This is a genomic window from Pseudomonas sp. Pseusp88, from assembly GCF_047303955.1.
GTDB lineage: Bacteria > Pseudomonadota > Gammaproteobacteria > Pseudomonadales > Pseudomonadaceae > Aquipseudomonas.
In genome coordinates this window covers 1-51587 of record NZ_JBGLYM010000035.1, presented here as the reverse complement: position 1 = coordinate 51587, position 51587 = coordinate 1, and the positions used below count along the sequence as shown (strand labels likewise).

Annotated in this window: 45 protein-coding genes and 1 tRNA gene; 19 read left to right on the top strand and 27 right to left on the bottom strand. The window is 59.7% G+C overall.

Features of this window, described 5'->3' with window-relative positions:
* The 4 genes from ACCD02_RS27955 to rluD form a co-directional block, all read right to left on the bottom strand.
* Positions 1-76, bottom strand: a tRNA-Asn gene (locus ACCD02_RS27955).
* Between the two features lie 387 nt (positions 77-463).
* The gene (gene clpB / locus ACCD02_RS27950) at positions 464-3028 is read right to left on the bottom strand and encodes an ATP-dependent chaperone ClpB (RefSeq protein WP_413309138.1); all 2565 of its coding nucleotides are present in this window, start codon (positions 3026-3028) and stop codon (positions 464-466) included.
* Positions 3029-3187: 159 nt separating this feature from the next.
* Positions 3188-3916: a peptidoglycan editing factor PgeF gene (gene pgeF, locus ACCD02_RS27945; protein WP_413309136.1), complete on the bottom strand. Its 729-nt coding sequence runs from the start codon at positions 3914-3916 to the stop codon at positions 3188-3190.
* Complete coding sequence (gene rluD, locus ACCD02_RS27940; protein ID WP_413309134.1) at positions 3913-4875, bottom strand: 23S rRNA pseudouridine(1911/1915/1917) synthase RluD; 963 nt, start codon at positions 4873-4875, stop codon at positions 3913-3915. The genes pgeF and rluD overlap by 4 nt, the downstream gene beginning before the upstream one ends.
* A gap of 149 nt (positions 4876-5024) precedes the next feature.
* Between rluD and ACCD02_RS27935 the strand changes: the two genes are divergently transcribed.
* The 4 genes from ACCD02_RS27935 (at position 5025) to ACCD02_RS27920 (ending at position 9714) form a co-directional block, all read left to right on the top strand.
* Positions 5025-6044, top strand: a complete 1020-nt coding sequence (locus ACCD02_RS27935) for an outer membrane protein assembly factor BamD (RefSeq protein ID WP_413309132.1) — start codon at positions 5025-5027, stop codon at positions 6042-6044.
* A gap of 496 nt (positions 6045-6540) precedes the next feature.
* On the top strand, positions 6541-6780 hold the full coding sequence (locus ACCD02_RS27930; RefSeq protein WP_413309130.1) for a PP0621 family protein: 240 nt from the start codon (positions 6541-6543) through the stop codon (positions 6778-6780).
* The gene (locus tag ACCD02_RS27925) at positions 6770-8371 is read left to right on the top strand and encodes a two-component system sensor histidine kinase NtrB (RefSeq protein ID WP_413309128.1); all 1602 of its coding nucleotides are present in this window, start codon (positions 6770-6772) and stop codon (positions 8369-8371) included. Before ACCD02_RS27930 ends, ACCD02_RS27925 begins: the two co-directional genes overlap by 11 nt.
* 2 nt (positions 8372-8373) lie before the next feature.
* Positions 8374-9714 carry a sigma-54-dependent transcriptional regulator gene (locus tag ACCD02_RS27920; protein ID WP_413309126.1) on the top strand — a complete coding sequence of 447 codons (1341 nt, stop codon included), beginning with the start codon at positions 8374-8376 and terminating at the stop codon, positions 9712-9714.
* A 215-nt stretch (positions 9715-9929) separates the two neighbouring features.
* Here ACCD02_RS27920 and thiO read toward each other — a convergent pair whose 3' ends face one another.
* The gene (thiO, locus tag ACCD02_RS27915) at positions 9930-11033 is read right to left on the bottom strand and encodes a glycine oxidase ThiO (protein WP_413309124.1); all 1104 of its coding nucleotides are present in this window, start codon (positions 11031-11033) and stop codon (positions 9930-9932) included.
* 312 nt (positions 11034-11345) lie between these two features.
* Here thiO and ACCD02_RS27910 point away from each other — a divergent pair, with 312 nt between their 5' ends.
* Genes ACCD02_RS27910 through ACCD02_RS27885 form a run of 6 tightly spaced genes read left to right on the top strand, consistent with a single transcriptional unit; the run spans position 11346 to position 18588 of the window.
* Complete coding sequence (locus ACCD02_RS27910) at positions 11346-11906, top strand: GspH/FimT family pseudopilin (protein ID WP_413309122.1); 561 nt, start codon at positions 11346-11348, stop codon at positions 11904-11906.
* On the top strand, positions 11906-12448 hold the full coding sequence (gene pilV / locus ACCD02_RS27905) for a type IV pilus modification protein PilV (protein ID WP_413309120.1): 543 nt from the start codon (positions 11906-11908) through the stop codon (positions 12446-12448). Before ACCD02_RS27910 ends, pilV (ACCD02_RS27905) begins: the two co-directional genes overlap by 1 nt.
* The gene (locus ACCD02_RS27900) at positions 12448-13212 is read left to right on the top strand and encodes a prepilin-type N-terminal cleavage/methylation domain-containing protein (RefSeq protein WP_413309118.1); all 765 of its coding nucleotides are present in this window, start codon (positions 12448-12450) and stop codon (positions 13210-13212) included. Before pilV (ACCD02_RS27905) ends, ACCD02_RS27900 begins: the two co-directional genes overlap by 1 nt.
* The gene (locus tag ACCD02_RS27895) at positions 13209-13790 is read left to right on the top strand and encodes a PilX N-terminal domain-containing pilus assembly protein (protein ID WP_413309116.1); all 582 of its coding nucleotides are present in this window, start codon (positions 13209-13211) and stop codon (positions 13788-13790) included. Before ACCD02_RS27900 ends, ACCD02_RS27895 begins: the two co-directional genes overlap by 4 nt.
* A gap of 23 nt (positions 13791-13813) precedes the next feature.
* A complete protein-coding gene (locus ACCD02_RS27890) occupies positions 13814-18169 on the top strand; it encodes a pilus assembly protein (protein ID WP_413309114.1) in 4356 nt (1451 codons plus the stop codon).
* An 11-nt stretch (positions 18170-18180) separates the two neighbouring features.
* Positions 18181-18588, top strand: coding sequence for a type IV pilin protein (locus tag ACCD02_RS27885; RefSeq protein ID WP_413309112.1), 408 nt, complete (start codon positions 18181-18183; stop codon positions 18586-18588).
* Between the two features lie 186 nt (positions 18589-18774).
* On the opposite strand, the gene ACCD02_RS27880 is transcribed toward ACCD02_RS27885, so the two are convergent.
* From ACCD02_RS27880 to pilV (ACCD02_RS27865), 4 genes are all read right to left on the bottom strand, one after another.
* Complete coding sequence (locus ACCD02_RS27880) at positions 18775-19197, bottom strand: type IV pilin protein (RefSeq protein ID WP_413309110.1); 423 nt, start codon at positions 19195-19197, stop codon at positions 18775-18777.
* Between the two features lie 93 nt (positions 19198-19290).
* On the bottom strand, positions 19291-19782 hold the full coding sequence (locus tag ACCD02_RS27875) for a pilus assembly protein PilX (protein ID WP_413309108.1): 492 nt from the start codon (positions 19780-19782) through the stop codon (positions 19291-19293).
* Positions 19779-20426: a PilW family protein gene (locus ACCD02_RS27870; protein ID WP_413309106.1), complete on the bottom strand. Its 648-nt coding sequence runs from the start codon at positions 20424-20426 to the stop codon at positions 19779-19781. The genes ACCD02_RS27875 and ACCD02_RS27870 overlap by 4 nt, the downstream gene beginning before the upstream one ends.
* A complete protein-coding gene (pilV, locus tag ACCD02_RS27865) occupies positions 20423-20914 on the bottom strand; it encodes a type IV pilus modification protein PilV (protein ID WP_413309104.1) in 492 nt (163 codons plus the stop codon). The genes ACCD02_RS27870 and pilV (ACCD02_RS27865) overlap by 4 nt, the downstream gene beginning before the upstream one ends.
* Positions 20915-21062: 148 nt before the next feature.
* On the opposite strand from pilV (ACCD02_RS27865), the gene ACCD02_RS27860 reads away from it, so the two are divergent.
* Positions 21063-21551 (top strand): GspH/FimT family pseudopilin, encoded by a 489-nt coding sequence (locus ACCD02_RS27860; RefSeq protein WP_413309102.1) that lies wholly within the window; start codon positions 21063-21065, stop codon positions 21549-21551.
* A 6-nt stretch (positions 21552-21557) separates the two neighbouring features.
* Here the strand turns inward: ACCD02_RS27860 and ispH are convergent, their stop codons facing one another.
* The 6 genes from ispH to murJ all read right to left on the bottom strand — a co-directional run bounded on the left by ispH (position 21558) and on the right by murJ (position 28975).
* Positions 21558-22505, bottom strand: coding sequence for a 4-hydroxy-3-methylbut-2-enyl diphosphate reductase (ispH, locus tag ACCD02_RS27855; protein WP_413309101.1), 948 nt, complete (start codon positions 22503-22505; stop codon positions 21558-21560).
* 74 nt (positions 22506-22579) lie between these two features.
* The gene (fkpB, locus tag ACCD02_RS27850; RefSeq protein ID WP_413309099.1) at positions 22580-23032 is read right to left on the bottom strand and encodes an FKBP-type peptidyl-prolyl cis-trans isomerase; all 453 of its coding nucleotides are present in this window, start codon (positions 23030-23032) and stop codon (positions 22580-22582) included.
* Positions 23025-23534 (bottom strand): signal peptidase II, encoded by a 510-nt coding sequence (gene lspA, locus ACCD02_RS27845; RefSeq protein WP_413309097.1) that lies wholly within the window; start codon positions 23532-23534, stop codon positions 23025-23027. The genes fkpB and lspA overlap by 8 nt, the downstream gene beginning before the upstream one ends.
* On the bottom strand, positions 23527-26358 hold the full coding sequence (ileS, locus tag ACCD02_RS27840) for an isoleucine--tRNA ligase (RefSeq protein WP_413309095.1): 2832 nt from the start codon (positions 26356-26358) through the stop codon (positions 23527-23529). Before ileS ends, lspA begins: the two co-directional genes overlap by 8 nt.
* The gene (ribF, locus tag ACCD02_RS27835; RefSeq protein ID WP_413309093.1) at positions 26355-27305 is read right to left on the bottom strand and encodes a bifunctional riboflavin kinase/FAD synthetase; all 951 of its coding nucleotides are present in this window, start codon (positions 27303-27305) and stop codon (positions 26355-26357) included. Before ribF ends, ileS begins: the two co-directional genes overlap by 4 nt.
* Before the next feature lie 131 nt (positions 27306-27436).
* Positions 27437-28975 carry a murein biosynthesis integral membrane protein MurJ gene (murJ, locus tag ACCD02_RS27830; RefSeq protein ID WP_413309142.1) on the bottom strand — a complete coding sequence of 513 codons (1539 nt, stop codon included), beginning with the start codon at positions 28973-28975 and terminating at the stop codon, positions 27437-27439.
* 251 nt (positions 28976-29226) lie between these two features.
* Here murJ and rpsT point away from each other — a divergent pair, with 251 nt between their 5' ends.
* Positions 29227-29505, top strand: coding sequence for a 30S ribosomal protein S20 (gene rpsT / locus ACCD02_RS27825; RefSeq protein WP_259104846.1), 279 nt, complete (start codon positions 29227-29229; stop codon positions 29503-29505).
* A 316-nt stretch (positions 29506-29821) separates the two neighbouring features.
* On the opposite strand, the gene ACCD02_RS27820 is transcribed toward rpsT, so the two are convergent.
* The 5 genes from ACCD02_RS27820 to rplU form a co-directional block, all read right to left on the bottom strand.
* Complete coding sequence (locus ACCD02_RS27820; RefSeq protein ID WP_413309091.1) at positions 29822-30292, bottom strand: CreA family protein; 471 nt, start codon at positions 30290-30292, stop codon at positions 29822-29824.
* 23 nt (positions 30293-30315) lie between these two features.
* Entirely contained in the window at positions 30316-31434 is a 1119-nt protein-coding gene (gene proB, locus ACCD02_RS27815) for a glutamate 5-kinase (protein WP_413309089.1), read from the bottom strand.
* A gap of 82 nt (positions 31435-31516) precedes the next feature.
* Positions 31517-32740: an Obg family GTPase CgtA gene (gene cgtA / locus ACCD02_RS27810; protein ID WP_413309087.1), complete on the bottom strand. Its 1224-nt coding sequence runs from the start codon at positions 32738-32740 to the stop codon at positions 31517-31519.
* 207 nt (positions 32741-32947) lie between these two features.
* Complete coding sequence (gene rpmA / locus ACCD02_RS27805; RefSeq protein WP_413309085.1) at positions 32948-33220, bottom strand: 50S ribosomal protein L27; 273 nt, start codon at positions 33218-33220, stop codon at positions 32948-32950.
* A gap of 36 nt (positions 33221-33256) precedes the next feature.
* Positions 33257-33568: a 50S ribosomal protein L21 gene (gene rplU, locus ACCD02_RS27800; protein WP_259104841.1), complete on the bottom strand. Its 312-nt coding sequence runs from the start codon at positions 33566-33568 to the stop codon at positions 33257-33259.
* A 241-nt stretch (positions 33569-33809) separates the two neighbouring features.
* On the opposite strand from rplU, the gene ACCD02_RS27795 reads away from it, so the two are divergent.
* A complete protein-coding gene (locus tag ACCD02_RS27795; RefSeq protein ID WP_413309083.1) occupies positions 33810-34778 on the top strand; it encodes a polyprenyl synthetase family protein in 969 nt (322 codons plus the stop codon).
* A gap of 158 nt (positions 34779-34936) precedes the next feature.
* Positions 34937-35179, top strand: coding sequence for a hypothetical protein (locus ACCD02_RS27790; RefSeq protein ID WP_413309081.1), 243 nt, complete (start codon positions 34937-34939; stop codon positions 35177-35179).
* Between the two features lie 81 nt (positions 35180-35260).
* On the opposite strand, the gene ACCD02_RS27785 is transcribed toward ACCD02_RS27790, so the two are convergent.
* The 4 genes from ACCD02_RS27785 to ACCD02_RS27770 all read right to left on the bottom strand — a co-directional run bounded on the left by ACCD02_RS27785 (position 35261) and on the right by ACCD02_RS27770 (position 39623).
* Positions 35261-35878 (bottom strand): FKBP-type peptidyl-prolyl cis-trans isomerase, encoded by a 618-nt coding sequence (locus tag ACCD02_RS27785; protein WP_413309079.1) that lies wholly within the window; start codon positions 35876-35878, stop codon positions 35261-35263.
* A gap of 93 nt (positions 35879-35971) precedes the next feature.
* Positions 35972-36460, bottom strand: coding sequence for a TIGR00645 family protein (locus tag ACCD02_RS27780; RefSeq protein ID WP_413309077.1), 489 nt, complete (start codon positions 36458-36460; stop codon positions 35972-35974).
* Positions 36461-36653: 193 nt separating this feature from the next.
* Entirely contained in the window at positions 36654-36983 is a 330-nt protein-coding gene (locus ACCD02_RS27775; protein ID WP_413309075.1) for a hypothetical protein, read from the bottom strand.
* A gap of 174 nt (positions 36984-37157) precedes the next feature.
* On the bottom strand, positions 37158-39623 hold the full coding sequence (locus ACCD02_RS27770; RefSeq protein ID WP_413309073.1) for a Lon protease family protein: 2466 nt from the start codon (positions 39621-39623) through the stop codon (positions 37158-37160).
* Between the two features lie 261 nt (positions 39624-39884).
* Between ACCD02_RS27770 and ACCD02_RS27765 the strand changes: the two genes are divergently transcribed.
* The 3 genes from ACCD02_RS27765 to ACCD02_RS27755 all read left to right on the top strand — a co-directional run bounded on the left by ACCD02_RS27765 (position 39885) and on the right by ACCD02_RS27755 (position 42742).
* Positions 39885-40373, top strand: coding sequence for a DUF3015 domain-containing protein (locus ACCD02_RS27765; protein ID WP_259104834.1), 489 nt, complete (start codon positions 39885-39887; stop codon positions 40371-40373).
* 64 nt (positions 40374-40437) lie between these two features.
* Complete coding sequence (locus ACCD02_RS27760; protein WP_413309071.1) at positions 40438-42312, top strand: DUF4105 domain-containing protein; 1875 nt, start codon at positions 40438-40440, stop codon at positions 42310-42312.
* 79 nt (positions 42313-42391) lie between these two features.
* Complete coding sequence (locus tag ACCD02_RS27755; protein ID WP_413309069.1) at positions 42392-42742, top strand: hypothetical protein; 351 nt, start codon at positions 42392-42394, stop codon at positions 42740-42742.
* 61 nt (positions 42743-42803) lie between these two features.
* Here the strand turns inward: ACCD02_RS27755 and ettA are convergent, their stop codons facing one another.
* On the bottom strand, positions 42804-44468 hold the full coding sequence (gene ettA, locus ACCD02_RS27750; RefSeq protein WP_413309067.1) for an energy-dependent translational throttle protein EttA: 1665 nt from the start codon (positions 44466-44468) through the stop codon (positions 42804-42806).
* A gap of 473 nt (positions 44469-44941) precedes the next feature.
* Between ettA and ACCD02_RS27745 the strand changes: the two genes are divergently transcribed.
* Together ACCD02_RS27745 and glyA are read left to right on the top strand one after the other, a co-directional pair.
* Positions 44942-48691, top strand: a complete 3750-nt coding sequence (locus ACCD02_RS27745; protein ID WP_413309140.1) for an EAL domain-containing protein — start codon at positions 44942-44944, stop codon at positions 48689-48691.
* A 171-nt stretch (positions 48692-48862) separates the two neighbouring features.
* Positions 48863-50116 carry a serine hydroxymethyltransferase gene (gene glyA / locus ACCD02_RS27740; RefSeq protein ID WP_413309065.1) on the top strand — a complete coding sequence of 418 codons (1254 nt, stop codon included), beginning with the start codon at positions 48863-48865 and terminating at the stop codon, positions 50114-50116.
* Positions 50117-50263: 147 nt separating this feature from the next.
* Here glyA and yjiA read toward each other — a convergent pair whose 3' ends face one another.
* Positions 50264-51244, bottom strand: coding sequence for a GTPase (gene yjiA / locus ACCD02_RS27735; RefSeq protein ID WP_413309063.1), 981 nt, complete (start codon positions 51242-51244; stop codon positions 50264-50266).
* Positions 51245-51333: 89 nt separating this feature from the next.
* A complete protein-coding gene (locus ACCD02_RS27730; RefSeq protein WP_259103250.1) occupies positions 51334-51531 on the bottom strand; it encodes a YbdD/YjiX family protein in 198 nt (65 codons plus the stop codon).
* Positions 51532-51587: the final 56 nt, after the last annotated feature.

Sequence of the window (51587 nt, the reverse complement as noted above, 5' to 3'; positions counted from 1 at the left end):
TGGCTCCACGACCTGGACTCGAACCAGGGACCCAGTGATTAACAGTCACTTGCTCTACCAACTGAGCTATCGCGGAACTATTAGATTTCAGCTGTAACCGGTACATCTACTGCGCTGAGCTAACTCGTTGTTTCTGAATTAATTCAGCCTCTTCGACCTGTCTGTATCGCTACGTTCACGTCTCTGAGGCGCGCTATTCTACATTTTCAAAAACAGGTGTCAACCCTCTAAATTGCTTTTAAGACAATGATTTGCGATTTTTTTTTCGATTGCCGGTCGGGGGTGCAAAATCGAGGGGTTGGGGCGATGCCTTCTATATAAGCAGGAGCTGCCGAAGGCTGCGAAGGGGGTTTACCTGTCACACCACACTCGCAGCCTTCGGCAGCTCCTACGGGCCTTGTTCCAATTCAACCGATTGTGTACGCGTGACGGGAGGGGCCAAAGCCCCTCCCTCTCATCGCCCTCAGGCAAACACGATCTCGTCGTCGACCACGGTACCGGTGATGCTGGTGCCTGGCTCGAAGTTGCCCGACAGGATCAATTGCGCCAGCGGGTTCTCGATCCAGCGCTGGATGGCGCGCTTGAGCGGACGTGCGCCGTAGACCGGGTCGTAGCCAATCGCAATCAGCATATCCATGGCCTCCTGGCTCAGAGTCATGCTCAGATCGCGTTCGGTCAGGCGGCTGCGCAGGCGGCCCAGCTGGATCTCGGTGATACCGGCGATCTGCTCACGTCCCAACGGCTCGAACACCACCACTTCGTCGATACGGTTGACGAACTCCGGACGGAAGTGCGAACCCACGGCATCCATCACCGCTGCGCGCTGCGCTTCACGATCACCGACCAACTCCTGAATCTGCGCAGAGCCCAAGTTGGAGGTCATGACGATCACGGTATTGCGGAAATCCACCGTGCGACCATGGCTGTCGGTCAGACGACCGTCTTCCAGCACCTGCAGCAGGATGTTGAATACGTCCGGGTGGGCCTTCTCGACCTCATCGAGCAGGATCACCGAGTAAGGCTTGCGCCGTACCGCTTCGGTCAGATAACCGCCTTCTTCGTAGCCGACATAGCCGGGTGGAGCACCGATCAACCGGGCCACGGAATGTTTCTCCATGAATTCGGACATATCGATACGCACCATGGCCTCTTCGGTGTCGAACAGGAACTCGGCCAGGGCCTTGCACAGCTCGGTCTTACCGACGCCGGTCGGACCAAGGAACAGGAACGAGCCGCTTGGCCGGTTCGGGTCGGACAGCCCGGCACGGGAGCGCCGTACTGCGTTGGCCACCGCCACCACCGCTTCGTTCTGACCAATCACACGCTGGTGGAGCAGGCTTTCCATTTTCAGCAGCTTGTCACGCTCGCCTTCGAGCATCTTGGAGACCGGAATACCGGTCCATTTGGACACCACTTCGGCGATTTCTTCCTCGGTTACCTTGCTGCGCAGCAACTGGTTTTCCGGCTTGCCGTGCTGGTCGACCATCTGCAGGCTGCGTTCCAGGTCCGGGATGACCCCGTACTGCAACTCGGCCATGCGGTTCAGGTCGCCACGACGGCGCGCCGCTTCCAGTTCCTGACGGGACTGTTCGATTTTCTGCTGGATCTGCGCCGAGCCGGTCACCTCGGCTTTTTCCGAGGTCCAGATTTCTTCAAGGTCGGAATATTCCCGCTCCAGGCGTACGATTTCTTCCTGAAGTTTCTCCAGACGTTTTTTCGCCGCTTCGTCGCTTTCTTTCTTCAACGCCTGGGATTCAACCTTGAGCTGAATCAGACGGCGCTCCAGACGATCGAGCACTTCCGGCTTGGAGTCGATTTCCATGCGGATGCGGCTGGCCGCTTCGTCGATCAGGTCGATGGCCTTGTCCGGCAACTGGCGGTCGGTGATATAGCGGTGGCTGAGCTTGGCCGCAGCGATGATCGCGCCGTCGGTAATTGCCACTTTATGGTGGACCTCGTAGCGCTCCTTGAGGCCACGCAGGATAGCAATGGTGTCTTCTTCGCTCGGCTCGTCGACCTGGACTTTCTGGAAGCGCCGTTCGAGGGCTGCGTCCTTCTCTATATATTGACGGTATTCGTTGAGGGTGGTCGCGCCGACACAATGCAGCTCGCCACGGGCCAACGCTGGCTTGAGCATGTTGCCTGCGTCCATGGAACCCTCGCCTTTACCGGCGCCGACCATGGTGTGCAATTCGTCGATGAACAGGATGATCTGGCCTTCCTGCTTGGACAGTTCGTTGAGCAGGGATTTGAGGCGCTCCTCGAACTCGCCGCGGAACTTGGCCCCGGCGATCAACGAGCCCATGTCCAGGGACAGCAGGCGCTTGCCCTTCAAGCCATCCGGCACTTCACCATTAATGATGCGCTGGGCCAGGCCCTCGGCAATGGCGGTCTTGCCCACGCCGGGTTCGCCGATCAGCACCGGGTTGTTTTTGGTGCGGCGTTGCAGCACCTGAATGGTCCGGCGAATTTCGTCATCGCGGCCGATCACCGGGTCGAGCTTGCCCTCTTCGGCGCGCTTGGTCAGGTCGACGGTGTATTTGTCCAGAGCCTTGCGCGACTCCTCGACATTGGCATCATTGACCGCCTCGCCGCCGCGCAGGTTGCTGATGGCGTTTTCCAGGGCTTTCTTGCTCACGCCCTGCCCCAGCAACAATTTGCCCATCTTGCTGTTTTCGTCCATGGCCGCGAGCAATACCAGCTCGCTGGAAATGAACTGATCACCTTTTTGCTGCGCCAGACGGTCAGCCTGGTTGAGCAGACGCGCCAGATCCTGAGACATATTCACGTCACCGGTAGGATTCTGGATTTTCGGCATCTGATCGAGTTCTTTGGTCAACTCCTTGCGCAGGCTGTTGACGTCAAAGCCGACCTGCAACAGCAGCGGCTTGATGGTGCCGCCCTGCTGATCAAGCAAGGCCTGCATCAAATGTGCGGGTTCAATGGCGGGATGGTCATGGCCCACCGCCAGGGACTGAGAATCGGATAAAGCCAGTTGCAGCTTGCTTGTCAAACGGTCAATACGCATTGGTCACCTTCCTATTGAGCAGGCCGGAGCGATGGACACACCTGTAAAGAAAACCTGCCAGATAGCCCGTTAGATGCGGCCGATTCTGCGAGATTCAAGCACGGGTTAGTTGACTCAAGTCATGGTACTCGTGAAGCGAGCTTAGCTGGCCTGAAGCAATCAGGCCTGTTCGAGCCAGATAAGAGAGGCAAAACGACCGGTGCGGGGAGCACGGCGGTAGGAATAAAAGCGCGGATCGTTGAAGGTATCCAGGCCACCGCCATAGACAGCCTTCACCCCATGGGCTGCCAGACGCAGGCGCGCCAGGGCATAGATATCAGCCATGAAACGTCCGGCATTGACGCTGGGGATAAAAGCTTCAGCGGTTTGCGGGTGCTGTGAGACGAAGGTTTCGAAGACTTCGCCGCCCACCTCGAACGAGGGCTGGCCAATGGCCGGGCCAAGCCAGACCATGATCTCGCCGGCCTCGACCTGCAAACTGTCGGCAGCCGCTTCCAGCACACCAGCCGCCAGCCCGCGCCAACCGGCATGGGCAGCGGCCACGCGAGTACCGGCGCGGTCGCAGAACAACGCAGGCAGGCAATCGGCGGTCATGATGGTACAGGCAATGCCGGGGGTAGCGGTCCAGCTGGCGTCGGCGTCGACGACAACCGCCGGATCGGCCTCGACCACCGTTACGCCATGGACCTGACGCAGCCACGCAGGCTGCACGTGCAGGTGCGAGGTCAGATGCAGGCGATTGGCGGCGACGGACTCGGGCTGATCATCGACATGATCGCCCAGATTGAAGCTGTCGAACGGCGCGACGCTGACGCCGCCCGTCCGGGTGGTGATGAGCGATTTGACGGTCGCCGGAGCGGGCCAGTCAGGAATCAGCCAGTCATTCACCCGATGAACGCCTCACGGTCCTGTTTCAGCAGCGACAGCAGCCAGACGAAATCATCAGGCAGCGGCGATTCCCAGCTCATGCGCTGACCGGTGGTCGGATGATCCAGTTCCAGGAAACGCGCATGCAGCGCCTGACGCGGGAACGTTTTCAGCGAATCGACCATGGTCGCACTGGCCGCAGGCGGGATACGGAAACGGCCGCCATAGGCCGGATCGCCTACCAGGGGATAGTTGACGTGGGCCATGTGCACCCGAATCTGGTGAGTACGGCCGGTTTCAAGCTTGACCCGCACATGGGTGTGGGAACGGAAACGCTCCAGCACACGGTAATGGCTGACGGCCGGCTTGCCGCCTTCCATCACCGCCATGCGCTGGCGCTGCTGACCGTGGCGACCAATAGGCGCGTCGATCTTGCCGCCCGAGGTCACCACGCCGATCACGATGCACTCGTAGATACGGCTGACGCTGCGTTTCTGCAGTTGCGCGACCAGCTGGGTCTGGGCCTGGATAGTCTTGGCCACCACCATCAAACCGGTGGTGTCCTTGTCCAGGCGATGGACGATACCGGCGCGGGGCACATTGACGATATCCGGCACATGGTGCAGCAGGGCATTGAGCAAGGTGCCGTCAGCGTGCCCGGCAGCCGGATGCACAACCAGGCCGGCCGGCTTGTTGATGACCAGGATCTGGTCGTCTTCGTAGACGATATCCAGTTCGATATCCTGGGCAACCCACTCGCCCTGAGCTTCCTGCTCCGCGGTAAGTTGCAGGATGGCGCCGCCGTGCACGATGTCACGCGGGCGCAATACACCTCCATCGACAGTCAGACGACCGTCCTTGATCCAGGCGGAAAGGCGCGAGCGCGAGTGCTCTGCGAATAATTGTGCGGCGACTTGATCGAGGCGTTGACCGCCCAATTCGGACGGCACCTCTGCGCGGAGTTCTATATTCTCGGACATGCTCAGACTAGAAGGCGGTGTCAGCCTAGGTTTCGGCTGCACGCTTGTGGTTAAATACGGCGTCTTTTGCCCCGGGGGTTCCACGGGGCGCTCATCATAACAGGACGGTCACGCCCAAGACAGCGACCGTTATAGGGACGCAAGCCGCCATGCAAGTGAAACACCTGCTGCTGATCGCCATCCTCGCACTTACCGCGGCCTGTTCGTCGAAGAAAGAAGTCATCGACGAAAACCTCAGCGAAGTCGAGCTGTACCAGCAGGCGCAGGCCGACCTGGGTAATAGCAGCTTCAACAGCGCCACTGAAAAGCTCAAGGCCCTGGAGTCGCGCTATCCGTTCGGCCGTTATGCCGATCAGGCACAGCTGGAACTGATTTATTCCAACTACAAGAACGGTGAGCCGGAAGCTGCCAAGGCTGCTGCCGAACGCTTCATCCGCCTGCACCCCCAGCACTCGAACGTCGACTACGCCTACTATATGAAAGGCCTGACCTCGTTCGACCAGGACGTTGGCCTGCTGGCGCGCTTCCTGCCGCTGGACCAGACCAGGCGTGACCCGGGTGCCGCCCGCGACTCGTTCAACGAGTTCGCCCAACTGACCAGCCGCTATCCGAACAGCCGCTACGCACCGGACGCCAAGCAGCGCATGATTTACCTGCGCAACCTGCTGGCCTCCTACGAAATTCACGTGGCCGACTACTACCTGACCCGTCAGGCCTATGTAGCCGCGGCCAACCGTGGTCGTTACGTCGTGGAAAACTTCCAGGAAACGCCGTCGGTCGGCGACGGTCTGGCGGTGATGGTCGAGTCCTACCAGCGCCTGCATCTGGACGACCTGGCCGCGACCAGCCTGGAAGTGCTCAAGACCAACTTCCCGAATCATCCACAACTGGAAGATGGCAAGTTCACACCACGCGTTGCCGATGTCGACAACCGTTCGTGGCTGACCCGGGCGACCCTGGGCCTGATCGAAAGCAATCCGCCACTGCCGCCGGGTGAAACCCGTGCCAACCAGGACGTGATGAAGCAATATCAGGACGCCAAGGATGCAATCCCGGCTGACCTGCTGCCAGAAAATCAGTCCGAGATCGACGAGCAGAACCATGAAGCCGAGGGCAACAGCAAGAGCCGTTCCTGGTTCAGCTATATGACGCTGGGTATTTTTGACTGATACCCGCTTAATCGCTGCACTCAAAAACGCATGACCTTCCCGGGTCATGCGTTTTTTTATGGGGCGAATTCGGTGAAAGTGATTCTGTGGGAGATTCTATGTTTGCTGTGAAGCCAGAGCTGCCCCTTCGCGGATGAATCCGCTCCCACAGATCCGACGATATTCACGCACTACTGTGGGAGCGAATTCATTCGCGAAAGCTTAATCCTGACGCCGCCAATGTGTTGGATGTGCTGGCCCCTTCGCGGATCAATCCGCTCCCACAGATCCGATGATATTCACCCACTACTGTGGGAGCGAATTCATTCGCGAAGAGGTCAGTCCAGCCAATCGAGATTCATTGCCTGAAATACCGCATTCGCGGATAAATCCGCTCTCACAATTTACAACCAGCGCTTTCGCTCTTCTTGTGCCGGATCATCCTGTTGCAATCCCCCTGTCACGCTGATGGCTCCTTGGCTACACTGGCAAGTCTTCGTTCACTAAGCTGGTAGTCATGGTTCGCTTAATTATGTGGGTCGCGTTGATCGCGGCAGCCGTATGGTTCATCAAACGCCTGATCAATCCTCCCGCCCCACGCCCCAAGCCCGAGCCCCCCGAGATCGCAGCCACGCCGATGGTGCGCTGCGCCCACTGCGGCGTGCACCTGCCCCGTGACCGCGCCCTGAGTCAGGAGCAGCAGTGGTATTGCAGCGAAACCCATCGGCTGCAAGGCCCGGCAGCACGTGACCACTGAGACCCTGTCCCTCGGCAGTGCGCTGGCGCAGCGTGTGCTGCGGCTGTACAACCTGTATCGCCTGACCATCGGCACCATGCTGGTGGTGCTGGCCACGACCAGCCTTGACTCGCAACTGTTGCAGATGGCCAACCAGGACCTGTTCCGCGCGGGTTGCTGGCTGTATCTGGTGTTCAACATCATGGTCGTGGCCCTGCTCGACCGCCCCGTGCGCCAGGCCCAGGTGTTCAGCCTGGCCATGGCCGATGCGTTAATGCTGTCGGCGCTGTTCTATGCCGGTGGCGGTCCGCCCAGCGGCATCGGCAACCTGCTGATTGCCTCGGTCGCCATCAGTAACGTCTTGCTGCGCGGCCGTATCGGCCTGCTGATTGCTGCCATTTCCGCCATCGGCATCATCTACCTGACCTTTTATATAAGCTTCAGCACCGCCAGCAGCGCGACCTCCTCCACCTATTACGTACAGGCCGGCTCGCTCGGCGCCCTGTGTTTTGCCGCCGCCCTGCTGGTCCAGGCCCTGACCGGTCGCCTGCATGTCACCGAAGCCCTGGCCCAGCAACGCGCCGACGATGTCGATAATCTCGAAGAACTCAATGCCCTTATCCTGCAGCGCATGCGCACCGGCATCCTGGTGCTCAATGCCAAGCGCCAGGTGCTGCTGGCCAACCAGAGCGCCCTGAACCTGCTCGGCCACGAGCATCTGATCGGCGAAACCATCGATAACTATTCGCCACTGCTGGTCGAACGCCTGCGCCAGTGGTTGATCAATCCGATCCTGCCACCGCGCAGCGTTCCCACGTCCCTGTCGGGGCCGATCCTGCAGCCCAGCTTCCTCCCCCTCAATCGCGGCGATCAGCGCCAGACCCTGATTTTTCTTGAAGACCTGTCACAGATCGCCCACCAGGCCCAGCAACTCAAGCTTGCCGCTCTGGGTCGCCTGACCGCCGGCATCGCCCATGAAGTTCGCAATCCTCTGGGGGCGATAAGCCATGCCGCGCAACTGCTCAATGAGTCGCAAGAGCTGACCGCACCTGACCAACGCCTGGGCCAGATCATTCAAGATCAATCGCGACGCGTGAATGTCGTGATTGAAAACGTCCTGCAGTTGTCCCGCCGTAGCGAGTCGGCACCGCAACTACTGGATCTGAAAACCTGGCTGGAAGAGTTCGTCAGCAGCTTTCGCAGTTCGGCTGCGGCCAATAAACGCTTGCACACCGATATCGGCCCCGGCAGCCTGACAACACGCATGGACCCGGAACAGCTCAACCAGATCATGAGCAATCTGGTCGACAACGGCTTGCATCACAGTGGCAAGCGTCATGACCTGGCGCAGGTATGGATCAGGCTGTTTCATGCTCCACTAAGCGAGCTGCCCGTACTGGAAGTGCTCGATGACGGCGCCGGCGTGCCCAGCGAGCATCTGAGCAAGATTTTCGAACCCTTCTTCACCACCGAAAGCAAAGGCACCGGTTTGGGCCTGTATCTGTCGCGTGAACTCTGCGAAAGCAACCAGGCCAATCTGGACTACACATTTCGGGAAGGTGGCGGCAGTTGTCTGCGCATCACCTTCGCCCATCCGTTCAAATTGAGTTGAACATGAGCCAACGGCAAAAAATCCTGATAGTCGACGACGAGCCGGACATTCGCGAACTCCTGGAGATCACCCTGGGGCGCATGAAGCTCGATACCCGCAGTGCGCGCAACGTCCGGGAGGCCCATGACTGGCTGGCGCGGGAAGCGTTCGACCTGTGCCTGACCGACATGCGCCTGCCTGACGGCAACGGTCTGGAACTGGTGCAGCATATCCAGCAGCGCCACCCGCAGGTGCCCGTGGCGATGATCACCGCCCACGGCAACCTCGACACCGCCATCCACGCCCTCAAGGCCGGGGCCTTTGACTTCGTGACCAAGCCGGTGGACCTGGGCCGCCTGCGTGAATTGATCGGCAGCGCCCTGCGCCTGCACCCAAGCGCCAACGCAGAGCGCAGCATCGACAGCCGCCTGCTGGGCGATTCGCCGCCAATGCGCGCCTTGCGCAAACAGATCGGCAAGCTGGCGCGCAGCCAGGCGCCGATCTATATCAGCGGCGAATCGGGCAGCGGCAAGGAACTGGTCGCACGCCTGATCCACGAACAAGGCCCGCGTGTCGATCGTCTGTTTATTCCGGTCAACTGCGGCGCGATTCCCACAGAATTGATGGAAAGCGAGTTCTTCGGCCATCGTAAAGGCAGCTTCACCGGCGCCCATGAAGACAAGCCAGGGCTGTTTCAGGCGGCCAATGGCGGCACGCTGTTTCTGGATGAAGTGGCCGATCTGCCCCTGGCCATGCAGGTCAAGTTGCTGCGGGCGATTCAGGAGAAGTCCATACGCAGCATTGGCGGTCAGCAGGAGACGGTCGTCGACGTACGAATTCTCTGCGCCACCCACAAGGACCTGAGTGCCGAAGTGGCCGCCGGGCGCTTCCGCCAGGACTTGTACTACCGGCTGAACGTCATCGAACTGCGCGTACCGTCATTGCGCGAACGTCGTGAGGATATCGAGCAGCTGTCGAGCAGCGTCTTGCAGCGCCTGGCCGACAACTCCGGGCAACCGTTGGCCCAACTGCATCCCCAGGCCCTGGAAACCCTCAAGGGCTACCGTTTCCCCGGCAATGTGCGGGAACTGGAAAACATGCTCGAACGGGCCTACACCCTGTGCGAAAACGACCAGATCGACGCCAGCGACCTGCGCCTGGCCGAAACCACTCGCTCAGCCGAACAGGGCGAGCACAACCTCGCCGATATCGACAACCTGGAAGACTACCTGGAAAGCATCGAGCGCAAGCTGATCCTGCAAGCCCTGGAAGAAACCCGCTGGAACCGCACCGCCGCCGCGCAACGACTGAACCTGACGTTCAGGTCGATGCGTTATCGGCTGAAGAAACTGGGGCTGGATTGAGCACTGCACTCACGCAGGCTTATTACTCTGTGGGAGCGAGTTCATTCGCGAAGAGGCCAGTACATTCGATACAAATCTGTCGTCTGATCCATTGAAGTGCGCCCCAGAAGTTGGACACCCGTCCAACTTTTGGGGCGCACTTCACCATCGCATTCGCGAATGAATTCGCTCCCACAGAATTCACTTGCCCACCGACCCGCTCCCACAATGGATGTTCAGGAGATACGGCTACTTGGGCTATATGGCCGCGCATCAATAATCGGCTCACGCCCCAACAACAGATCCGCCAGCAAGTGGCAGGACGCCGGGGCCAGCACTAATCCGTTGCGATAATGCCCGCAGTTCAGCCACAGGCCCGCGAACCCAGCCAGCGGCCCAATAAAGGGAATGCCATCAGGTGAACCGGGGCGCAGCCCTGCCCAATGGCCGACCACTTCGGCATTGGCCAGGGCCGGGATCAATTCAACCGCCGAGGCCTTGAGGCTTTCCAACGCCGTATTTGTAGGAGTCTTGTCGAAGCCTTCATGCTCAAGGGTACTGCCTACCAGGATATGCCCGTCACGACGCGGAATCGCATAACGGCCCTTGGCCAGGACCATGCTCGGCAGAAAATCCGCTGCGCACTTGTAGAGGATCATCTGGCCTTTTACCGGCTCGACGGGCAGTTCCAGACCAAGGGTCTTGAGCAACTCCCCGCTCCAGGCACCTGCGGTCAGGATCACTTGATCGCCCAGTACGTCGCCATCTGCCGTGGTCACGCCCAGTACGGTATCGCCTTCACGGACGAAACCCCGGACCTCACAATGCTCATGAATCGTCACGTTGGGCAGCGCTACCAAAGCGGCCTTGAGCGACTTCACCAATCGCGGATTGCGCACATTGGCGACATTGGCCATATAGATAGCCCGCGAATAGCCCTCGCCCAGCACCGGCACGGCCTGCTGCACGGCGTCGATCGTCACGCTGCTCAGGGGCCGCTGCTCACGTGACGCCCATTGCAGCGCCTGGGCCTCGTCATCCAGATCGAGCCAGTACAGCCCCGTGGTATGCACCTCGGGATCGACCCCGGTGCTGTTGAACAGGCGGTCGGCCAGTTGCGGATAAAAATCCTGAGACCAATGCGCCAGGGCCGTCACTGCCTGACTGTAGCGCCAGGGGTAAAGCGGCGAGACGATTCCGCCACCGGCCCAGGACGACTCCTGCCCCACCGCAGAACGGTCCAGCAGCACCACCTGCTCGACATCTGCGGCCAGATTGAAGGCCGTCAATAACCCGATGACACCACCGCCCACGATCACTACCTGCCGAGGTTTGGTCATGATTCATCCGACTGAAGAAAAATGGAGGGGCGCAGTCTAGCCCTTTCGCCGGGTCGCTGGCGCCATGAGCGAGGAAATTTGCGGCGGGGACTGATGTAAATCAATCGCTGAATCACGCTGGGCTGGCCCACTTGCGCCAACATACCGCAGCCATCTATCTGGAGTGAGGCTCCTACAGGCGTACAGCGTCTCGCATCCACCTAGAGGCAAAATGCCGCCTGTCCGGCCATTTGCCCGGATATCCATTACCCAAGGACTTTCTCTGTCGTTAACATCAAGATAATCCTCGCGTGTATTACGGAAAATTCCTACATGAATTTCGACACTTACGTCAGGCAATTGAAGACGCTATGTAGCCGTCGGAATTCAACCGCACTGGCCACCGGGCAAGCCGGTTTCACCCTGGTCGAGCTGATTGTCGCCGTGGCAATTGTCGGCATTTTCGCCGCCATTGCCGTGCCCGGCTTTGGCTCGCTGATTCGGCGGCAGAACGTCAATTCCGCGGCCAATGAGCTTTATGACCTGTTGCAGTATGCGCGCAGTGAGGCGGTGACTCAGTCGAGGAGCATCACCATTGCGGCTGCAAACGCCAGCAACGCGTCCTGGAATGACAACATCAAGGTCACCACGGTCGGCGGAACAGTCACAACCCTGCGCCAGATCGGTAGCTCAGGCCTGGCCCAGGGCATCACCATCGCTTCCGGCGTCGGCTCGCTGACGTTCACGCCGACCGGCAACTCATCGGCCGCCGCCTGCTTCAAGTTCACCTCCACAGGAGATGCCACCGTGCCGACCCAGTATGTCGGCGTACAAGCCAGTGGCCGGATCACGCCTCCGAGCAAGACCGCTCCCACGTCCGGAGAGTGCAGTTGATGATCAGATCCCTTGATAAAAGATCCGCCGGCTTCAGCATGGTCGAGGTACTGGTCAGCCTGTTGGTGATCGTAATCGGTGTGCTCGGCCTGGCGGGACTGCAAAGCAAGACCATTCCCTATACCCAGGACTCGGCGCAGCGTAATGCCGCGATCATGCTGGCGGATGATCTGATTGATTTGATGCGTGCCAGTAACAACGACTCTGGCGTCAGCGTGAAAAGCTTCCAGAAGGCCCCAGGTGCAGCATTTCCCAGTGCGCCAGGCAGTTGCGTGCCGACGCCCAGTAGCATCAGCAACCGGTTAGGTTGCTGGGCTTCCCAGGCGGCAAAGGTCTTGCCGGGAGCCAGCACACTGCAGACCAGCAACTTCTATATCTGCTGGAGCGCAGCGCCAGGCGATGTCACTGACAGCGCCTGTGGTGGATCGGCCGCCGGCAAGGAAGTCGAAATAAGCCTGGCATGGACCGTCGTTAAAGGGGGTGATTGCCTGGACGGTACCCAGGGAACTACTTGTACCTACACCATCAGGACGCGCCTGTGATGAAAATGCCCGCACCGCGCCAACAACGGGGCCTGTCGCTGATCGAGCTGATGGTGGCGATGTTGATCGGCACCTTCCTGATCCTGGGTATCACTGAAATCTTCATCAATAACCAGAAGAGCTACCTGTTTCAGCAGAATCAGGTCGGCAACCAGGAGAACGGCCGCTTCGCCCTCACCGTGCTAAGCCAGGAACTGTCCAAGGCGGGTTATCGCAGCCTGCCCATCGACTCCATCGCCGCCAGCAACGGAGCTGTGGCCGGTTGCAATTTCCCGGCGGGCGCAGCGGTAGTAGCCATTTCCCAAACGTCGTTATGCATCCAATACCAGGCGGCGACCAGAACTGATACTGGTTGCCAGGGTACGGCGCTGGCGAATGCGGGCCAGATCGTAAAACCTTATGGCCAGGTCAATCCGGTGATCGTTGAAAAGATTGCCCTGGATACCGCGACCAACTCGCTGACCTGCACCACCAGCGCCGGCGTCCAGCCTCTGGTGACCGGCATCAGCGATATCCGCTTCGACTACGGCTCGGGTAACGACAAATCCCTGACCACTTTTGCCACCAGCCCGACTCAAATCGTCGGCGCCGTGCGTTACGCCGCGCTGATGCAAAGCATCGGTGGCGCAACCATTCGTGACACGACCACCGTACCGGCCGCTCTCACCGAATGGAACAGCCGCTACGGTACGACCCTGAACGACACCACCAAGCTTTATCAGATCGTGCAAGGCACGGTCATGCTCAGGAATCAGCTGCCATGATCACCTCCGCGCTCCTGCCCCGCAGGCCAACGGCACTCGCCCAGTCCGGGGTCACGTTGATCGTGGCTTTGGTATTCCTGCTGATCATCACCGTGCTGGGCATCTCCAGCATGCGCGGCGTCGCCCTGGAGTCACGCATCACCGGTAATCTCAAGCAGGAGAAAATGCTCGAAGAGGCTGCCGAAGCCGGTTTGCGCATTGGCGAGCTGAGCATTACCCGAGTCAGCGGCACGGTGGCACCTGCCGTGGTACGTGCCTGCACCACGGATGTGTGCATGCCCTGGATGATTTCGGAACTGACCGCCGATAGCACGACCATGGACACGCCAACACGCTTTACCTCCACCTACGCCACTAACGTTGCCACGGTCAGCGGCTATGACACCAAGATCCAGTGGTACGTCGTGCAGATCGGCAAGCTGGACAAGAGCATGAACAGCTGCGCCCTGACGGGTTGCGGAGTGCTTTATTTCGAAGTGAACTCCTGCGCCTCGACCGTACTGTGCACCAGCGATACCACGACGCGGCGAGTGATCAAGCGCTCGGTATACGCTCACTACTATCCACCGCAGCAATGAACAGCAGCACGAATGGGCCGACCATGAAACCTTCAATAGCCATCCGTCGTTTTTTCACGGCCCTGCCCCTGCTGCTTGGTCTTGCTCCACTGGCGGCGCATGCGATCAGCCAGGTTCCGGCGCAAGTGCCCCTGTTCGTGAACAATGCGGTGCCGCCGCTGAATATGCTGGTGGTTGGCCGCGACCATAAGCTGTTTTTTCCGGCTTATAACGATGCGTCCGACCTGGATGGCGATGGCTCCATCGACATTCGCTATAAACCTTCAATTGATTACCTGGGTTATTTCGACTCGTTCAAGTGCTACACCTATAACAACAGTGGCTACTTCTCACCGAGCGGCACCACCACCACAGCCAACCTGAAAAAATGCGGTAGCGGCTGGAGCGGCGACTACCTCAACTATCTGACGACCTCACGTGCCGATGCCTTGCGCAAGGTGCTGTATGGCGGTTATCGATATGTCGACACTGTTTCGCAGACCATCCTGTCCCGGGCCTACATCACCACGGACGCTCATACGTGGGGTAAGGAATACATAGGCGCCGGCTCGACAGCACAACTGCTGACGGCAAACGGCTATCTCCTTTCCGACTACACCCCTCTGAGTAACCCGGGTGCTGGCAACTACACACTGTTCGCCAATAACAGCCAAGGTACCAACGAAGCATCAAACCCTCCCCTTCTGCGCATCCTGTCAAACCAGGCCAACATTCGGATCTTTGGCTGGGTTTCTCGCGAAGTGACCCAAGGTGGCAATACCGCCACCAACACCAGCTTCAACGACGTAGGGGTAAGCCCGACTGACTACGCGGTCCGGGTAGAGGTATGCAAAACAGGTTATCTGGAGACCAACTGCAAGGCTTATCCAAACGGCCAGTACAAACCGACCGGCATCCTTCACGATTACGGTGAAGGCAACCAAATGTATTTCGGCCTGATGACCGGGACTTACACCAACAACACTCAAGGCGGTGTACTGCGCAAGGCCATCAGCAGTTTTGCCACGGAAATTGATGCAACCACGGGGATTTTTGGTACCAGATCGGGTTCCGGAAGCAATGTGACCTATACCAAGGGCAGTTTGATTGGCACTCTCGATGCCCTCAAACTGGCATCGGGAAGTTGCTATCTCTACACCAACAGCATGAATAACGGAGAATGCTCGAACTGGGGTAACCCACTGGCTGAAATGATGTTCGAGACCCTGCGTTATTTCAGCGGGACGACATCTCCCACCAGTGGCTATCTGTCCGGCAGCGCCGACTCCAGCCTGGGCCTGACCGGTTTGAGCACCTGGACAAACCCATACTCGACCACCCCCGACGCCAATGCCACGCCACCTACATTTCCCGTTTGCTCGAGACCCTTTGAGACGTTGGTCAGTGATGTAAACCCCAACTACGACTCCGACCTGCCAGGCAGCAGCTTCGCCATCAGCGGCGGGCCTTCAGCCACCACCGCCCTGGGCAACCTCAACGTCACGAGCCTGGGTGGCACCATCTGGAGCAACGATGTCGGTGGCAGCAAGAGCATCAATATCGGCGAGACCACCTCCCAGAGCGATACCGCACCGACTGCCAAGACGGCCGCCAGCTTCGGCACCATCAGAGGCCTGCCGGAAGAGCCGACCAAACAGGGCACCTACAATGCTGCGGCCGTGGCTTACTACGGCAACACTAACCCGATCACTTCGCCCGGCAACCAGAAAGTCCAGACCTTTTCCATTGCCCTGTCCTCGACCCTGCCGCGCATCCAGATGCCTGTGGGCGGCGGCACCATCACTCTGGTCCCCTTCGGCAAAGTGACCAATGGCGTGACCGAGCAGTTGACCGGTTTCTATATCGATTCAATGTACAACATGCCAGGACAGCCATCGGACTCCACCGTAAACGGTGGTCGCGCCCAGGCCATTTTCCGCGTGGTCTTCGACGACTGTGCCCAGGGCTGCGACTATGACATGGACGCCATCGTGCTCTATACCGTCGCGGTTACGGCAGCTGGAACCCTCAGCGTCACCACCCAGACGGTGTATTCGGTATCGGGCTCAGAGTCCCACATGGGTTACACCATCTCGGGCACTACCAACGATGGTATTTATCTCGAAGTCACCGGTGGTGGCTCCACCGGTGCTACCCATTACGTCCTCGATACGCCGGGGAATCAGTTGCCAGGCTCCTGCGCCAGCGGCTGCACCGGTAGCAATACCTTGCTGCCTGGCCGCAGAAGTCCCAGCGTGATAGTCAATGGCGGCGACACTCATGTCCGAACCTTTACGGCCTCGTCCGCCACTACCATTACCAACCTGCAAAACCCGATGTGGTATGCAGCCAAGTGGGGCGGTTTCGGAGATAGCAATAACGTCACTGGCAGTACTCCGGTTTCCGGCCAGTGGGACTCGATCAAATCCGGCACGCCGAATAATTACTTTCTGGTGACCAACGCCTCAACGCTGAAAGCGCAACTGGCGGCAGCCTTCAACCAGATACTGCAAAAGAACAGCTCGGTGGCAGCACCAGCAGTGTCGCCGGTATTGGGTACAAACAATTCCAATTCGACCTATGTCAACAGCATGAACGTGGCCTACTGGAGCGGAGACCTGACCAAGACCACCGTTACCACAACTACGACCTCGACCACCTCGACGGTCAACTGGTCTGCAGCGGCTCAGATGCCCGCTTGGGGATCGCGAAATATCACCATGGCCAACAATGCTGGCACTGCATTGCAGCCCTTTAACTACAGCAACGTGACCAGCAAAACCCCTGCACTGACAACCCCTCTGACTACGGACCAGGTGGACTTTCTGCGCGGCGACACCAGCAAAGAGACCTCCACATATCGCAGACGCGCATCCCTGATCGGCGATATCGTCAACTCCGGCCCGGCCGTGGTTACCACGGCCAAATATATCCCGGCAATTGCGGAGGCATTGGGCGGTTCGCCTGGTGACTACCAGACATTCAAAAACACCCAGGCTTCGCGGCGTGGCCAGGTCTATGTAGGCGCCAACGACGGTATGCTGCATGGCTTCGACACCGCCACCGGGGTAGAGAAATTTGCCTTTGTGCCATCGGAGGTATTTCCCAACCTCAGCGCCCTGACCGCCAAGACCTATAACACGGACTCCTCGCTACACCGTTTCTTCGTCGATGGCTCACCGGTCATTTCCGATATTTACTTCGGTGGTGCCTGGCACACCATCCTGGTCGGCACCCTGGGCGCTGGTGGGCGGGAAATCTTCGCTCTGGATGTCACCAACCCGGACAGCATCAGCCTGCTTTGGGAATACACCTCCCAGACCGATACCGACCTGGGCAATACCTTTGCCATGCCCGTGGTCACCAAACTGCACTCGGACCAATGGGGCGTCATCATCGGCAATGGCTACAACGGAAATAACGGCAATGCTTCGCTGCTGGTCATCGATGCCGCGACCGGCGCGCTGATCAAGAAGCTAACCACCTCGGTCGCAGTCGATAACGGTCTGTCCTCCCCGGTGGTCCTGGACTTTGACTCGGACGGCATCGCCGACTACGTCTATGCCGGTGACCTGAACGGAAATCTGTGGCGCTTCGACCTGAACGGTACGTCCACCAGCAGCTGGGTCGTCTCGTTCAGTAATACTCCGTTGTACAAGGCCAAGGTCAGCGACGCCAACAACGCGGCGGTGCAATCGATTACGGCGCCACCCGTGGTCATACGCCATCCGACCGGCACCGGAATACTGGTCATCTTTGGCACCGGTCGTTACTTCACCTCGGCGGACAAGACCAGTACAGACCTGCAAACCTTGTATGGCATCTGGGACAAACAGGCCAGCAACAGTGCGCCGACCCTGAACCGGGCCAGCCTGCAGCCACAAACCATTACCGCGCAGAGTACCAGTACCTTTAGCTCGACCACCCAGACGGTGCGTACCGTCAGCGCCAGCAGTGTGGACTGGACCACTAAATACGGCTGGTACATGGATTTCGCCGTCGGTACGACCTACCTGGGTGAACGCATGGTCGACCCGATGAACCTGACACCCAGCGTGCTGTTCGTCTCGACCCGCACCCCAAGCACGGACGTCTGCACCCCCGGCATTACCGGCTGGAGCTATGGCCTGGACCCCAATACCGGCGGATCAACCACTTTCAGCGTGTTCAACTTCAGCCGTACCGGTACCATCACCGATGCCGACAAACTCAACGGCAGCGTGGTCAGCGCCTATGCCACCGTGGCGGGTGGACTGGCCTTTATGTCCAACTCCAGCACCAACGTCGCGGGCGCGGTCAACGGCTCAAACGTCAGTGCCGATGGCTCGTTGATGGGCGTCAGCCTGGGTAACAAATTCGATGGCCGCCAAAGCTGGCGCGTTATTCCCTGGGCCCAATAATGAGAGTTCACATGCACAAACAACGCGGCTTCACCCTGATTGAGCTGATGATCGCCGTGGCCGTCGTCGGCATCCTTACCGCGATTGCCTACCCCAGTTACGTCAAGTACGTTCAGAAGAGCTATCGCTCGGAAGGTATCGCCATGCTTGCCGATGCCACGGCGCGGATGGAGCGGTATTACGCGCAGAATAACTCCTATGCGGCGAGCAACCTGGCGGCTATCGGGATTGGTTCCAGTAACACCAACTCTCCTACAGGCAAGTACACCCTCAGCTTCAGCGGTACCCCCACGGCCACAACCTACACCTTGCAGGTTGTCCCGCAAGGCAGCCAGGCCACTGATAGCTGCGGCACCATGAGTGTGGATCAGGCAGGGGGGCGGACTTCGTCGACCGGCGCAACGGACTGCTGGAAATAGTCGCCAGATGGTGTGAGAGATCATTCTGTTGGCGCGAATTGTGGGAGCGAATTCATTCGCGAAGAGGCCGTTACAGTCGATACATGTTTTGCGCCTGACGTACCGCTTTCGCGAATAAATTCGCTCCCACAAAAGCTTCAAGTGAGTCAGTGAATTACATCTAGTGTGCCTCGACGGGACCGCATTTCAGCTACGCCCCCAACAAAACGCCGTATCAGCGCTGCTCTCACGATTATCCCTGCGCCCCAGATGATCGAGCACAAACCGCCCACAGCGATCTCCCGTCATCTTTCCATCCGCCAGTGGTGAAGCGCTCAGCACAAACCGCTGACCGTCACCGCGCTCGGCCTCAATCGCGTATACGCCGTTATCAGCAGGAATCTCCAGTTTGAAAGCCGGCGGCCCCGGCACATCCGCATATTGCCCATGGCGTGAGTAAAAGCGCTCCAGCTGATGAGCGATATCGCTGAGCAGCCCGCTGATATCCGCGCGATGGGCGCGCCTGACGTATTCGTTGTAGGCCGGGTAGGCGAGGTTGGTCAGAATCGCGACTATGGCCATGGCGATCAGTAGTTCAAACAAGGTGAAGCCGGTATTTGCGTGTTTCATCAACAAGCCTCCTGGCAAATACAACCCGCTAAATTGGAATGACATCCTGCGGGTTCTGCGCTCTCTGCACGACAGCGCTAGATCGCAGATGCGTCACTGCAACTGCCGCCACATAATCCGGCAGGCGCCATAAATCGTCTCGAGTACCGTCCGCGACCGCCCCTGCACCGCCACAGCCGTAATGCGATACAGGGTCATGGGCCCGGACGCCGGGCAATTGGGCGGACGACTGGCGGGGACATCGCTCTGACCCAGGTTCTGGATCAGGTAATAACCGTCCGCAGTCGCCAGCCAGGGCAGGCCGGAGCCGCCTTGTGGTCCGGCGCGGTCGACCTTGAACGACTCGGGCGGCGGCAGGCAGTAGAGGCAGTCGGGGAGTACGTCGCCGGGTGCACGCAGAGTGGCTTCGGCGTTGCGCAAAACGGCTTCGGCTTTCTGTAGAGAGCGGTTGGCCAGATGCTGGCTGGCGACAATTTTCTCTTGCAGGGTCGCGGTCTGCAGACTGGCGCCGCTCAGCAGAAGCAGCACCAGCAGGAATATCAGACTGACGGGCAAGGCCAGCCCGAGTTGTGCGACGCGGCTCACGTGCGCCAGCCATTGCGCAGGGCCACCGCCAGATGCCAGGTCTGATCGGCAGTGCGCTGTTGCGGGTCGGTCAAGGTCAGGCTCAGGCGTACGCTGCGCAGATCCGCCACTCGCTCGACTGGCAGATCCGGGCTGTAGCTCATGGGTGTGCCAGCCAGACCGAAGGAAACACTGAATGCCTTGACGTTTTGTACCAGCCCCTGCCCTTCCAGCTGTATAGCATTGCCGGTGAATCGGTAGTTCAACTGGCGCAGATGGAAGTTGACCATTTCCGGCCGGGTGACTTTGCCCACGTACAGCTTCGCCGCAGCCTTACAGTCGGACACAACCGTCCAATCCGGATTGCCTGTATCAGTAGTGATCATGCTCAGGGTCTGCTTTTGCCGATCCCAGCGCAGTGGCTGGCGGAAAACCTCGGGCACGCTGGCCGCCGCCTCAAAAGCAGCGCAACCGTACATCCCGGCCATGCGAATTTCCTGCGCCAGCTTTTGCAGCAGATAGCGGGCGTCTTCCTGCATGCGCATGGCGGCATCCTGAGCCAGGTAGCTGCTCTGGGTGGCCATCAACAAACGTGTCAGGCCCAGAGACAGGATCAGGCCCAACGCCAGAGCCAGCATGATTTCAACCAGACTGAAGCCCTTCATGGCGCAAACACCAGATGGCTATCAAGGGCACTGTCCAGGGTGAACGCCCTTAATGCGCCCTCCTGGCCTGCGGCACGGCGATCACTCCATTGCAGATTGATGGTCACCGATGGGCCACCGAGGACGATGCTGGCCTCGGCGTCGTTACCGGCAAAAGCCTGGATATTGTTTTTGAAGTCGAACAAATCCTGATCCCGGGCGTTGCCCGGATTGGCGCTGGACGGGGCCTGATCCAGAGAGGCCAGGGCGTAACTGGCAAATATCGACGCGGCGCGATCAGGGTTGCCGTCGACATTGGCGCGGATGCGGTCGAGCATGTCGTACGCGACCAGACTGGCCTGGGCGTCCATCCGCGCAGCATCGGCATACTGCAGGGCCTTGAGCTGAACGGCGGCAGCCCCCAGCAGCCCGACAGTCAGCACCAACGCGGTAACCAGCACTTCGATCAGGGTGACCCCGACTTGGGCACGCAACGCTCCCTCACACATCTCTCAGCTCCTCCTTGAGCCTTTGACGCTGCAAGTGAAGCCGAGAACGCCAAGGAGCGCAGGCGCAATGTGTAACGGTTTTTCACTCGCGTTCAGGCGCTGGCAGGTGTCTGCTTGTGCGCCTGTTCACCGCGCAAGGGAGTGCGCCATGAAATGTCAGAAGGGTTTTGGACTGATTGAACTGCTGGTCGGGCTGACGCTGGTCGGCGTCCTCACCGGTATCGCCTACCCCAGCTTTTGCGCAATGCTTGAGACCCAGCGCCATCGGGAGGCCGCCCTGCAACTTTCCCACAGCCTGCGTAGCGCCAGGACCGAGGCCCTGCTGCGCAGTCAGACGATCTGGGTCGAAGCCATCGATGACGACTGGAGCCGGGGCTGGCAGATTCGCCCGGACAGCGACAACGAACAGGTGCTGCTGGCCGAACGAACGCGCAACGGCAAGCCGCGGATTGTCGGCAATAGCAAAATCATGAATAGCATTGGCTTCAGCGCTCAGGGAATGCCGCTGCAAATCGGCAATGGTTCGCTGTTCATGTGCATGCGCGATCAGCCCCGCAGCCACTATCAAGTGATAGTGGCTGGCAATGGCCGCGTGCGGGTCGATGAGAGCAAGGGCGAACAGGCACTCTGCGGTTGACTCAAGTCACAGCAGGGATTTGACCCGCAGCTCCTTGGGCATCGAGAAGGTGACGTTCTCCGGACGACCGGCCAGTTCGTCAGCGCCGACCGCGCCCCAGGCCTGCAATTGCTCAATCACGCCTCGTACCAGCACTTCAGGAGCCGAGGCGCCGGCAGTGATACCGATGCGCTCGACGCCATCGAACCAGTCGCGTTGCATGTCTTCGGCGCCGTCAATCAGGTAGGCGGGCGTCGCCATGCGCTCGGCCAGTTCGCGCAGACGGTTGGAGTTGGAGCTGTTCGGGCTACCGACCACCAACACCACGTCGCACTCATTGGCCAGTTGCTTGACTGCGTCCTGGCGGTTTTGCGTGGCGTAGCAGATGTCGTCCTTGCGCGGCCCGCCGATACTCGGAAAGCGCGTACGCAGGGCATCGATGACCCGGCTGGTGTCATCCATGGACAAGGTGGTCTGGGTCACGAATGCAAGGGATTCGGGGTTGTTCACCTGAAGATTGGCGACATCTTCCTCGTCTTCGACCAGATAGATCGCACCGCCATTGCTGGCGTCGTACTGGCCCATGGTGCCCTCGACTTCCGGGTGGCCTTCATGGCCGATCAGGATGCATTCGCGGCCATCGCGGCTGTAGCGAGCGACTTCGATATGCACTTTGGTAACCAGCGGACAAGTGGCATCGAACACCTTGAGGCCACGGCCCGCCGCTTCCGTACGCACGGTCTGGGAAACGCCGTGGGCACTGAAGATGACGATCACGTCGTCCGGCACCTGGTCCAGCTCTTCGACGAAGATCGCACCACGGGCGCGCAGGTCTTCGACGACAAATTTGTTGTGAACCACTTCATGACGCACATAGATCGGCGGCCCAAACACTTCCAGCGCCCGATTGACGATTTCGATGGCGCGGTCCACTCCAGCGCAGAAGCCGCGGGGGTTGGCGAGTTTGATTTGCATGCTGTGCCTCAGCTACGTATGAAACAAAAACGAAAAGGCCCCGCAAAAAGCGGGGCCGATGACGCAGACATCAATCAGAGCGCCTTGACCTCGAAGATTTCCACTTCGAATGTCAGGGTCTTGCCCGCCAGCGGGTGATTGAAATCGATGGTCACCTGAGCCTCGTCGAACGCTTTGACCACGCCCGGCAATTCAGTATTGGCCGCATCGTTGAAGATCACCAGCAAACCTTCCGACAACTCCATGCCCTGGAACTGCGAACGCGGCATGATCTGCACGTTCTGCGGGTTGGGCTGGCCGAAAGCGTTTTCCGGCAGAACCTCAAGAGTGCGCTTGTCACCGGCCTTGAAGCCGAACAAGGCGGCTTCAAAACCAGGCAGCAGGCTGCCATCACCGACCTTGAACGTGGCCGGAGCCTTGTCGAAGGTGCTGTCCACCGTATCACCGTTTTCCAGACGCAGTGCAAAGTGCAGCGTGACCTGGGTGTTCTGGCCGATGCGTTGCTCGGTCATTACCTGTTCAGCCATGAGCGGGTTCTCCGGTTTTCCGGGTTTTAAACATATCCAGTGCCAGCATGATTGCGCCAACGGTAATGGCGCTGTCGGCAAAATTGAACGCCGGGAACATCCAGCGGTTCTGCCAATGCACCAATACGAAGTCGATGACATGACCGAGAACGATACGGTCATACAGGTTGCCCAAAGCGCCGCCCAGCACCAATGCCAGGGCAATGGCCAGCCAGGTTTCGCTGCGACCCAGACGCTTGAGCCAGATGATCAGCACCAGGCTGACTACCACTGCAATCAAGGCAAACAGCCAGCGCTGCCAGCCCGAGCTGTCAGCCAGGAAGCTGAAGGCCGCGCCGGTGTTGTAGGCCAGCGTCCAGCTGAAGTAGTCCGGAATGACCACAATCTGCTGGTACAGGCTCAGGGCGCTCTCGAAATGCGCCTTGCTGACCTGATCGATGATCAGCACCAGCACGCTCAGGACGAGCCAGCCAAGACGGCCGGCTCCGTTCGTTTTAGGCATAGTGACGAACCTCGCCCTTGCCGCTGATGTTGTCTACGCAACGACCGCAGATTTCCGGATGCTCGGGATTGACCCCGACGTCCTCGCGGTGATGCCAGCAACGGGCGCATTTGGCGTGACCGGACTTGACCACCTTGAGTTTGAGACCGGCCACTTCCGTGACCACGGCATCGGCCGGAGCGCTGGCCAATGGCGCAACGCTGGCGGTGGAGGTGATCAGCACGAAGCGCAGTTCATTGCTCAGCTTCGAAAGGTCAGCTACCAGGGACTCTTCGGCAAACAGGGTCACTTCGGCCTGCAGGTTGCCGCCGATGGCCTTGGCTGCCCGCATGTTTTCCATTTCCTTGTTGACCGCGACCTTGACCGCCATGATCCGCTCCCAGTAGGCGCGGTCCAGTTCGAAGCCTTCCGGCATCTCGCTCAGGCCCTGGTACCAGGTGTTGAGCATGACCGACTCGTTGCGCTCGCCCGGCAGGTACTGCCACAGCTCGTCGGCAGTGAAGGCCAGGATCGGCGCGATCCAGCGCACCAGCGCTTCGGAGATATGGAACAGCGCGGTCTGGCAGGAACGCCGCGCGGTGCTGTTGGCACCGGTGGTGTACTGACGATCCTTGATGATGTCCAGGTAGAAGCCGCCCAGCTCCTGCACGCAGAAGTTGTGCACCTTGGAGTAGACGTTCCAGAAACGGTATTCGCTGTAGTGCTCTTCCAGCTCGCGTTGCAGCAGCAGTGCGCGATCAACCGCCCAGCGATCCAGGGCCAGCATCTCGTCGTCCGGCAGCAGATCGGTCGCCGGATTGAAGCCGCTGAGGTTGGAGAGCAGGAAGCGCGCAGTGTTGCGGATACGCCGATAGGCATCCGCACTGCGTTGCAGGATGGTCTCGGAAACCGCCATCTCACCGGAATAGTCGGTAGCCGAAACCCACAGGCGCATGATGTCGGCGCCCAGCGTGTCGTTGACCTTCTGCGGCGCGATCACGTTGCCCAGGGACTTGGACATCTTGCGACCATTCTCGTCCACGGTGAAGCCGTGGGTCAGCAGCTCGCGGTACGGAGCGTGGTCGTCAATCGCGCAGCCTGTCAGCAGCGACGAGTGGAACCAGCCGCGGTGCTGGTCGGAGCCTTCCAGGTACAGGTCGGCACGCGGACCGCTCTCGTGGCCCATCGGGTGCGAACCGCGCAGGACGTGCCAGTGCGTGGTGCCGGAATCGAACCAGACATCCAGGGTGTCGGCGATCTTGTCGTACCGGGAAGCTTCATCGCCGAGCAGTTCGGCGGCGTCCAGCTTGAACCAGGCTTCGATGCCCTCTTTTTCGACGCGCTGGGCGACTTCTTCCATCAGCTCGACGGTACGCGGGTGCAGTTCGCCGCTTTCCTTGTTCAGGAAGAACGGGATTGGCACACCCCAGTTGCGCTGGCGGGAGATGCACCAGTCCGGACGGTTGGCGATCATCGAGTGCAGGCGTGCCTGACCCCAGGCCGGGACGAATTTGGTGTCTTCGATGGCCTTGACCGCACGTTGGCGCAGAGTGCCGCCGGTGGTCGGCTGCTTGTCCATGCCGACGAACCACTGCGCGGTGGCACGGTAGATCAGCGGCGACTTGTGGCGCCAGCAGTGCATGTAGCTGTGGGTGATGGTCTCGGTGTCCATCAGGCTGCCGACTTCGGCCAGCTTGTCGATGATGTTCTGGTTGGCCTTGAAGATGAACTGGCCGCCGAAGAACTCCAGGGACTCGGCGTAAACGCCATTGCTCTGCACCGGGCTGAGGATGTCGTCGTTGGTCATGCCGTAGCGCTTGCAACTGTTGAAGTCGTCCACGCCGTAAGCCGGGGCGCTGTGCACTACGCCAGTACCGGCGCCCAGTTCGACGTAGTCAGCCAGATAGACTGGCGACAGACGGTCATAGAACGGATGACGGAAGTTGATCAGTTCCAGCGCCTTGCCGGTGGTCAGGGCGATGACCGAACCTTGAAGCTTGTAGCGGGCCAGGCAGGCTTCGACCAGCTCCTCGGCCAGCACCAGCAGCTTGTCGCCGACGTCGACCAGGGCGTAGTTGAATTCAGGGTGAACGTTCAACGCCTGGTTGGCCGGAATGGTCCACGGGGTGGTGGTCCAGATCACGATGGAAGCAGGCTTGCCGAGCGCTGGCAGGCCAAAGGCTTCGGCCAGTCTGGCTTCATCGGCGATCGCGAAGGCGACGTCGATGGTCGAGGATTTCTTGTCGGCGTATTCGACTTCCGCTTCGGCCAAGGCCGAACCACAGTCAAAGCACCAGTTCACAGGCTTGAGGCCCTTGAACACGAAACCGCCCTTGACCATTTCCGCCAGGGCACGGATTTCCCCGGCCTCGTTGGCAAAGTTCATGGTCAGGTAAGGGTTGTCCCAATCGCCCAGCACACCCAGACGGATGAATTCGCTCTTCTGCCCGCCAACCTGTTCGGCAGCGTAGGCGCGGCACAGCTCCCGGGTCTTGTCGGCGCCCAGGTTCTTGCCGTGGGTGACTTCGACCTTGTGCTCGATCGGCAGACCATGGCAGTCCCAGCCCGGAACATAAGGCGCATCGAAACCCGACAGGGTTTTCGAGCGCACGATCATGTCCTTGAGGATCTTGTTGACCGCGTGACCGATGTGAATAGTGCCGTTGGCGTAGGGAGGGCCGTCGTGCAGAACGAACTTGGGACGATCCTTGCCAATTTCGCGCAGCTTCTGGTACAGGCCAATGCTGTCCCAGCGCTGCAAGATTTGCGGCTCGCGCTGGGGCAGGCCGGCCTTCATCGGGAAGGCGGTGTCCGGAAGGTTTAGCGTGGCTTTGTAGTCGGTCATTTCAGGCTCTTGGTTAGCGGTTGGCCATGCCAATGGGCACGGGCGGCGGCGACATCCGCATGGATCGCCGTCTTCAGCGCCTCCAGTGAGGCGAAACGCTGCTCATCACGCAGCTTCTGGTGGAATACCACCGTCAAACGCCGGCCATAAATATCACCGGCAAAGTCCAGCAGATGCACTTCCAGGTGGGCAGTGCCATCACCTGCCACGGTCGGGCGCACGCCAATATTGGCGACGCCCGGCCATGCCGTGCCGTCGATCAGCGTACTGACCAGGTAAACCCCGGTCATCGGCACACGGCGGCGCTTGAGTTGAACGTTGGCCGTGGGCGTACCCAACTGCCGGGCGAGTTTCTGCCCGTGCAACACGCGACCGGCTATCTGATACGGGCGCCCGAGCAGACGTTCGGCCAGGGCGAAATCGGCCACTGCCAGGGCATTGCGAATCTGTGTGCTGCTGACCCGCACGCCGTCGATCTCGACGGTCTGGGCAGCTTCGACGCTGAAGCCCTGAGCGTTGCCCACCTGCTGCAGGAAGTCGAAATCACCCAGGCGGTCACAGCCAAAACGGAAATCGTCGCCGACTTCCAGATGGCGCACGTCCAGGCCTTCTATCAGCACCGTATCGACGAATTCGGCGGCACTGAGCTTGCTCAGGCGCTCGTTGAACGACAGGCACAGCACCTGGTCGACGCCTTCGGCCGCCAGCAGCTCCAGCTTGTCGCGCAGCCGCGCCAGACGCGCCGGAGCGGTCTCTGGAGCGAAAAACTCGCGCGGTTGCGGCTCGAAAATCACCACGCAACCGGGCAGGCCCAACTCGACCGCACGCTCACGCAGGCGCGCCAGGATAGCCTGGTGGCCACGGTGAACACCGTCGAAGTTGCCAATAGTGGCGACACAGCCCCGATGCTGGGGGCGCAGATTGTGGAGGCCTCGGACCAGCTGCATAACGCGCTTCTTGCTCATAAAGTGGGCGATTATAACCACACACAGCCTTGGACGACAGGCAACAGACCAAGGCAAAACCACGGCAATCGGCTCGCGATGCGAAAAACCGACGACCACCCTTCACATCAGAACTACATGATCGCCTTGCGGGCGAAGTCCTTCAGGCGAAAACCCAGCAATAAAAGCATGCCGAAATACGCCACCAGACCGGCCGCGACCAGCCCTCCCAGGCGAATAAAGCGCTCAAGCATATGCCCTTCGTCCCAGGCCGGCATTACCTGCATCAGGCCCAGCAATACCCCGGACATCACTGCCACGGCCAGCACCAGCTTGAACAGGTACTTGGCCCAGCCGGGTTGCGGCTGGAACAGGTCCTGGCGACGCAATTGCCAGAACAGCAGTCCGGCATTGATGCAGGCACCGCCACTGATCGCCAGGGCCAGGCCGGCATGTTGCAGCGGACCGATGAATATCAGATTGAGCAGTTGAGTAACAATGAGGGTGAAGATGGCGATTTTCACCGGGGTACGGATATTTTGTTGCGCATAGAAGCCAGGCGCCAGCACCTTGATCAGGATGATGCCGAGCAAGCCCACCGAATAAGCGATCAAGGCACGCTGGGTCATGGCCGCGTCCAGTGCATCGAATTTACCGTACTGGAACAGCGACACCGTCAGCGGCTCGGCGAGGATTCCCAGGGCCAGGGTACAAGGCAGCACCAGCACGAAACACAGGCGCAGGCCCCAGTCGAGAATCCGCGAATACTCGTGACGGTCCTTGCTGGCGTATGTCTTGGAAAGAATTGGCAACAAAATCGTCCCCAAAGCCACGCCCAGCACACCGGAAGGCAGCTCCATCAGGCGATCGGCGTAGTACATCCACGATACCGAGCCGGCGGCAAGGAACGAGGCAAAAATCGTATTGATAATCAGAGAAATCTGACTGACCGAGACGCCAAGGATCGCAGGCAGCATCTGCTTCATCACACGCCAGACACCGCTGTCACGCAGATTCAGGCGCGGCAGCACCAGCATGCCGATCTTTTTCAAGTGCGGCAGTTGATACAACAGCTGCATCAGGCCGCCGACCAATACCGCCCAGCCCAGGGCCATGACCGGCGGGTTGAAATACGGGGTCAGGAACAGGGCAAAGACAATCATGCTGACATTGAGCAGCGTCGGCACGAACGCCGGGACCGAGAAACGGTTCCAGGTATTGAGGATCGCCCCGGCCAGGGATGACAGGGAGATGAGCAATATATAAGGAAAGGTCACCCGCAGCAGGTCGCTGGTCAGGGCAAACTTCTCCGGGGTATCGGCGAAGCCCGGCGCCGTGGCCCAGATCACCCAGGGCGCAGCCAGGATGCCCAGTGCCGTGACCAGGGCCAGGACCAGGGTCAGCAACCCGGTGACATAGGCGACAAAGGTGCGGGTCGCCTCCTCCCCTTGCTGGCTCTTGTATTCCGCCAGGATCGGTACGAACGCCTGGGAAAACGCGCCCTCGGCAAAGATGCGCCGCAGCAGGTTGGGCAATTTAAAGGCAATGAAAAAGGCGTCCGTGGCCATGCCCGCGCCGAAAGTACGCGCAATGATGGTGTCGCGAATAAAGCCCAGCACCCGGGAAAGCATGGTGATAGAGCTGACGGCGGCCAATGATTTGAGTAGGTTCATCGAAAGAATGTGCTTCCTGGCAAAAGGATCGGCCATGCCGACTTCCTTTTATGCGATACTCCGCGCCGCAAAAGCGACAGAGCCAAAGTCCGCGAGTTTACAGGTCGTACGCCGGAAATAAATATCCGATAGCACTTGGCGACCACTCAGCGGAACACAAGAACTGCCCTTGACAAGCTGTCAACTCATCGGCATGATTCGCGGCCTATTTTGTTTGCTATTCCCTAAAAAGTCTTTCGAGGAGCTCGACGGTGGCCAACACACCTTCCGCCAAAAAACGTGCAAAACAGGCTGAGAAGCGTCGCAGCCACAACGCCAGCCTGCGTTCCATGGTCCGTACCTACATCAAGAACGTAGTGAAAGCCATCGACGCAAAAGACGCTGAAAAAGCACAAGCTGCTTACGTTCTGGCTGTGCCTGTTCTCGACCGTATGGCCGATAAAGGCATCATCCACAAGAACAAGGCTGCTCGCCATAAAGGCCGCCTGAATGGTCACATCAAGGCTCTGAACCTTGCTGCTGCAGCCTAAGCGACCCGCTTGTTAAAAAACCGACCCAAGGGTCGGTTTTTTATTGCCTGCGATTTGGCGAAAACCAGTTGAGAGCCCCCCTTCGAGGCGAGGGAGCAAGTTGTGTGCGAATCCATTCGAGAAAGCTTTATTCCGGACACCGCCAATGTGTTGGATATACCGCCCCTTCGCGGATCCGACGATATTCACGCACTACTGTGGGAGCGAATTCATTCGCGAAAGCTTTATTCCGGACGCCGCCAAATGTGCTGGATGTACTGGCCCTTTCGCGGATGATTCCGCCCCCACAAGGCCAGCCCGCCTCCGCGCCAGACAATTACGGTGCCGGCGCAGGCGCCCACGGCAGGATCGGAATCGCCGTCACGGCATTCTGCGGACTGCCTTCGATGACACGGTCGCTATAGACCAGGTACACCAGGGTATTGCGCTTCTTGTCGAGGAAACGCACCACCTGCATGGTCTTGAACACCAGCGATGTACGCTCCTTGAACACCTCTTCGCCATCCTTCAGCTCTTCGCGAAAATGGATAGTCCCGACCTGGCGACAGGCAATCGATGCTTCCGCACGGTCTTCGGCCAGGCCCAGGCCACCTTTGAGCCCACCGGTCTTGGCCCGGGACAGATAACAGGTCACCCCGTCCACCTTCGGGTCATCAAAAGCCTCGACCACTATACGGTCGTTGGGGCCGACGAATTTGAATACCGTCGACACCTGACCAATCTCTTCCGCCGATGCCAATGCCGGCAAAACCAGCAGCGCCGCCAACAATCCCTTCATGATCCGCATAGCACTTCCTTATCAGACAGGATTTAAACCAGGATCAGGTTATCCCGGTGAACCAGTTCCGGCTCAGCCATATAACCCAACACACGAACAATCGCCTCGGACGACTGACCAATAATCTTCTGCGCTTCAAGGGCGCTGTAGTTGCTCAGGCCGCGAGCAATCTCACGACCGTCCGCCGCTACGCACACCACCATCTCACCGCGCCGGAAGCTGCCCTGGACCAGCTTCACACCGACCGGCAGCAAACTTTTGTTATCACGCACCAACGCCTTGACCGCACCATCGTCCAGCACCAGCGTGCCGCGGGTCTGCAGGTGCCCGGCCAGCCATTGCTTGCGCGCCGCGAGCATTTCACGCTCAGGCGACAGCAGCGTCCCCAGGCGCTCGCCGGCCTTGAGCCGCGCCAGCACCTGATCGATACGCCCGCCAACGATAATGGTGTGAGCACCCGAACGCGCCGCCAGGCGAGCTGCACGCAGCTTGGTCTGCATGCCGCCACGCCCCAGGGCGCCACCGGTGCCACCGGCCACCGCATCCAGTGCCGGATCGTCGGCACGGGCTTCGTAGATCAACCGGGCCTCGGGGTTATTGCGCGGATCAGCATCGAACATGCCATCGCGGTCGGTGAGGATCACCAGCAGGTCGGCCTCAACCAGGTTCGCCACCAGGGCCGCCAGGGTGTCGTTGTCGCCGAAACGAATCTCGTCGGTGACGACGGTGTCGTTTTCGTTGATCACCGGCACTACGCCCAGATCAACCAGCGTTCGCAGGGTACTGCGGGCGTTCAGGTAGCGCTTGCGGTCAGACAGATCGTCATGGGTCAGCAGAATCTGCGCGGTATGGCGACCATGCTCGGCAAAGCTCGACTCCCAGGCCTGCACCAGACCCATCTGGCCGATCGCAGCAGCGGCTTGCAGCTCATGCATGGCACTGGGTCGCGCCGTCCAGCCCAAACGGCTCATACCGGCCGCCACAGCCCCGGAGGACACCAGCACCAGTTCGACGCCTGCCCCACACAACGCCACCATCTGCTCGACCCAAACACCCATCGCGTTGCGATCAAGACCTTTGCCGTCCGCCGTCAGCAGCGCACTTCCGATCTTCACAACCCAACGCTGGGCACCTGTCACCTTGCTGCGCATGATCTTTCAACCTTAACCAGAGAGTCCAAATTCGAGATACAAAAACGCCGCTCAAGAGCGGCGCTTAGTTTACTGCACTCAATCAATCACGGACGTAAATGATTTCCGGACCGTCTTCATCATCCACATCCTCTTCGTCCCAATCATCATCGCCGATGTCGTGGACGCTCTTCACGCCACTGCGACGCAGGGCACGCTGATCATCCAGAGCCTGCAACTGGGCACGGGCCTCATCTTCGATGCGCTGATCAAGCTCAGCCAACTCTGCGGCGTAGGCCGGGTCATTGGTCAGGCGATCAAGGCGATCTTCCAGGTAGCGCATAATGTCGCGACTGAGCTGCTCGGTGCCTTCTTTGGCAATGGCCGAGATCACGTACACCGGCCCCGTCCAGTTCAGACGCTCGATGATCTCCTGCTTGCGCTCTTCGTGCTCTTCTTCAAGGATCTGGTCGCACTTGTTCAGCACCAGCCAGCGATCACGCTCGGCCAGGGACGGACTGAAACGGATCAGTTCGTTGACGATGACTTCAGCGGCGTCCGGCGCACTACTTTCATCCAGCGGCGCCATGTCGACGAGGTGCAGCAGCAGACGGGTACGTGCCAAGTGCTTGAGGAAGCGAATACCCAGGCCCGCGCCATCGGAGGCCCCCTCGATCAGCCCCGGAATATCGGCGATGACGAAGCTCTTCCAACGGTCGACACTGACCACACCGAGGTTCGGCACCAGGGTCGTGAACGGATAGTCAGCCACTTTCGGCTTGGCCGCAGAAACGGAGCGAATGAAAGTACTTTTGCCAGCGTTCGGCAAACCGAGCAGACCGACGTCAGCCAGCACTTTCAGCTCCAGCTTCAGGTCACGCTGATCGCCCGGCTTGCCCGGCGTGGTCTGGCGTGGCGCACGGTTGGTACTGGATTTGAAACGGGTGTTGCCCAGACCGTGCCAACCACCATGAGCCACCAGCAGGCGCTGGCCAGCCTTGGTCAGGTCGCCGATGATTTCCTGGGTACCCGCATCGATCACGGTGGTGCCGACCGGCACACGCAGCTCCAGGTCTTCACCCTTGCGACCGGTGCAGTCAGTGCTGCCGCCGTTGGAACCGCGCTCGGCATCGAAATGACGGGTATAGCGGTAGTCGACCAGGGTATTGAGGTTTTCGTCGGCGACCATATAGATCGAGCCGCCATCACCACCATCACCCCCATTGGGACCACCGTTTTCGATGAATTTTTCGCGACGGAAGCTCATGCAACCGTTGCCGCCGTCACCGGCCTTCACTCGAATGGAAACTTCATCAACAAACTTCATAACACACGCCTCCCGCCATTACGGCGAGCAGAACAACACTGAACACATAAGGCTCTTGCAAAGATGAGCGTTGCGATACCGATCAAAAACCAGCGATTCCAGAAGAACCATCACAACAGCTCGCACAAACAGCTTTGCAAGAGACTCACCGACTTCTAAAAACGAAAAAGCCCCGTCGCGAGACAGGGCTTTTCCAGCTAAGCGAGATTATGCTGCGACTTCAGTCGCTGGCACGATGCTCACGTAGCGGCGACCGAAGGCGCCTTTAACCTGGAACTTGATCACGCCTTCCACTTTCGCGAACAGGGTGTGATCCTTGCCCATGCCAACGCCGTAGCCAGCGTGGAATTGGGTACCGCGCTGACGCACGATGATGTTGCCTGGAACGATGGTCTGGCCGCCGTACATCTTCACGCCAAGGCGTTTGGCTTCTGAGTCGCGACCGTTACGGGTACTACCACCAGCTTTTTTGTGTGCCATGAGTTCAATACTCCTATTAGGGTATCAGGCTGAAATTCAGGCCTGGATACCGGTGATTTTGATCTCGGTGAACCACTGGCGGTGGCCCATACGCTTCATGTGGTGCTTACGACGACGGAACTTGATGATGCGGACTTTATCGTGACGACCTTGGGAGATCACTTCAGCCACGACGGTAGCGCCAGCAACAACTGGAGCACCGATGTTGACTGCGTCGCCATCAGCAACGAGCAACACACGGTCAAAAGTCACGGATTCGCCAGTGGCGACTTCCAGTTTTTCGATTTTCAGGTATTCACCTGGGGCGACTTTGTACTGCTTGCCACCGGTAACAATTACTGCGTACATGGGTATATCTCCGAAAATCCTGCTCACCCAGCTCTTTATAAGTAGAGTATCGGCTGGCATGGCTGCATGGGGCTGGAACGGCCCGCTAGCAATTGCGTAAGGCAGGTGCTGCCCAGGAAAGTTAGGGTGCGCGATTGTACGCAAGGCAGCAACGCCTTGCAATAGCGACTCCGTCATACCTTGACACGCTCTGACCCGCGACCTAGCATGCGGCGCAACCATTCTGGAGCACCTGTCGCTGATGCAACCCCAAGCCTTCTACCGCGCGGTGGCGGACGATTTTAGCGCCGTCGACCTGATTATCAAGAAGCAGCTGACGTCGCGGGTACCGCTGGTCTCGAAAATCGGCGACTACATCACCTCGGCCGGCGGCAAGCGCCTGCGTCCGCTGCTGGTGCTTCTGTGCGGCAAGGCCCTGGGTCGCGAAGGCGACGACCTGCGCCTGCTGGCCGCCACCATCGAATTCCTGCACACAGCCACCCTGCTGCATGACGACGTGGTCGACATGTCCGGTATGCGTCGTGGTCGCTCTACCGCCAACGCCCTGTGGGGCAATGCCCCAAGCGTGCTGGTCGGTGACTTCCTCTATTCGCGCTCCTTCGAGATGATGGTCGAACTGGGTTCCATGCCGGTCATGCAGATCCTCTCCAAGGCCACTCGGGTGATCGCTGAAGGCGAAGTGCTGCAGCTGTCGAAAGTACGCGACGCCAGTACCACCGAAGAAACCTACATGGAAGTCATCCGCGGCAAGACCGCGATGCTCTTCGAAGCTTCTACCCACAGTGCCGCCGCCCTGGCCCAGGCCTCGCCTGAACAGACCGAAGCACTGCGCACCTTCGGTGACCATCTGGGCGTGGCCTTCCAGTTGGTCGATGACCTGCTCGACTACCGCGGCGACGCTGAGACCCTGGGCAAGAACGTCGGTGATGACCTGGCCGAAGGCAAGCCGACCCTGCCACTGATCTACACCATGCGCGAAGGCACCCCGGAACAGGCTGCCCTGGTGCGTCAGGCCATCCAGAAAGGTGGCCTGGAAGATCTGGAAAGCATTCGCAACGCTGTAGAGGCCGCTGGCGCCCTGGACTACACCGCACAGCTTGCCCGTGACTACGCCAGCCGCGCCATCGCCTGCCTGGAGGCCCTGCCGCCCAGCGAATACCGCGATGCCCTGGTCGAACTCAGCGAGTTTGCAGTCGCCCGCACTCACTGATCCACGGCTAAAGTTGCGCAAGAGCCCGTCCATGTGACGGGCTTTTTATTGCCCCACATCAACCACCCGCAAGAAAATGCGAATTAATCTCAAATAGAACTTTGCGATTGGCTTGATAGGAACTATTCTCATTAAACCCTCAAACAAGGAGATGAGACATGACCTATCTGATTGATGCCTGGCTGGATCGCCCGCACCCTTACCTGCGAATCCTCCATCGGGAAACCGGACAAGTCTGTGCAGTGCTGGAGGAAGAAGCGCTGGACGAACTGCGTGACCAGGGCGACCTGGATGTCGACAGCCTGAGTTCGTGCGAACCGGTGGTGCTCAAGGAGATGGTGCGAAACCTGTTCCTGTTCTGCTATGCCCGAGCCTTGCGCCCGACCATCGAGTTGCATTGAACATGGCAGTAAAGCCCACCCCGCCCACTGCCGAACGATAATTCGTCCGGCAGTGGCGGAGCGTTTAGCAGCAGACGTAACTTAGAGAACGTCCAGCAGCTCGACATCAAACACCAGCACGCTGTGCGGTGGAATGCTGCCGACGCCTTGAGCGCCGTAAGCCAGCTCGCTCGGCACGTGCAGACGCCATTTGCTACCGGCGTTCATCAGTTGCAGGGCTTCGGTCCAGCCGGCAATCACGCCACCGACCGGGAATTCAGCAGGCTCGCCACGCTCGTAGGAGCTGTCGAACACGGTGCCGTCGATCAGAGTGCCGTGATAGTGGGTGCGCACCTGATCTTCGCGCGATGGCTTGGCGCCTTCGCCAGCAGTCAGGACTTCGAATTGCAGGCCCGAAGCCAGGGTGGTCACGCCTTCGCGCTTGCCGTTCTCGGCCAGGTAAGCCAGGCCGGCGCCAGCAGCAGCTTCAGCCTTGGCTGCGGCTTCGGCCTGCATGATTTCGCGGATGACCTTGAAGCTGGCGGACATGGCTTCCGGGCTGACGCGGCTTGGCTCGCCACCGAACGCATCGGTCAGGCCAGCCAGGATCGCTTCCAGGTTGACACCCGGTGGCGGGTTATCACGCAGCTGATCACCCAGCTGACGGCCGATGCCGTAGCTGACGCGGGTTTCGTCGGTGGACAGATTGACTTCGGACATAACACTGCTCCGCATAGGGGGCGCCCGCCCGGCACATTGCCCGCAAGCGCCCCAAACAAAAGGGCGAGCAGCCTAGCACATGACGCCGCGCAATCAATGCTTGGTCAGTTTGTCCAGCACCCCCATGAGCACGGCCGAAACAACGAAGGTCATGTGAATGATCACGTACCACATTAAATATTGTGTCTCGATATTGCGAGCATCCATGAACACTCGCAGCAGGTGAATCGAGGAGATGGCCACGATGGAAGCGGCGACTTTCATCTTCAGCGAAGATGAGTCCATCTTGCCCAGCCAGCTGAGCTTTTCCTTGTTTTCATCGATGTCCAGCTGGGACACAAAGTTCTCGTAGCCGGACATCATCACCATCACCAGCAGGCCGCCGACCAGGGACATGTCGACCATGGACAGCAGCACCAGAATCAGATCCGACTCGGCCATCGAGAAGATATTGGGCAGAACGTGAAAGACCTCCTGAAAGAACTTCAGCATCAAGGCCAGCAAACCCAGGGATAAACCGAAGTAAATCGGCGCCAGCAGCCAGCGCGAGGCGTACATCGCGTTTTCGAGAAAGCGTTCCATTGAAACTCACACGTGAGGAAATTTGCGCATGAGTATACCAGCCGTAATTTACGTTCTGAATTTGAATGCATCCGAGACCAGTCTTGCAGGACCGGCTTTAGCCGGGAATAGCGTCTTTGCAATTCCGGCACCGCCATGAGCCGGATGACGCCTTCCCGGCTAAAGCCGGTCCCACAGGGTCAGCCCAATCGAATCAGTACAGGGAAGATCGCTGCACCCGTGACCGATCGCCATTGAGCCTGCGCAATTCACCTTGCAGGTGCAGGCTCCATATCGGCACATCCCGGGCTTGCTGATAACCATACAACGAGAGACTTTCGGCAATTGCACGCAGTACTGATTCTGCGGCAGGCGCACCATCGAAAGGGCCTTGCGTCTTGATCGCGGAAGGTTGTTCCCCTGCCATGCCAGCGGCAAACAGCAACGTCCACATGCCGTTGTCGCCAGAGAGGGGGCGAATCGCACATTCAATCCGGGTGACCAGCCCCAGGCATTGACGGGTAAGACAGAGACTGCGCGTCATGGCGAGCTCCTCGATGAATACAGTATTCACCCTCCGTCCTGCTAGAGCGGTGCGTCAATCCTTTTGACCACTGTGGTAGCAGACAGAATAGAAGAAAAACGCAAAATCCAAAGTGCAGCGGATGAATGGCACCGCCGGGGCTGATCCCGCGGCGGTGCCTGCCTCCCGAGCGGATCAGCGCCGACGTCGGGCCTTCAGCTTGGAAGCTACCGCCACTTCGCCCTGAGCCTGGACGGCTTCCTTCTCCAGCTCCTCCTTGAGTTCTTCATCACTAAGCATTTCGGCGATATCGCGCAGACGCTCCACGACTCGTGCGTTGACACTGCCTTCCGGGAATTCACCATTCTCGTCCGGCGCGCCAGCGGGTTCACCAACCAGCAGACTCAGGGCCTCATCCGCCTGACGCACCGCATAGACATGGAACTGCCCGGCGCGCACCGCCTGCAATACCCGCTCATCGAGCATCAACGTCGCAACGTTGGCGTGTGGAATAATCGCGCCCTGCTCGCCGGTCAGGCCACGGGCCTCGCACAGACGGAAGAAGCCTTCGATCTTCTCGTTGACCCCGCCCACTGCCTGCACTTCGCCGAACTGGTTGATCGAGCCGGTAATGGCAAAGCACTGCTTGAGCGGCGTTTTCGACAGCGCCGAAATCAGTGTGCACGCCTCGCCCAGTGAAGCACTGTCGCCGTCCACATAACCGTAGGACTGCTCAAGGGCGATGCTGGCCGAGATGGCCAACGGGAATTCCTGGGCATAGCGGCTACCCAGATAACCGGTGAGGATCATCACGCCCTTGGAGTGAATCGGCTGGCCGAGGTTGACCTCGCGCTCGATGTCGACGATGCCGCTGCCGCCGGGATAGACGGTCGCGGAAATCCGCGCCGGTACACCGAATGCCGAGTCACCGACTTCCAGCACGGTCAGGCCGTTGCACTTGCCTACGGCCGCACCATCGGTATCGATCAGGATGATCCCGGCCAACATGTCGTCGAGAATCCGCGCCGAGACCCGTCCGGTGCGGGTGGCCTTGGCCTTGAGCGCCCGTTCGATATGACCGACGTCGGTCTGCTCGTCGTTGGCCAGTTGGCGAATGAAATCAGCCTCGCTGACCAGCTGGAACAGGTCACCGATCCGCGCCGACAAGCGCCCCTGATGCTCGGCCAGGCGCGCGCTGTAGGTTGCCAGACGCGCCACCGCATCGGCGGTCAGGGGCGCCATGCCCTCTTCCGAAGTGCGGGTCTTCATCAACTGGGCGAACTGCTCCAGGCTCTCGTCGACCATGGGGATGTCTTCGTCGAAGTCCACCAGGACGCGGAACATCTCCTGGAAGTCCGGATCCAGGTCTTGCAGGGTGTAATACAGGGAACGGGCACCGATGATGATGACCTTGACCTGCAACGGAATGACTTGCGGCGTCAGGGTCACAGTGGCCAAACGGCCCAGTTCGCCCAGGGGCGACTCCATTTTCAGCTTGCGCGACTGCAGCGCGCGCTTGAGCGCATCCCAGACGAACGGCTCGCTGAGCATCTTTTCCGCTTCCAGCACCAGGAAACCGCCATTGGCGCGGTGCAGCGCACCGGGACGCAGCTGCCGATAAGTGGTGTAGAGCGCACCCTGATCGGTGCTGTACTCGATGCGACCAAACAGGTTGTCGTAGGTCGGATGCGGCTCGAACACCACTGGCGCCCCGCCATTAGCCCCATGGCCCACCACCAGGCTTGGGCAGTATTGCTCTTCAAGCAGCTTGCGCGCCTGAGCGTCGGTCTTGCTGTCGTCGACCAGTTGCTCGACCACAGTTTTCAGCAGATAGACCTGCATGGCCTGCAGATAGGCGCAGACTGCCGCATTTTCCGCATACTTTTCCGACAATGGCGCCAGCAAGGGCTGCAAGGCCAGGGTGATGGTTTCTTCGTTGAGCTGACGCATCTGGTTGCTGGACTCACGCTTCCACTGCGGCAGGCTGGCCAGTTCTTCGTTGAGGCGTTCTTCCAGGCCGGCGATATCGTCATGGAAACGCTCGCGATCGGCTTCCGGCAACTGGGCGAATTCCGCTTCGTCCAGCGCCTTGCCCTCAGCCATGGGAGTAAAGGCGATGTTGGTGCTGTCGCGATACAGGGCGATGTCTTTTTCCAGGGCCAGGCGCTCGATCACGTCAAGAGCGCGGTCATAGCGCTGATTGAAGGCGCGATCGATACCGCTTTTCTTCTGCTGGTACGACGGGTGCTCGAAAACCGCAGGGAAGGTCGACAACAGGTTGTCGATCAAGCCACCGATATCAGTAATAAAAGCGGCGGCGCTGCCCGGCGGCAATTCCAGCGCACGGGGTTCGCGGGGCTCGTCGAAATGGTTGACGTAGACCCAGTCCGAAGGCGTCTGCATGCGCTTGCCTTCGGCCTTGAGGTAGCGTTTGACGAAGGAAAACCGGCCAGTGCCGGGCTCGCCCATGACAAACACGTTGTAACCGGGGCGCGGCATGGCCACGCCGAATTGCAGGGCTTCTACGGCTCGCTCCTGGCCGAGCACGCCACGAAAGGGTTCCAGATCATTGGTCGTCGTGAAGCTGAACTGTTCAGCGGAAAAAGGGCGGGTCAGCGCTTCAGGCGCAATACGCAGGCTGGCAGCAACAGGATCGGGCATCGGACATCCTTAAATCAGGCGGGGCAGTTGGCGCATTCTGGCGCTCGCTGCGCGTGACTTGCAAGGCAGGAAAAATCCCATGGATTTCAACGCACCTCATTCAAGCAACAAGTGTGGACCGGCACACACTGCCGTCAACAATTTGCAATAGATCACGGAACCCTTGGCGACGGCCTAAACTCCAACTTGCGCGGGTGGTCGTAAACCCATTCGTATCGGTACGAAATCTCCCTTGGTTGAACATAAATAGAGAATAACGCTATGAAACGGATTCTTCTGGGTACGCTCTTTACCGCTGTTTCCCTCAATGCCATGGCCCAAGCGCCAGGCGGCCCGGATTGCGGCTGGGGCAACATGCTGTTCGAAGGCCAGCGCGGTACACCGGCACACTTCCTCGCATCGACCACTAACGGCACCTCGGGTAACGCCACGTTCGGCATGACCTCCGGTACCAACGGCTGTTCCACCAACAGCGCACTGACCTATGGCGGCAAATCCTGGATTGCCATGAACGGCATGATGGACGAGCTCTCCAAGGACATGGCTGTCGGTAAAGGCGAAGCCCTGACCACCTATGCCGTCGTACTGGGCGTTGCACCGGAAGACCGTGCGCATTTCGCCGCTGTCACCCACGAGCACTTCACTCAGATCTTCAGCAAGGCTGACGACACGGCTGAAGACGTTCACACCAATACCCTCAATGTACTGAAGAACGATCCTACCCTGGCGAAGTACGCTACCCAGGCATAAGCTCGCTCTGCCGCCCCCTCAGCCTCGAGGGGGCGGTTTCGTTCCCCCTGACTAGTTGCCCTCTATGCTCAAACGCCTTGTGTACCTGGCGCTGTGTGTCTGCGCCCCGTTGTCCGTCGCAGCACAAGCCGCTCCCAACGTGGGAGCCGAGCGTTTGCAGCAACTGGCCAGCGCGCCGTTCTGGATTTCCCTGGGCCATTACGAAACCGGCAAGCTCGGTGGCTGGCGCAGTTATGTCGATGACCCCAAATTCTTTCTGGCCGCCGATGGCGCCCACGACCCCAAAGCCGAACTGAGCGCCACCCTCGCTGCGATCTACCAGCCGTTGCGGGCAGGCGACGATCCGGACAAGCACGCCCAATGCGTTTATCCGTCCCGCACGCGCTGGCTGCGTGATCAGTTGCAGCTGAATGATCTGCCCGCCGTGGACTGCAAGGCATTCAAACAGTGGTTCAGCGATGTGGCCCCGGACAGCGCCGTACTGGTGTTCCCGGCGGCCTATCTGAACAGTCCGTCGTCGATGTTCGGCCATACCCTGCTGCGTATCGACCAGGCTGACGTCAAAACCAACCACACCGCCCTGCTCAGCTATGCGATCAACTTCGGCGCTTATATCGAGGGCTCTGACAACAGCATCCTGTACGCCTGGAAAGGCTTGATGGGCGGTTATCCGGGCCTGTTTGCCCTGGTTCCGTATCAGGAAAAGCTCTCGGAATATCGCAGCCTGGAAAACCGCGACCTGTGGGAATATCACCTGAACCTGACCGCCGAAGAAACCGGGCGTATGGTCGAACATGTCTGGGAGCTGAAACAGATTCGCTTCGGTTACTTCTTCTTTGACGAAAACTGCTCCTATCGCCTGCTGGAGTTGCTGCAAGTCGCCCGACCTGGCCTGGACCTGCTGAAACAGTTCCCGCTGACAGCAATTCCGACCGATACCGTAAAAGCGGTCAAAGCCTCGGGCCTGGTGGAGAAAATCGATTATCGCCCGTCCCGTGAGCGCGAGCTGCTGGAACGGGCCAAACCTTTGAGCCAAGACGAGCAGGACTGGGTTCTGAAAGTCAGTGCCGACCAGCGCCAACTCAAGGACGCCACCTACCTGGCCGTGCCAGCCGATCGCCGCGCGCTGATCCAGGATGCCGCGTATCGTCTGGAACGCTACCGGGCCAACGGTGAGGAACGTGATCCTGCCCGCGCGCAACGCAGCTTCGAATTGCTCGGTGCCATCAGCAAGAATCCGCCGCCGGAACTGGATATCCAGCGCCCCGGCCTGCCGGAAGACGGTCACGAATCGCGCACCTGGCAGGCCGGTCTTGGCACCCGTGGCGACAAGGCATTTGGTGAATATGGCCTGCGCATGGCCTATCACGACCTCAATGACAACGCCTTTGGCTTCCCTCTGGGCGCGCAGATCGAGATCCTGCAACTCAAGCTGCGCCAGTACGAAGGCAACCACTGGCAGCTGCAACAGTTGGACCTGGCCACTATCCGTTCCCTGACCCCGCGCAACGAACTGCTGCAACCCTGGTCATGGCAGGTGGCGGGGGGTCTGGAACGAGTCTTGGGCAAACATGGCGATGAAAACCTGGTCAGCCACGTCAATGGCGGCGCAGGCGGTACCTGGCAACTGACCGATGACATGCTCGGCTTCGCCCTCGGTACCGTGCGGGTTGAACATAACAACGATTTCTCCGCACTGATTTCCCCGGCTGCCGGGTTCAATACCGGCGTGCTGTGGCGCAACCCCCTGGGCAACCTGAGCCTGGAAGCCAAGGGCGACTACTTCACCAATGGCGAAGTACGCCGCACGGTCAGTCTCAACCAACAATGGGAACTGTCGCGCAACCTCGGCCTGCGCCTGAGCGCCCAACGCGAGTTCAGCCAGTTGGCCTCACCGCAGAACGAAGTGATGCTGGAAGTGAAGTGGTACCACTACTGATAACGAATTTCTGACAACGCTTTTACAGCCCACTCACAGTAAGGCTTCTAGACTTCCTCCATATGCTGAGGAATTCATCATGAACCTGCGTTGGGCTGTACTGTTGTGGGTGGTTGTACTGACTGGTTGTCAGTCAACCCATGAACAGCTGATCGCCGAGGGCTATCCCCCTGCCTTCGCCGATGGTTTCCAGGATGGTTGCGGCAGTGGCCGCGATGCGGCAGGCGCAAATGGCCTGTACAAGAAAGATGTACCGCGATACTTGAAGGACAAGGTGTATGCAGGCGGCTGGGACGACGGTTTCCGTCAGTGCCAGGGGGAGGCGCTAAGCCGTGGCCGACCGGATGCCGGAAGCATCTTCAACGACCGGGATCGGCGTTGGGAACAGCAGAAGACCCAGGATGCGGGTCGGGCCTATAAGCCGCGATAGCCCGGATTCAAAACGTGGGAGCGGATAAATCCGCTCCCACATTCAGTTCACACCCTTTGAATCAAGCCAGCTTCTTGTGCCGTACCCGATGCGGCTGGGCAGCGGCTTCGCCGAGGCGTTTCTTGCGATCGGCTTCGTACTCGGTGTAGTTGCCTTCGAAGAATACGGCCTGCGAATCGTCTTCGTACGCCAGGATGTGGGTCGCGACGCGGTCCAGGAACCACCGATCGTGGGAGATCACAATGGCGGCGCCAGGGAAGTCCAGCAGCGCTTCCTCCAGGGAACGCAGGGTTTCAACGTCGAGGTCGTTGGACGGTTCGTCGAGCAGCAGGACGTTGCCGCCCTCTTTCAGGGTCAACGCCAGGTGCAAGCGACCGCGCTCACCGCCGGAGAGGTCCTTGACGAACTTCTGCTGATCGCCGCCCTTGAAGTTGAAGCGGCCGACGTAGGTACGCGACGGGATTTCATAGTTGCCGATACGGATCTGGTCGGAGCCGTCGGAAATCTGCTGGAATACGGTCTTGCTGCCGTCCAGGTCCTCACGGCTCTGATCGACGCAGGCCAGTTGCACGGTTTCACCGATCTCGATGCTGCCCGAGTCCGGTGTTTCCTTGCCCATCAGCATGCGGAACAGCGTCGACTTACCGGCACCGTTACCGCCAATCACGCCGACGATGGCGCCTTTGGGCATGGCGAACGACAGGTTGTCGATCAGCACACGATCGCCGTAGCCCTTGGTGACGTTCTTGAACTCGATAACCTTGTCACCCAGGCGCGGACCGGCCGGGATGTAGATTTCGTTGGTCTCGCTGCGCTTCTGGAACTCCTGGGACTGCATTTCCTCGAAGCGTTGCAGACGTGCCTTGGATTTCGACTGACGCGCCTTGGCGCCCTTGCGCACCCATTCCAGCTCTTCTTTCATGGCCTTTTCATGGGCCGACTGCTGCTTGGATTCCTGGGCCAGACGATCGGACTTGGCTTCCAGCCAGCCCGAATAGTTGCCTTCGTACGGAATACCGGCACCGCGGTCGAGTTCCAGAATCCAGCCGGCGACGTTGTCGAGGAAGTAACGGTCGTGCGTGATCGCAACCACGGTGCCCGGGAAGTCGTGCAGGAAGTGCTCCAGCCAGGCCACCGAATCGGCATCCAGGTGGTTGGTCGGTTCGTCGAGCAGCAGCATGTCAGGGGCCGACAGCAGCAGGCGGCACAGGGCCACACGGCGCTTTTCACCACCGGACAGGTGTTCAACCTTGGCGTCCCAGGCCGGCAGACGCAGTGCGTCGGCGGCAACTTCCAGCTGACGGTCGAGGTTGTGACCGTCGGACGCCTGCAGGATGGCTTCGAGCTTGGCCTGTTCGGCAGCCAGCTTGTCGAAGTCGGCATCCGGCTCGGCGTAGGCCGCATAGACCTCGTCCAGGCGAGCCTGGGCGTCCTTGATCACGCTGACCGCTTCCTCGACCACTTCGCGTACGGTCTTGCTCGGGTCCAGTTGCGGCTCTTGCGGCAGGTAGCCGACGTTGAGGTCCGGCATCGGACGGGCTTCACCGTCGAATTCAGTATCGACGCCCGCCATGATTTTCAGCAGCGTGGACTTACCCGAACCGTTGAGACCCAGTACACCGATCTTGGCGCCAGGGAAGAACGACAGGGAGATGTTCTTGAGGATTTCCCGCTTCGGCGGCACAACTTTGCTCAGCCGATGCATGGTAAAGACGTATTGAGCCATGGAATGAAAACCTGGGTTTGTGACAGATAAATAGGACGCCAGCTTAGTAGCTGGTCCCGAAAAAAGCTTTTTTTGCGACGGCGCTTGCTGTCCGACAGTTCCCGGCCTTGAATCAATCCTGTTCGATGCACTGCCGACAGGTATGAAAAGCAGGAGCTGGATCGATGTTTGCAAGCAATGCTGTTATGCGTGCAGGATTGGGCCGTACGTCGGGCAAAGCTACCCGAATGGCGCCGACAGGGCAAACGGCCCCGGATTTACGGGACTGGCACTTAGCCACAACTCCGGGCATGCTAGTCGCCATTTGGCTGTCCGGCTTATAGTGCGCTGCGCATTCGCTGCTTCTATTCAGTAGTCAGGGTCCAGGTTTGCCTACACCTAAACATACATCTCCTTCGCGCACGAACAACGGCGCGACAGCGGCGCCTTGGCGTGGCTCACTGAAAGGTGGGCTGGCGGCACTGGTGCTGCTGATGCTCGCCCTGCTTTTATGGCAACTGATCGAGCAGTTTCACCTGACCCAGGAGCGCCAGCGTCAACGCAGCGTCGATTACAGCGTGCAACTGGCCGACCGCCTGAGCCTGAATATGGCACTCAGCGCCCAGGTGGCCCTGAATCTGCTCGACGATTCCCGACAGAAGGCCCAGGGCATCGGCCAGCAGACCATGCTTCTGGACATGCTGCGCCAGGCACTGCCAGGCGTACGCAGCGTCGCCTGGCTCAACGCCGCAGGCGATGTCGCCCGGGACAGCCTCGAAGGCACCAACGACGGCGACCTCCTCAAGCGCTCGTTCCAGCAGGCGCTGGGGCGACCTTATTACTATGATAACTCCGAGGACAGCTCGCAACTGTATCTGCTGGTGCGTCAGCCGGGCGAGCTGACGCCGGGCTATTGGGCCCTGCGCATGGCGCCGGAAACCTTGAAAACCCTGACCCGCCAGACCAGCCAGGATTTCCAGCCACTCTGGCGCCTGGAAAACCGCACCACGCAAAAAGTGATCTTCCGCGACACCAACGGCCTGACCATCACCGGCCCACAGGTAGTGCCCGATGATCGTCCGGAAAGCGTCCTGCTGGAGGTGCTGACCAACAGTGACTGGCAATTACGCGGCCTGTTCGACGCCAACAAGGCTCGTCAGGACTTGCTGGCTCCGCTGTTCATCAAATGCCTGATCGCCCTGGCCTGCTCCATCGTGCCACTGCTGGCCCTGCTAAGCCTGCGCCGTCGCCAACGCCAGTTGCATGAGAGTCAGAAGCGCTACCAGAACATCTTCGACGGCGTCGGTGTCGCCATCTGCGTGCTCGACATGTCCGGGCTGCGCCATTACCTCGACACCCTGCAACTGCGCAGCAGTGAAGACCTGACTCACTTGCTGGAGCGCCAGCCCGGCCAGCTCAAGGGCCTGTTGCAGAGCGTGCGCATCACCGAAGTCAACCAGGTGGCCCTGAGCCTGCTCAAGGTCGAATCCAGCGACGAAGCCTGGGAGAAACTGATCTTCGGCAACCCGCGTTCACGTCAGAGCGTCGGCGAGCTGCTGATTCACGCCGTACTGGACAGCCGCGACCAGCTTGAACTTGAAGTACGTCTCAGCCACGAGAACGGCGCCGATCAGCACCTGTGGCTGGTGGTACGCCTGCCCGCTGATCAGGAAGACCGCCACTCGGTGATCCTGAGCATTGGCGACATCACCAGCCGCAAGCAAGTTGAACTGTCTTTGGTCGAACGCGAGGGTTTCTGGTCCGATGTGGTGCGTACCGTGCCCGATCATCTGTATGTGCAGGATGTCCTGACCCAGCGGATGATCTACAGCAACCACAATCTCGGCCAGACCCTGGGTTACAGCCGCACCGAACTGCATCGCATGGGCGAGTACTTCTGGGAAATCCTGCTGCACCCGGATGACGCCGAAAGCTATCAGGACATGCGCCTGCGCCAACGCCATCATGGCCATAGCGAACTGTTGCACTGTCAGCTGCGCTTTCGCGATGTCCATAACAACTGGCGCCGCTTCGATATCCGCGAACAGGCCCTGTCCCGGGATCGCAACGACCAGGTCACGCGCATTATCGGCGTGGCCAAGGACATTACCGAACAGCTGGAAGCCAGCGAATCCCTGCGCGACAGCGAACAACGCTACCGCATGCTCGCCGAAAGCATCAGCGACGTGATTTTCTCTACCGACAGCCGCCTGCAGCCCAACTATGTCAGCCCGTCGGTCACCAGCGTGCTGGGTTATGACGCCGAGTGGATCTTCGAGCATGGCTGGAATTCCACCGTGGCCAACCCGCAGCAACTGGCCGGGGTCTATGCCCTGATCGAGCGCATCGGCAAGGCTCTGGGCAAGCCGGAAGAACTGGCCAGATTGCGCCACGAACTTCCGACTCAACTGTTCCTGTTCGACTGCCTGCGTGCCGATGGTCGCAAGATCCCCATCGAGCTGCGTCTGGTGCTGGTCTGGGATGAAAATGGCACCTTCGAGGGCATCCTCGGTGTCGGTCGCGACATCAGCCAACAGCGCCGGGCCGAGAAAGACCTGCGCATGGCCGCCACGGTATTCGAGCATTCTACCTCGGCGATCCTGATCACCGACCCGGCCGGCTACATCGTTCAGGCTAACGATGCTTTCAGCCGCGTCAGCGGTTATGCGGTGGCTCAGGTCCTCGATCAGTTGCCGACCATGCTCACCGCCGATGAGCAACAGGAAGCCCACCTGCATTACATCCTCAAACAGCTGCATCAACGCGGCAGTTGGGAGGGCGAGGTCTGGCTCAAGCGTCGCAGCGGCGAGCATTATCCGGCGTGGGTCGGCATCACGGCGGTGTTCGACGAAGAAGGCGACCTGGCCAGCTACGTGTGTTTCTTCACCGATATCAGCGAGCGCAAGGCCAGCGAGCAGCGTATCCACCGCCTGGCCTACTACGACGCCCTGACCCACCTGCCCAACCGCACCCTGTTTCAGGATCGCTTGCACTCGGCCCTGCAACAGGCGGAACGGCAGCAGGCCTGGGTGGTACTGATGTTCCTGGACCTGGACCGCTTCAAACCGATCAACGACTCCCTCGGCCACGCCGCCGGCGACCGCATGCTCAAGGAAATGGCTACGCGCCTGCTCGAATGCGTCGACGATGACGACACGGTGGCGCGCATGGGCGGCGACGAGTTCACCCTGCTGCTGCAACCCAGCGCCACACAACAGATCGCCCTGACTCGGGCCATTCATGTGGCCGAGCAGATTCTCAACAGTCTGGTCACTCCGTTCGTGCTGGAAGGCCGCGAGTTCTTCGTCACCGCCAGTATCGGCATCGCCCTCAGCCCCCAGGATGGCAAGGAGCTGAGCCAGCTGATGAAAAACGCCGACACGGCGATGTACCACGCCAAGGAGCGCGGCAAGAACAACTTCCAGTTCTATCAGGCGGACATGAACGCCTCCGCCCTGGAACGCCTGGAGCTGGAAAGCGATCTGCGCCATGCCCTGGAGCAGAAGGAGTTCACCCTGTTCTATCAACCGCAGTTCAGTGGCGACGGCAAACGCCTGACCGGTGCCGAGGCGCTGCTGCGCTGGCGTCATCCACGGCGCGGGCTGGTATCGCCCATCGAGTTCATCCCGGTACTCGAAGAACTCGGCCTGGTGGTGGAAGTCGGCGACTGGGTGCTGACCGAAGCCTGCCGCCAGCTAAAGGCCTGGCATCAGGCCAAGGTACGGGTGCCCAAGGTTTCGGTGAATATCTCGGCCCGGCAGTTCTCCGATGGCCAACTGGGCACGCGCATCGCCAATATTCTCAAGGAAACCGGCCTGCCCCCGGCCTGCCTGGAGCTGGAACTGACCGAAAGCATCCTGATGCGCGAAGTCAGCGAAGCCATGCAGATCCTCGACGGCCTCAAATATCTGGGCCTTAGCATCGCGGTGGACGACTTCGGCACCGGTTATTCGTCACTCAACTACCTCAAGCAATTCCCCATCGATGTGCTGAAAATCGACCGCACCTTCGTCGACGGCTTGCCCTCCGGCGAGCAGGACGCGCAGATTGCCCGGGCCATTATCGCCATGGCCCACAGCCTGAACCTGGCGGTGATCGCCGAAGGGGTCGAGACCCACGAGCAACTGGACTTCCTGCGTGAACACGGCTGCGACGAAGTCCAGGGCTACCTGTTCGGCCGACCGATGCCGCCCAATCGTTTTGAAGCGCAATTCAGCAATGATGCGTTGTTCATGTTTGACTAGAGACAGCTGCAAGCTTTAAGCCTCAAGCGGCAAGTGAGCCTGAGGCCGCGCCTTCTTGTCGCTTGAAGCTTGAAGCTCGCAACTGATCAACATGACTGCCTTTCATATGCCAGATAAAACCCGATGCGTTAGAATGCCCACCTTTTCCCCTGCCAGACCCCGAGGAACGCTATGTTCAGCCGTAATTTGACTATCGCCAAGTACGACTCCGACCTGTATGCCGCCATGGAGCAAGAAGCTCAGCGCCAGGAAGAGCACATCGAGCTGATCGCCTCGGAAAACTACACCAGCCCAGCGGTCATGGAAGCCCAGGGCTCGGTACTGACCAACAAGTACGCCGAAGGCTACCCGGGCAAGCGTTACTACGGCGGCTGCGAATACGTCGACGTGGTTGAGCAACTGGCCATCGACCGCGCCAAGGAGCTGTTCGGCGCCGACTACGCCAACGTTCAGCCACACGCCGGTTCCCAGGCCAACAGCGCCGTCTACCTGGCTCTGCTGCAAGCGGGCGACACCATCCTGGGCATGAGCCTGGCTCATGGCGGTCACCTGACCCACGGCGCCAGCGTCAGCTCGTCGGGCAAGCTGTACAACGCCATCCAGTACGGCATCGACGGCAACGGCCTGATCGATTACGACGAAGTTGAGCGTCTGGCTGTTGAACACAAGCCTAAAATGATCGTTGCCGGTTTCTCGGCCTACTCGCAGATCCTCGACTTCCCGCGCTTCCGCGCCATCGCGGACAAGGTCGGTGCCTACCTGTTCGTCGACATGGCTCACGTAGCCGGTCTGGTTGCCGCCGGTGTCTACCCGAACCCGGTGCCATTCGCTGACGTCGTGACCACCACCACCCACAAGACCCTGCGCGGTCCACGTGGCGGTCTGATCCTGGCTCGCGCCAACGCCGACATCGAGAAGAAGCTGAACTCCGCTGTATTCCCTGGCGCCCAGGGCGGCCCGCTGGAGCATGTGATCGCGGCCAAGGCCATCTGCTTCAAGGAAGCACTGCAACCTGAGTTCAAGGCCTACCAGCAACAAGTGGTGAAAAACGCCAAGGCCATGGCCGGCGTGTTTATCGAGCGCGGTTTCGACGTGGTCTCCGGCGGCACCGAGAACCACCTGTTCCTGCTCTCGCTGATCAAGCAGGACATCTCCGGCAAAGACGCCGACGCCGCTCTGGGCAAGGCATTCATCACCGTCAACAAGAACTCCGTACCGAACGACCCACGCTCCCCGTTCGTGACCTCCGGCCTGCGCTTCGGCACTCCGGCTGTCACCACTCGCGGCTTCAAGGAAGCAGAGTGCAAGGAACTGGCTGGCTGGATCTGCGACATCCTGGCTGACCTGAACAACGAAGCGGTGATCGACGCCGTTCGTGCGAAAGTCAAAGCCATCTGCGCCAAACTGCCGGTATACGGCGCTTAATCAGCCCGTTCTATCAGCAACCAAAAAGCCCGCCATTCTCACGAATGGCGGGCTTTTTGTTGGCTAAGAAAATCTTCTGTGGGACCGGCTTCAGCCGGGAAGCGTATTCCCGGCTAAAGCCGGTCCCAAAGAGAATACAAACAGCCATTACACCTGAGTCATCGCCTCGAATCCTGCACGGATCTTTTCTTGCGGCAAATCATCGGCAATGAACACAATTACGCTCTCGCGCTGTTCGCCATCAGCCCACTCGGTATCCCAATCGAAGCCGTACAGCTTGAGTACGCCCTGGAAAACCAGCTTGCGCGCTTCCCCGGCAATGTTCAGCACGCCCTTGTAGCGCAGCAGCTGCTTGCCATGTTCTTCCAGTAACGTGTTCATAAATTCGCTGAGTTTGTCGATATCCAGCGGTTTATCACTGCGCAGCACCAGACTGCTGATACGGTCGATGCCGTTGCCTGCAGGCTTGACCGGTCGAAGGCTGAAACCGCCGCCCAGGTCAGCATTGAGATTGAAGCCGCGGACATCGAGCAACTCGGCCAGATCTATCTTGCCGTGCTCAACCACGCGGATCGGCGCGCGGCGGTTGATACGGGTCAGCCGTTCGCTCAGCGCCTGGAAAGCGGCTTCGTCCACCAGATCGCGCTTGCTCACCAACAGGCGGTCGGCAAAGCCTATCTGTGCCTGGGCGATGGTCTGGGCCAGGTGAGTGTCGGCATGCGCCGCGTCCACCAGGGTGATGATGCCGTCGAGGATATAGCGCTCGCGCAGCTCTTCATCAATAAAGAAAGTCTGGGCCACGGGGGCCGGGTCAGCCAGGCCGGTGCACTCGATCACCAGTCGGTCGAAGGCAATTTCACCGCTGTCCAGGCGCTCCAGCAAGAGGAACAGCGCCTTGGTCAGGTCGGTGTGAATGGTGCAGCACACGCAACCATTGGACAGGGTCATGACCTGCACCGGCTCGGTGCCGAGCAATTGGGTATCAATGCCGGCGTCGCTGAATTCGTTTTCTATCACGGCGATTTTCAGGCCGTGTTCTTCCTTGAGCAGATGACGCAACAAGGTGGTCTTGCCTGCCCCGAGAAAGCCACTCAGAACGGTAACGGGGATGGGTTGCGCAACACTCATGCCGACTCCTGCCTTTTATTCATCAGAAACGACAACGCGCCACGAGGGGTGGCGCGCTGGTTTAAACCTTGTAGCGATCCATCAGGCCTTTAGCAACACTTCGGCCCGCCCTTGCCGCCATACCGGGCCTCCTGACGCTCCCGAAAGAACATCTCGTAGCTCATCACCGGTTTGTCCGGATGAGTGGCCTGCATGTGCTCCACGTAAGTGTCGTAGTCCGGCATGCCGACCATCAGGCGTGCGGCCTGGCCGAGGTATTTACCCAAGCGACTCAGGTCATTGAACATGGGCTGATCCTCCGCCAATCATTGCTGCTGCACCGGCAACGCCTGGAATGGCGCTT

Bases quoted from the DNA above. Each gene is read 5' to 3' on its own strand.
- clpB (WP_413309138.1), bottom strand. From the start codon at position 3,028: ATGCGTATTGACCGTTTGACAAGCAAGCTGCAACTGGCTTTATCCGAT.
- rluD (WP_413309134.1), bottom strand. From the start codon at position 4,875: ATGTCCGAGAATATAGAACTCCGCGCAGAGGTGCCGTCCGAATTGGGC.
- ACCD02_RS27935 (WP_413309132.1), top strand. From the start codon at position 5,025: ATGCAAGTGAAACACCTGCTGCTGATCGCCATCCTCGCACTTACCGCG.
- ACCD02_RS27930 (WP_413309130.1), top strand. From the start codon at position 6,541: ATGGTTCGCTTAATTATGTGGGTCGCGTTGATCGCGGCAGCCGTATGG.
- ACCD02_RS27920 (WP_413309126.1), top strand. From the start codon at position 8,374: ATGAGCCAACGGCAAAAAATCCTGATAGTCGACGACGAGCCGGACATT.
- thiO (WP_413309124.1), bottom strand. From the start codon at position 11,033: ATGACCAAACCTCGGCAGGTAGTGATCGTGGGCGGTGGTGTCATCGGG.
- ACCD02_RS27910 (WP_413309122.1), top strand. From the start codon at position 11,346: ATGAATTTCGACACTTACGTCAGGCAATTGAAGACGCTATGTAGCCGT.
- pilV (WP_413309120.1), top strand. From the start codon at position 11,906: ATGATCAGATCCCTTGATAAAAGATCCGCCGGCTTCAGCATGGTCGAG.
- ACCD02_RS27900 (WP_413309118.1), top strand. From the start codon at position 12,448: ATGAAAATGCCCGCACCGCGCCAACAACGGGGCCTGTCGCTGATCGAG.
- ACCD02_RS27895 (WP_413309116.1), top strand. From the start codon at position 13,209: ATGATCACCTCCGCGCTCCTGCCCCGCAGGCCAACGGCACTCGCCCAG.
- ACCD02_RS27890 (WP_413309114.1), top strand. From the start codon at position 13,814: ATGAAACCTTCAATAGCCATCCGTCGTTTTTTCACGGCCCTGCCCCTG.
- ACCD02_RS27885 (WP_413309112.1), top strand. From the start codon at position 18,181: ATGCACAAACAACGCGGCTTCACCCTGATTGAGCTGATGATCGCCGTG.
- ACCD02_RS27880 (WP_413309110.1), bottom strand. From the start codon at position 19,197: ATGAAACACGCAAATACCGGCTTCACCTTGTTTGAACTACTGATCGCC.
- ACCD02_RS27870 (WP_413309106.1), bottom strand. From the start codon at position 20,426: ATGAAGGGCTTCAGTCTGGTTGAAATCATGCTGGCTCTGGCGTTGGGC.
- pilV (WP_413309104.1), bottom strand. From the start codon at position 20,914: ATGTGTGAGGGAGCGTTGCGTGCCCAAGTCGGGGTCACCCTGATCGAA.
- ACCD02_RS27860 (WP_413309102.1), top strand. From the start codon at position 21,063: ATGAAATGTCAGAAGGGTTTTGGACTGATTGAACTGCTGGTCGGGCTG.
- ispH (WP_413309101.1), bottom strand. From the start codon at position 22,505: ATGCAAATCAAACTCGCCAACCCCCGCGGCTTCTGCGCTGGAGTGGAC.
- fkpB (WP_413309099.1), bottom strand. From the start codon at position 23,032: ATGGCTGAACAGGTAATGACCGAGCAACGCATCGGCCAGAACACCCAG.
- lspA (WP_413309097.1), bottom strand. From the start codon at position 23,534: ATGCCTAAAACGAACGGAGCCGGCCGTCTTGGCTGGCTCGTCCTGAGC.
- ileS (WP_413309095.1), bottom strand. From the start codon at position 26,358: ATGACCGACTACAAAGCCACGCTAAACCTTCCGGACACCGCCTTCCCG.
- ribF (WP_413309093.1), bottom strand. From the start codon at position 27,305: ATGCAGCTGGTCCGAGGCCTCCACAATCTGCGCCCCCAGCATCGGGGC.
- murJ (WP_413309142.1), bottom strand. From the start codon at position 28,975: ATGAACCTACTCAAATCATTGGCCGCCGTCAGCTCTATCACCATGCTT.
- ACCD02_RS27820 (WP_413309091.1), bottom strand. From the start codon at position 30,292: ATGCGGATCATGAAGGGATTGTTGGCGGCGCTGCTGGTTTTGCCGGCA.
- proB (WP_413309089.1), bottom strand. From the start codon at position 31,434: ATGCGCAGCAAGGTGACAGGTGCCCAGCGTTGGGTTGTGAAGATCGGA.
- cgtA (WP_413309087.1), bottom strand. From the start codon at position 32,740: ATGAAGTTTGTTGATGAAGTTTCCATTCGAGTGAAGGCCGGTGACGGC.
- rpmA (WP_413309085.1), bottom strand. From the start codon at position 33,220: ATGGCACACAAAAAAGCTGGTGGTAGTACCCGTAACGGTCGCGACTCA.
- rplU (WP_259104841.1), bottom strand. From the start codon at position 33,568: ATGTACGCAGTAATTGTTACCGGTGGCAAGCAGTACAAAGTCGCCCCA.
- ACCD02_RS27795 (WP_413309083.1), top strand. From the start codon at position 33,810: ATGCAACCCCAAGCCTTCTACCGCGCGGTGGCGGACGATTTTAGCGCC.
- ACCD02_RS27790 (WP_413309081.1), top strand. From the start codon at position 34,937: ATGACCTATCTGATTGATGCCTGGCTGGATCGCCCGCACCCTTACCTG.
- ACCD02_RS27785 (WP_413309079.1), bottom strand. From the start codon at position 35,878: ATGTCCGAAGTCAATCTGTCCACCGACGAAACCCGCGTCAGCTACGGC.
- ACCD02_RS27780 (WP_413309077.1), bottom strand. From the start codon at position 36,460: ATGGAACGCTTTCTCGAAAACGCGATGTACGCCTCGCGCTGGCTGCTG.
- ACCD02_RS27775 (WP_413309075.1), bottom strand. From the start codon at position 36,983: ATGACGCGCAGTCTCTGTCTTACCCGTCAATGCCTGGGGCTGGTCACC.
- ACCD02_RS27770 (WP_413309073.1), bottom strand. From the start codon at position 39,623: ATGCCCGATCCTGTTGCTGCCAGCCTGCGTATTGCGCCTGAAGCGCTG.
- ACCD02_RS27765 (WP_259104834.1), top strand. From the start codon at position 39,885: ATGAAACGGATTCTTCTGGGTACGCTCTTTACCGCTGTTTCCCTCAAT.
- ACCD02_RS27760 (WP_413309071.1), top strand. From the start codon at position 40,438: ATGCTCAAACGCCTTGTGTACCTGGCGCTGTGTGTCTGCGCCCCGTTG.
- ACCD02_RS27755 (WP_413309069.1), top strand. From the start codon at position 42,392: ATGAACCTGCGTTGGGCTGTACTGTTGTGGGTGGTTGTACTGACTGGT.
- ettA (WP_413309067.1), bottom strand. From the start codon at position 44,468: ATGGCTCAATACGTCTTTACCATGCATCGGCTGAGCAAAGTTGTGCCG.
- ACCD02_RS27745 (WP_413309140.1), top strand. From the start codon at position 44,942: ATGCTCGCCCTGCTTTTATGGCAACTGATCGAGCAGTTTCACCTGACC.
- glyA (WP_413309065.1), top strand. From the start codon at position 48,863: ATGTTCAGCCGTAATTTGACTATCGCCAAGTACGACTCCGACCTGTAT.
- yjiA (WP_413309063.1), bottom strand. From the start codon at position 51,244: ATGAGTGTTGCGCAACCCATCCCCGTTACCGTTCTGAGTGGCTTTCTC.
- ACCD02_RS27730 (WP_259103250.1), bottom strand. From the start codon at position 51,531: ATGTTCAATGACCTGAGTCGCTTGGGTAAATACCTCGGCCAGGCCGCA.